Source organism: Sphingomonas swuensis, from assembly GCF_039538045.1.
In the GTDB taxonomy this organism is placed as follows: domain Bacteria; phylum Pseudomonadota; class Alphaproteobacteria; order Sphingomonadales; family Sphingomonadaceae; genus Sphingomicrobium; species Sphingomicrobium swuense.
The window spans coordinates 436975-493336 of sequence record NZ_BAABBQ010000001.1 but is presented as its reverse complement, the minus strand read 5'-3'; the positions used below and the strand labels follow the sequence as shown (position 1 = coordinate 493336).

Here is a 56362-nt window from a genome sequence, read left to right as displayed (position 1 = left end):
GGGCGACGAGAAAGCGGCGGACGCCGCCGCGGTGGAAGCCATGCGCGCCGCGCTCAACGAGCTGCCGATGGACGGCACCGTGGTGATCGGCGAGGGCGAGCGCGACGAAGCCCCGATGCTCTACATCGGCGAGAAGGTCGGATCCGAGCAGGGAACGGGCCCCAAGATCGACATCGCGCTCGATCCGCTCGAAGGCACCACCATCACCGCCAAGGCCGGTCCGAACGCGCTTGCGGTTCTCGCGATCGCCGAGGAAGGCGGGCTGCTGAACGCGCCCGACGTCTACATGGAGAAGCTCGCGATCGGGCCGGGCTATCCCGAGGGCACCGTCAGCCTCGAGCGTTCGCCGGCGGAGAACGTCCGCTCGCTGGCCGCCGCCAAGGGGGTTGCTCCGGACGAGATCATCGCCTGCGTGCTCGACCGGCCGCGCCATGCCGGGATCATCGCCGAGCTGCGCTCGATCGGCTGCGGAATCATGCTCATTCCCGATGGCGACGTCGCCGGGGTCATCGCCACCACCAACCCGGACACGACGGTCGACATCTACATGGGCTCGGGCGGCGCTCCGGAAGGCGTGCTGGCGGCGGCGGCACTGCGCTGCGTCGGCGGACAGATCGAGGGCCGGCTGCTGTTCCGCAACGACGACGAGCGGTCGCGTGCCCGGCGCTGGGGGATCGAGGACCTCGACCGCATCTACCGGCTCGAGGACATGGCCAGCGGCGACTGCATCTTCGCGGCGACGGGCGTTACCGACGGCTCGCTGCTCAAGGGCGTCAAGCGGCGCAAGGGCTGCCTGACCACCGAGAGCATCGTCATGCGCGCGAGCTCGGGAACGGTGCGCCGCATCTCCGGCGAGCATCGCAAGCCGGCTTGAAGCTGTCCGATGCTGCTGTAGTATGCAGCTATGACAGTGATTGACGAGGCGCCGGGGGAAAGCTTGGGCGAAGACGGAGCGCGGCTCCGCCCGGCGGAGCGCGGCTATCTGCATGTGATCCGCGTCAGGACCCTGCTGAGCTGGCTTCCGATCGTCGTCGCGGCGATCGTGGTGGATCGTGCGATCCTGGCGGACAAGCCGGTCGGCGGCCTGCTGCTGGTCGCCGTGCCGTTGCTTGCGGCGGCGTCGATCATCGTCGCGCCGTCGCGGATCTGGTCGCGGCTCGGGCATGCGCTGGAGCCGAGGATGCTGCGGGTCGTGCGCGGCTGGATGTTCCATCGGGACACGCTGGTGCCGCTGGTCCGGGTCCAGCACCTCGACATCGCCAGGGGCCCGCTCGACAAGATGTTCGGGACCGCGACGCTGGTGGTGCACACCGCGGGCACGCACCATTCGATCGTCAGCCTGCCCGGCCTCAGCCCCGCCGATGCGGACTCGATGGCGGCGGTGATCCGGAGCCACATCCAGGCGGACCTCGACTGAGGTGACCGCCGACGAGGCCCCTCCCGAGCGGCTTCACCCGCTGACCCTCGTCAGCGGGCTTGGCCAAGCGCTGCGCAACATCGCCGGCGGGGTCGCGGCGGGCGGCTATTTCGCTTTCCAGGGCAAGTTCTTCGTCGCGCTGATGATGCTCGGCGGGATCGCGGTGGTGACGCTTGGCGGCTTGCTGCTGCACTGGCTGCGCTTCTCCTACCGGGTCGGCAGCGATGCGATCCGGATCGACAGCGGCATCCTCAGCCGGAACCTGCGCACGATCCCATTCGACCGGGTCGCCGACGTCAGCATCGCGCAGGGGCCGCTCCAGCGGCTCGTCGGGGTTGCGCAGGTGACGCTCGAGACCGGTGCCTCGAGCGCCGGCAAGGAAGAAGGCGTGCTCGGAGGCATCGTCCTGGCGCGGGCCGAGGCGCTGCGCGACCATGTGCGGGCGCGGCGGGCGGGCGCGGCACCGGTGGCGGGTGCCGGCGAGGCCGAGGTGGAAGGCCCTCCCCTGTTCGCGATGGACCTTCGGCGGGTGCTGACCTGCGGCCTGTTCAACTTCAGCCTGGCGCTGTTCGCGGGCCTGTTCGGCGCAAGCCAGACGCTCGGCGACGTGATCGACTTCGATCCCTTCAGCCGGAAGTTCTGGCGGCCGATCCTCGACCAGAGCGGCTGGGGCGGATGGCTTCTCGACCACCGCTTCGGCCTGGTCGTAGGCGGACTGACGGTGCTGATCGTGGCCGGCGTGGTGACCGGGGTGATCCGCACCCTGCTGCGGGAATATGGCTTCCGGCTCGACCGGACGGGCAACGGGCTTCGGCGGCGGCGCGGGCTGCTAACGCGGACCGATGTCACCCTTCCCCGGCGTCGGATCCAGGCGGGGCTGATCGCCACCGGGCCGATCCGCGAACGCTTCGGATGGCGGGCGGTGAAGGTCCTGAGCCTTGCCGGCGAGAGCCAGGAGGGCCGGCAGGGCGGTTCGAGCGATCACGTGCTGGCGGCGCTTGCCGATGAGGCGGAGGTCGCTCGCATCGGGGCGGAGCTCGGCTGGACCATGCCCGGCAAAGGGACCGACTGGCGGCGGGTCTCGAAGGCGCATGTGTGGAGCTTCCTGTTGCTGATGGCGCCGCTGTTCCCGCTGCTCCTGCTGTTCGGGCCGCTGCGCTGGTTCGAGTGGCGAAATACCGCTTATGCGGTGGAGGGCGAGCGGCTGCTGCTTCGCACCGGCTGGTGGCAGCGACGCACCCTGCTGCTTCCGCTCGCCAACGTGCAGAGCGTCGCGCTGGCCGAGACCAGCCTGTCGCGGTTGTTCGGCGTCGCCGCGTTGGTGGTCGACATCGCCGGCGGCCCTGCCGGTGGGCAGCGCATTCCCGCGCTTCCGCGAAATGAGGCGAGTCTTCTCGCCAAGGAGCTGCTATCGCGGCAGCCATGAATGTGGCGCTTGGGGTGGAGCGGTCGCTGTCGGGCCAGCCGTGGCGCTGGCGCAGGCCGCAGTCCGACGAGAAACTGGGAACCGAACTGGTCGACGAGCTGCTGCTCGGGCGCGGGGTGCAGCCGCACGAGCTCGAGCGCTATCGCGTGCCGACCATTCGTGACCTGCTGCCCGACCCCTCGGCCTTCCAGGACATGGACCGCGCGGCCGAGCGGCTGGCCGATGCGCTCGCGCGCGGCGAGGGCATCGCAATCTTCGGCGACTATGACGTCGACGGCGCGACCAGCAGCGCGTTGCTGGTGCTCCTGCTGCGCCAGCTCGGCGCCGAGCCGCTGGTCCATATACCCGACCGGCAGGCCGAGGGCTACGGCCCCAATTTGGCGGCGCTTCTCGCGCTCAAGGCCCGAGGCGCGGGGCTGATTGTCACGGTCGATTGCGGCGCGCAGGCGTTCGAGCCGCTCGCCGGCGCTCGCGAAGCAGGGCTCGACGTGGTGGTGGTCGACCACCACCAGTGCGCCGCCGCGCTTCCGCTGTGCCATGCGCTGGTCAATCCCAACCGGCTCGACGAGGGCGAGGTCGGGCTCGCCCACGGCCATGTCGCGGCGGTGGGCATGGCCTTCCTGCTGGGCGTGGCGTTGCTCCGGACGCTGCGGACTCGTGGCTGGTTCGCGGCCCGGCCCGAGCCGCGGGTGATCGACCTGCTCGACCTCGTCGCGCTGGGCACGGTGGCCGACGTCGCCAAGCTCCACGGGCTCAACCGGGCCTATGTCGCGCAGGGACTGAAGGTGATGGCGAGGGGGCGCAACGTCGGACTGAAGGCGCTCGCCGAGGCGGCGCGGCTGACCGCCGACCCGTCGTGCCGCGACCTCGGCTTCGCGCTCGGCCCCCGGATCAACGCCGGGGGGCGGGTCGGACGCGCCGACCTCGGGGTGCGCCTGCTCACCACCAGCGACGCCGAGGAGGCGCGCACGATCGCGCTGGAGCTCGACCGCCTCAACGAGGAGCGGCGCGCGATCGAACAGGGCGTGCTCGACGAGGCGCTGGCGGATTCCGATGCGCAGGCGGGTGCTCCGGTCATCACCGTCGCCCGTCCCGGCTGGCACCCCGGGGTGATCGGGATCGTCGCCGGGCGGCTCAAGGAGAAGCATGGCCGGCCCGCGCTGGTCATCGCGCTCGGCGAGGACGGCATCGGCAAGGGCTCGGGACGCTCGATCAGCGGGGTCGACCTCGGCGCGGCGGTGCTCGCGGCGAAGGACGAGGGGCTGCTGGTGGCGGGCGGCGGCCACGCCATGGCGGCCGGGGTCACGGTCGCGCCGGGCAAAGTGCCGGCGCTTGCGGCCTATCTGTCCGACCGGCTGGCGGCCGACGTCGAGCGGGCGGTCGGCGCCCGTGCGCTGCTGCTCGACAGCCTGTGCGCACCACGCGGGGTCCAGGCGGGGCTGTGCGACGCGCTGGACGCGGCCGGGCCCTATGGAGTCGGCTGGCCGCAGCCGAGGATCGCGGCGGGCGAGGCGCGGCTGATCAACGTCGGCGTGGTCGGAAACGGGCATGTTCGCGGGATCGCCAGCGGAGCCGACGGCGCGAGCTTCAAGTGGATCGCCTTCCGCTCCGCCGACACGCCGCTCGGCAGCGCATTGCTGTCGATGCCGAGCGATCGCCGCCTGTGGCTTGCCGGAACGGTCCACCGCGACAGCTGGAACGGCGGCAACCGCGCCGAACTGCACCTCGAGGACGCCGCGGTCGCTTGACCGAAGACGCCGGCTCGCCTAGGCAGCGCACCGCTTCACAGCGGCCCCTTCGTCTAGTGGTTAGGACGCGGCCCTTTCACGGCTGAAACACGGGTTCGAGTCCCGTAGGGGTCACCACGCCGCCGGCGGGTGACGCGAGGCACAACCATCCGAGAATCGCGAGCGATCTTGACCCCGCCCCGACGCGGGCCGAAGGCGCGTCGCAAAGGAGCAAGCCCGATGATCGAAGCCGAGTGGTGGGAATATGACAGCGTCGCGGAGATGGCCGAAGCGGTCGCGGGCGACGTCGGGTTCATCATCGAAAGCGCGGTCGACGCCCGCGACGCGTCGCTGCTCGCGCTTCCCGGCGGCAAGACCCCGGGTCCGATCTTCGCCAAGCTGGCGGCGCAGAAGCTGCCCTGGAAGAAGGTGACCATCGTCCCGACCGACGAGCGGCTGGTCGAGGTCAGCGACGAGCGCAGCAACGCGCGGCTGCTGGCGCAGAGCTTCATGCGTGCGGGTGCCCGGGTCATCCCGATCGGCGGCGAGAACGCCGATGTCGATGCCGCCGGCAACATTGCCGACGCCCGGCTCCAGGACCTACCGTGGCCGCCGGATCTGGTCTGGCTCGGCATGGGCGCGGACGGGCACACGGCGTCGATCTTCGACGGGCCGGACCTCCAGAAGGCGCTCGACGCGCCCAAGGCCCGCCGCGCGGTCGGGGTGCGCCCCGACCCGATGCCCGCTGACATGCCGGTGGCGAGGGTCACGCTGACCCGCGCCGCCCTGCTGTCGTCGCGCACGCTGATCATCACCATCACCGGCAAGGACAAGCGCGAGCTGCTCGAGCAGGCGATCGCGGATGGCCATTCGAGCAAGCTTCCGATCGGCCGGGTCCTGGCCGAGGCCGAGCAGCCGATCGACATTCACTGGGCGCCCTGAGCGGAGGTTGCCCTCTCACCAAATGGCAGCATGCGGCGGTACCTTCGGGTGCCGCCGTTTTCGTATGGGCCGGTCCCCGGGACGGAGAGAGGCATAAGAAAAGGGCGCCCGGGTTGCCCCGGACGCCCTCCCCTGTTTCGACAGTGGCTGCCGCTTAGAAGCGGAAGCCGCCGCGGACGCCGTAGCCACGGACGTCGCCGAAGTCGGCCCAGCCGCTGAGCAGCGGACCGCCGCCGGTGCCGCCGCCGATGCCGGCCTCGACACGGGCCCAGGTCCCGCGCTTGGCGTCGTCGATCGACGAGCTGAGGTTACCCGAGCGGACGGTCAGGTCGTAGGCGCTTCCGAACTCACGATAGACCTTGCCGTCGATGAACGGCGCCAGCTTGCCGGCGAAGCTCGCCCGGGCCTGGATGCGCCCGCGCTTGCTGGTGAACCGGTCGTTGTCGAACGCGATGTTGCCGAAGCTGTAGTCTTCGATCTTGCTGCGAACGTAGCTGAGGCCAGCACCAAGGTCGAAGTTGACCGAGCCCGGAGTGCCGAAGCGGAAGCCGACTTCACCGTCGATGCCGGTGCTGCGTCCGTCGGGCTCGACCACGGCCGAGCCGATCGAGTTGTTGACGAGGCGCATGTCATAGTCGTCGCGCTTCAGGAGCACGCCGGCATAGAGGCCCTGCTTGGCGCCGAACTGGGCGTAGGCACCGTAGTTGTAGCCCTCGGCATCGATGTCGGTGCCGAAGTCGGTATCGCCCTCCGCATGCTCGTAACCGGCGGTGACGCCGACCACGAAGTTCTGCACGCCGAAGTCCACACCGACCTGAGCGCCGCGCCGGCTCGTCTCGAACCGGTTGGAGCTGTTGAGGGTGGTGTTGAACAGGGTCACCGAGCGATCGCTGTCACCCACGCGGTCCTTCGATCCGTACAGCTGAGCCCACAGGCCGACCGGGCCCTTGCGCTCGTTGCCATAGTCGAGGCGGCGGCTCATCGCGTAGGCCTGATAGGCCTCGGCCGACTGGTGCCACATGTCCTTGCCGATGCGACCGACGAAGAGCTGGTCGAACAGCGCTTCGTCCGGACGCGAGACCAGGAAGACGTCGCCGCCACGGGTCTCGAGGCTGTAGTTGATCAGGCCCTGGCTGTTGCCGCCGCTCAGCACGAAGTTGGTGCTGCCGATGTTGTTGAGGGTCGAATCGACGATCAGCGCGCCGGTCGGATCGATGACCGGGTTGAGGAAGCTCGCCAGCACCTGGGTGGTGCCGGTCGTGGCCCCGCCGATCACCAGGCGGTCGGCGACGTTGACACCGGTGGTGCCGACGACGTCGATGCCGAGGCGGGCGGTGCCCGTCGCGGCATAGTTGCCCGGAAGGGTGAGCGTGTCGTTGCCGGCACCGTCACGCAGGTCGATCAGGCCGCCGTTGTTGTTGAACGTCTCGAGCCCGGCGAGCGTCTGCGCGCCGTTCACCAGCCGCAGCGTGCCGGTGTTGTTGAAGACGTCGGTGTCGGCACCGAAGTCGAACGCCGCAGCCGAGCTGAGGTTGAGCGTGCCGCTGTTGTTCAGCGTGTCGTTGCCCGCACCGAACTGGACGACGCCAGCATGGGTGAAGGTGCCCGTGTTGTTGAAGGTGTCGTTCCCGGCGAGGAAGTCGATCGTTCCCGACTGGGTGTAGTTGGCGGCGTTGTTGAAGGTGTCGTTGCCGGCGGTGAAGGTCAGCGGACCGACGATCGAACCGGTCGCGCCGAGGGTCAGCGTGAGCGGACCCGCACCGGCAAGGACATAGGCCGGAGCACCGGTGGTGGTGCTGCGGATCGTGCCGTTGACGGTCAGCGTGTTGCCGGTGGTGCCGCCAAGGGTGACCGCGGTCGGACCCTGGACGGTGACGCCCGAGTTGACGACGACGGTCGCCGCACCCGCGGTCTGGGCCCAGATGCCCGAGCCGGCGGTCGCCGAGACGTTGCCGGTGGCCGTGACGGTGACCGGCGCCGCGCCCGAAGCGACGACGCGGGCGGCGGCGAAGCTCGGAACGGCGGCGGCGTTGGCCGACGTCGAGGTGACCACGCCGGTGTTGACCGTGACCGCACCGGTGCCGCTGGTGGCGACGTCGATGCCGATCGAGTCGGCGCCCGAGACGGTGGTGGTTCCGCCGGTCATGCTGGTGGTGCCGGCGGTGTTGACGACGTTGATGCCGTCGGCGCCCGCACCGGTGGTGGTGATGGTGCCGCCGGTGACGGTGGTGTTGCCCGCCGAGGAGACGTCACAGGCGGTGGCGCCGGCACCGGTGGTGCTGATGCTGCCGCAGGTGACGTTGGCGGTGGTGGCACCCGAGATGGCGACGCCGCGCGAGCCTGCACCGGTGGTAGTGATGGTGCTGCTGTTGCTGAAGGTCACCGGAACGCCCGCCGCCACGATCTGCACGCCGTCGGCGCCCGCACCCGTGGTGGTCGCGCCGGCCACGGTCGCGATGATCGCGCCGGTGCCGCCGTTGATCTGCAGCGCGTCGGCGCCGTTGCTGGTCTGGCGACCGCCGGTGAAGCTGATCGCGCCGGTCGAGTTGATGACCGTCCCGGTCGCGCCCGCCTCGGTCGCGGTGACCGCGCCGGTGGTGAGGGTGACGGGGTTGGCGCCGGCATTGACGGTGACGCCGTTGCCGGTGGTGCTGACCGCGCCGACCGTCAGGTTGACGACGCCCGGATTGACCGAGTTGATCACAGCGCCGGCCGAGCCCGCACCCGTGGTGGTGACGTTGCCGAGGTTGCCGCTGATGCTCGCGCCGTTGACGAGGGCCGCGGTGACCCCCGCGCCGTTGGTGCGAACCGTCGAGCCCGCGCCGTTGAGCGTCACGTTGCCCGCATTGTTGACGAGCAGCGCGTTCGACTGGCCGGTGCCGCTGGTGGTGAGGTTGCCGTAGGTCAGCGAAACCGCGCCCGGCCCGCCGAGCACGAAGATGCCCGCCGAATCGTTGCCCGAGGTCGTCACCGCACCGGTGGTGGCGGTGGTGGCGACGAGGTTGCTGATGACGAGGCCGTCGGAGTCATTGCCGGTCGTGGTCAGCGCTCCGGTGGTGACGTTGACCGCTCCCGACTGGCCATTGATGCTGACCGCATCGCTGCCAGCGCCCGCGGTCGAAACCGTGCCCGAGGTGAGCGTGATCGGGCCCGTGCTGAAGAGCGAGATACCCGGTGCCGCCGCCTCGGTCGTCGACACGTTGCCGGCGGCGAGAGTGATCGCATTGGCGCCGTTGAAGATCGCGATCGCGGACGCGGTGGTCGCGACGTTGCCGACGGCGAGGTTCACCGCGCCGCCGGTGCCGGCGGTGTTGAACACCAGGCCGCGCGAGTTGGCGTTGGTGCCGGTGATGTTGCCGAGCGTGCCGGTCAGACCCGAGCTGTTGATCGTGGCGCCGGTGTTGTTGACCGCCTGCAGGCTGATCGAGCCACCCCGCAGATTGACCGGACCGGTCGAATTGATCAGCAGACCGGTCATGTCCTGACGGGTCGTGGTGATGCTGGTGAAGCCGGCGTCGATAAGGCCGGTACCGGCGCCCAGGTCGATCCCGGCGAAGCCGCTGCTGGTGACCGCACCGGCATTGGTGGTGATGGTGCCGGTGCCGTTCGTGCGGGCATAGACGGCCGAGAAGGCGGTGTTGCTGGCCGAGGTCAGATTGACCACGACGTTGCCGCCGTTGCTCTGCGCGAAGACGGCGTTGTTGCCGGTCGAGGTGACCGCGCCGCAGTTGATCGTGACCGACCCGGTGCCGTTGGTGTTGGCGAAGATCGCCGCGCTGCTGGCCGAGGCGTTGGTGACGGTCGGGCAGCCGCCGATGTCGATCGAGCCTGTCGGAGTCTGGTTGGTCGCGAAGATCGCGTTGCCGTTGGTCGTGGTGACGGTGCCCGAGCGGATCACGATGTTGCCGGTGCCGACGACCCCGAGGCTCTGCGCCGCGATGCCGAAGCCGTTGGTCGACACGACGTTTCCGGTGGTCACGTTGACCGACCCGCCGGCGTCGGCCGAGGCGAGGATGCCGGTCGTGCCCGACAGGTTGCCGCTGACGACGGTGACGCTGCTGCCGGCACCCGAGGTGCGGGTGCTGATCGCGCGGTCGGTGGCCGAGACGTTGCCGGTCGTGATGTTGACGTTGCCGGTCTGCAGGCTGGCATCAATGCCGCGGCTGGCAGTCCCCGCGACGGTGATGTTGCCGGTGCGAAGCGTGAGGTCGCTGCCGCCGGTCGAACGGACGCCGTAGGAGCCGGCGCCATTGGTCGAGATCGTGCCGACCGTGACGGTCGCGGCCTGGCCGAGCGTGTTGAGACGCAGGCCGTCGGCGGCGGCGCCGGTGGTGACGAGGTTGACCGGAGCAGTGGTCCCGGCCGGGGTGAAGGTCAGCGCGCCGCCGGTCGAGGTCAGGTCGACGGCAGGAGCGGCGGTGGTCGAGATCGGACCCGTCGCCGTGTAGCTGATGGTCGACGGCGTGGTCGCGTTGACCGTGACGAGGCCCGGGCCCGCGACGGTCGTCGTGGTCGCGTCGGTGCCCGCGGTCAGGACGGTGGTCGCCCCATCAACGCAGGTGATGGTGGTTCCGGTCTGCGAGCAGGTGGTTGCCTGGGCCGCGGCCGAGCCGGGCAGTGCAAAAGCTGCGGCAGCGGCGGACGCAGTGCTCAGCAGCGCAAGCTTGGTCATACGTGTTGTCACGAGATACTCCCCTTTGTGGGGACGTGCGACAACGCTGCCCGCCCCCGGTTAATTCGGCACGCCAACAACGAGAGCCCCTCGTCGGCGGTTTCGCCTTTGTGTCTAGGGTGAAATGACGTGGCGGGAAAGCCACAATCTAAGTCCGATATTGCTACCGGTCCAACCGTTTCGGACTATCCTATCAACCGAGGTGCGCGGCGTGCCAGGCGAGATGCTCGCCAAGGAAGCTGCTGACGAAGAAGTAGCTGTGATCGTAGCCTTTTTGCACCCGGACCGTGGCCGGAATGCCGCTTTGCTCGCAGGCCTCGACCAGCAACTCGGGCCTGAGTTCCTTGTCGAGGAAGGGGTCGCTGCCGCCGACGTCGACCAATAGGTGGTCGACCCGGGCGCCGTCCCCGATCAGCGCCACGGCATCGTGCCGTCGCGACAAGTCCGGATCGCCGCCGAAGTAACGGTCGAACGCCTTCTGTCCCCACGGCACCCGGGTTGGGGCGACGATCGGTGCGAAGGCGCTGCAGCTGCGGAAGCGGCCGGGGTGGCGAAGCGCGACGGTCAGCGCGCCATGCCCGCCCATGCTGTGACCCGTGATCGCCTGCCGGTCCATGTCGAGTTCGGCAAACTCGGTTGCGACCAGCGCCGGCAGCTCCTCGGTGACATAGCTCCACATGCGATAGTGGGACGACCAGGGCGCCTCGGTCGCGTCGACATAGAAGCCGGCGCCGAGCCCGATGTCCCAGCCTTCCTCGTCGGCCACGCCCTCGCCGCGGGGCGAGGTATCGGGCGCGAGGAAGGCGAGGCCATGCGCGGCGCAGGCTGCGCGATACTCGCCCTTGGCGGTGACGTTGGCGTGGGTGCAGGTCAGCCCCGAGAGATAGGTGACCAGCGGCACCCTCCCCTGCTCCGCCTGCGGAGGCAGGAACAGCGAGAAGGTCATCCCGGTCGCGGTCGCGGCGCTGTCGTGGGTGAGCACGAGCTGCCGGCCGCCGTGACTGCGGACTTCGGAGACGACCTTCATGCCCGGCCTACTTGGCCGGCCGGTAGAGCCCGCACAGCTTGTTGCCGTCGGGATCACGCAGGTAGGCAAGGTAGAGCTGGCCGAAGGCGTTGGAGCGGATTCCAGGCGGATCCTCGATCGCCGTCCCGCCGGCGGCAACGCCGCGCTGGTGCCAGGCGTCGACCTCCTCGGGGCTGTCGAACGAGAAGCCGATGGTGCAGCCGTTGCCATGGTTGGCGGGCTGGCCGTCGATCGGACTGGTGACCATGAAGACCGCGCCCCGGCGACCGTAGGTCAGGCGTCCCTTGTCGTCCTGGTGGCCCGACTTTTCGAACAGGGCGTCGTAGAAGCCCTTGGAGCGCTCGAGATCGTTCGATCCCACCATCATGTGCGAATACATGGCTGTTCCTCCCGTCAGTAGACCACGACCGCGCGGATGCTTTCACCCGCGTGCATCAGGTCGAACCCCTTGTTGATCTCCTCGAGGCCGAGGACATGGGTGATCATCGGATCGATGGCGATCTTGCCGTCCATGTACCAGTCGACGATCTTGGGAACGTCGGTCCGGCCCTTGGCTCCGCCGAACGCGGTTCCGCGCCAGTTGCGGCCGGTGACGAGCTGGAACGGACGCGTCGCGATCTCCTTGCCGGCCTCGGCAACGCCGATGACGATCGAGGTGCCCCAGCCGCGGTGGCAGCATTCGAGCGCGGTGCGCATGACCTCGGTGTTACCGGTGCAGTCGAAGCTGTAGTCGGCCCCGCCATCGGTCATTTCGACGATCCTGGCGACGGTCTCGTCGCGGCTCATGCCCTTCGTATTGAGGAAGTCGGTCATGCCGAACTGGCGGCCCCACGCTTCGCGGTCGGGGTTGAGATCGACGCCGATGATCTTGTTGGCACCGGCGAGGCGCGCGCCCTGGACGACGTTGAGGCCGATCCCGCCGAGGCCGAACACCACGACATTGTCGCCGACCTGCACCTTGGCGGTGTTGACCACCGCGCCGACCCCGGTGGTGACTCCGCAGCCGATGTAGCAGCTGGTCTTGAAGGGTGCGTCCTCACGAATCTTCGCCACGGCGATTTCCGGGAGCACGGTGAAGTTCGAGAAGGTGGAGCAGCCCATGTAGTGGAAGATGGTCTGGCCCTTGTAGCTGAAGCGGCTTGTCCCGTCGGGCATCAGCCCCTTGCCCTGCGTCGCGCGGATCGCGGTGCAGAGGTTGGTCTTGCCGCTGAGGCACGACTTACACTGGCGGCATTCGGGGGTGTACAAGGGGATGACGTGGTCACCCGGCTTGACCGACGTGACCCCTGCCCCGACCTCGCGGACGATCCCGGCTCCCTCGTGGCCGAGGACCGAGGGGAAGATGCCTTCGCTATCGAGCCCGTCGAGCGTGTAGGCATCGGTGTGGCAGATGCCGGTCGCCATGATCTCGACCAGCACTTCGCCGGCCTTTGGCCCTTCAAGGTCGAGTTCGACGATCTCGAGTGGCTGCTTGGGGGCGAATGCGACGGCGGCGCGGGTCTTCATGCGGGTGGGGCTCCGATGCGATTGGCGGCTTCCGTGGCATAGCCGCGCAGGCTTGGCAAAGCCGGGATCGGCCGCGACCAACAGTTTCAATCAAGCGACCTTTTGGCTTGCACGGGCGACGTTCACCCGTAAGGTACCGCGCTTGCATCATTTTCCGGGGCTGGGGAGCCCGGGGCGGGGAGGCAAGACACTGTTGACGTTGCGACGCGCTCCGGCGCGCCTGGCCTTATCTTTGCTGTTCCTGCCGCTCGGCCTGCCGGCCGTGGCGCAGGTCCCCTCGGTCGTCGAGGAAGTGAAGACGGTCACCGTCGACGAGAATCAGGCGTCCTTCCTCATCCGCTTCTCGCCCGCCGAGCCGCAGACGGCGGCGCTCAACAACAATCCGACCCGTCCCGAGCTCTTGATGCGGGCGACCCTTCGCGCACCGCGTGTACCGCAGCGCGACAATTATCGCGGCATCGTGCGTTCGGCGGTGTTCGAGACGAGCGACAGCGGGCTTCTGTGGCGGTTCGACACCGCAGCCCCTGCGCGGGTCAGCGTCCAGCCCGCCGGCGATCGCACGCTTCAGGTAGTGGTTCAGCGCCTGTCTGGTGACGAGGCGATCGGAGCGCGTCCGATCGGCTCGGGTACCGAGTCAGTGGCGCCGGCAAGCGAGCTTCCGGCCTATGTCGAGCCGGGCATCGATGGTGACAGCTACGAGCTGGTCCCACTCAAATATGCCGACGTGAGCGAGGTCATCGGCTTGCTGGTCGAAGGCGAGACCATCCAGCCCAACAACGTCTTCATTCGGCGCGAACCGGGCTTCGGATCGATCGCGACCGCCTCGTCGCAGCAATATGTAAACCAGAACCAGAACCAGCAGCCGCAGAACCAGCAGCCGCTCGGGCAGGCCTTTCCGGGCCGCGGGCTGGCGATCGATCGGCGGCTCAACGCGATCTGGATTACCGGCACGCCCGACCGCATCGCGCGGGTCAAGGCACAGATCGCCGCCATCGACATCCCGGTCGACTCGGTCATCCTCGAAACGCAGTTCGTCGAGCTGACCGAGCAGGGCGTCCGCAACCTCGGGATCGACCTCGCCAACCGGGACGGGCAGATCGCCTCGGGCTCGATCACGCTCGGCAGCAACACGCCGTTCGGCAACGATCCGCTGACCGCCTTCAAGTCGGGCATCGTCCAAGCCGCCATCTACGCGCAGGTGCAGCGCGGCGAAGGCCGGATCGTGTCGCGTCCGCGGATCGCCGCCCAGTCTGGCTCAACCGCCAAGATCATCACCGGCGACGCGCTCCCGATCCTGACCTCGATCACCCTCTCGGGCGTCAACGGGGTCAGTCAGCAGGTGCAGTATGTCAACGTCGGGGTGACGCTGCAGATCGCGCCGCGGGTGTCGAGCGACGGCTTCGTCACCAGCCAGATCTACGGCGTGGTGTCGTCGGTCACCGGCTACAGCCAGGGCTATCCGACGATCAGCCAGCGCGAGGCCGAGACCAGCGCCAGCGTGCGCGACGGCGAGACCTTCGTCATCGGCGGGCTGACCCAGGAGAACAACCTCAAGACCAAGGGCCGCCTGCCGATCCTCGGCGACATCCCGCTGGTCGGGTCGGTCTTCCGCAACGAGCGCTCGACCCGCGCCAAGACCGAGCTCTACATCGTCATCACGCCGCGGATCGTTCGCCATCGCCGCAACGAGCCGCCGCTCCAGCCTGCTCCCTCGCCAGCCGTGCCGGGTCTGACTGGAGGTGCCGTCCGGTAAGCGGCTGAAATCGCTCGCCTCAGACGGTTTGCTCCGTAGCCGGATCACCGGCACGAATGGACGGACTCATTCCTGAAAATGCTAGTTAACTCACTGTATTAACTAGATTTTTCTTCTTTACAGACGTCAAATCATGGATAGCTTGATCGTTCAGGTCAGCGACAGATTTGCTGATCATCGAAGAAGGGGAAGGGCATCCATGAAGACTGTTCTGCTGGCCTCCGCAGCAATCATGGCGAGCGTCGCCATTGCCGGACCGGCCGCCGCCGAGCGTCCGGGCGACAAGATCGAAGGCAGCTACATCTGCGTGTTCAAGGCGCGCGAAGTGAACCGCGGGCAGGCGCAGGCCGAAGCCAATCGCGCCGCCCAGTCGGTTGGTGCGCGCGTCAAGCATGTCTACAGTGTCGCGCTCCGCGGCTTCGCCGCCGATCTTCCGGCACAGGCGGTCGAGCGGATGCAGGCCAACAATCCCAACATCGAATATTGCGAGCAGGATCAGGTCGTCACCACCGGTCCGATCCGCGCCGACGCCCCGCCGAGCGGCGGCGGTGGTGCCCAGCCCGCGCAGGAAACCCCGTGGGGCATCGCCCGCGTCTCGGGCGGCGCGGCCGGCACCTTCGGTACCGCCTGGGTCATCGACACCGGCATCGACTTCACCCATCCCGACCTCTCGGTCGACACCGCGCGCAGCCGCAGCTTCCTCTCTCGTGACACCTCGCCGGTCGACCAGAACGGCCATGGTACGCACGTTGCCGGCACCATCGCGGCGCTCAACAACAGCATCGGCGTGATTGGCGTCGCCCCGGGTGCCCGAGTGGTCGCGGTGCGGGTGCTCGATCGTCGCGGTTCGGGTTCGAACTCGGGCGTCATCGCGGGCGTCGATTATGTCGCGGCCAATGGCCGGGTCGGCGACGTCGCCAACATGAGCCTTGGCGGCGGAGTCTCGGCCGCCCTCGACACGGCGGTGATCAATGCCTCGGCCGGCGGCGTCAAGTTCGCGCTCGCCGCCGGCAACGAGACCGACAATGCCAACAACCACTCGCCGGCCCGCGCCAACGGTCCGAACATCTACACCGTCTCTGCGTTCGGCGTCGGCGACAAGTGGGCGAGCTACTCGAACTACGGCAATCCGCCGGTCGACTTCGCCGAGCCGGGCTCGGCCATCAAGTCGACCTGGCTGAACGGTGGCTACAACACCATCAGCGGCACCAGCATGGCCACTCCGCACCTCGCGGGCATCCTGCTGGCGGGCGCGCCCAAGGTGAGCGGCACCGTCCAGGGTGACCCGGACGGCAACGCGGATCCGATCGGCACCCGCTGATCGCGTTCGAACAAGTCAGGGGCGGCTCGGGAGACCGGGCCGCCCTTTCCTTTGCCTGCCGTCCCGCTAGGCTCGTCCCATGACCTTCGCGACTGGCAAGCATGCACTTATCACCGGCGGCGGCACGGGCATCGGTGCCGGTGCCGCCCGCGCCCTCGCCGCAGCGGGGGCGAAGGTCTCGCTACTGGGACGGCGAAGCGACCTCATCGAGGAAGTGGCGCGCGAGACGGGCGGACGCGCTTTCCCGTGCGACGTCACCGATCCCGAGGCGCAGGCCGCTGCCTTCGCCGCCGCGCGCGAGGCATCCGGCCCGTTCGACCACGTGATCCTCAATGCCGGGATCGGGGACAGCCGGCCCTTCCTGCGCACGCGCCGCGAGACGTGGAACGCGATCATCGCGACCAACCTCACCGCACTGTTTGACGGCGCCCAGCTGGCGCTTCCGGACCTCCAGGCACCGGGCAAGCGGCTGGTGATCGTCGCCTCGGTCGCGGGATTGAAGGGTGGCGCGATGGCGGCGCCCTACGTGGCATCCAAGCATGGCGCGGTCGGGCTGATGCGCAGCCTGGCGCTCGAGTTCGCGCGCACGGGCCTTACCGTCAACGCCATCTGTCCGAGCTTCGTCGACACGCCAATGGTCGACGACAGCGCCGAACGGATCGCCGGAGCGACGGGGAAGAGCGTCGCGGAGGCGCGCGCGCTGCTGGCGAAGACCAACGGCAACGGCCGGCTGATCACCGTCGCCGAAGTAACCCACGCGATCATGCAGCTGCTCCACCCCGACGCGGGGGGAGTGAACGGCGCGTGCGTGACGATCGACGGCGGGACGAGCGCCTGAGGCTTATTCGAACTCGACGATGACCTGATCGACCGCGAGGCTCTCGCCGGCACCGGCCGGGGTCGCCTTGACCGTCGCAGCCTTTTCGGCGCGGAGGATGTTCTCCATCTTCATCGCTTCCATCACCGCGATCGGCTGTCCGGCCTCGACCTTGTCCCCGGCCTTGACGTCGAGACGGGTCAGGAGACCCGGCATCGGCGCGAGCAGATATCTGGAGAGGTCCGGCGGGACCTTCTCGATCATGTGCCGGGCAAGCTCGGCGACCGACGGTGTCATGACCCTGGCGCGATGGGTCGCACCGCGGGTGGTCATCTTCCAGCTGCGGCCGTCACGGGCGACGAGCACGATCCGCTGGCGACGGCCGATGCGGGCGCGGACGAGGCGCTGGCCGGGCACGTAGTCGGCGTCGAAGGAAAGCGGTTCGGCACCGTCGACCGTGACCTTGTCGAGCGCGAAGGAGACGCGGTGCTCGGCCCCGCCGTCCAGACGGACGACATGGTCGCGGGCCGGCCGCACCCGGCCCCCGAGCTGCTGGTCGACGAGGCTCGCGCGGGTTTCGTGCACCGTGCCGATGAAGGCCGCGAGGGCGGACAGGTCGGCGGTCAGCGTCTCGTCGAGCGGAGCGCCGGTGAAGCCCTCGGGATATTCCTCGGCAATGAAGCCGGTGGTGATCGCGCCCGAGCGGAAGCGCTCGTGCTGCATCAGCGCGGAGAGGAAATCGACATTGTGGCCGATGCCCTGGATGTCGAAGCTGTCGAGCGCCTCGACCTGCGCGTCGATCGCCGCCTCGCGGGTCGGACCCCAGGTGATCAGCTTGGCGATCATCGGGTCGTAGAACATCGAGATTTCGCCGCCCTGGCGGACGCCGTCGTCGACCCGGGTCCGGATGCCGTCGGCGTCGGCTGCGGCGCCGGGCGGCTGGTAGCGGACGAGGCGCCCCGTGCTGGGGAGGAACCCGCGATAGGGATCCTCGGCATAGACGCGGGTCTCGACGCTCCAGCCGTTGAGCCGGATGTCGTCCTGGGTAAAGGCGAGCTTCTCGCCCGCCGCGACCCGGATCATCTGCTCGACGAGGTCGAGGCCGGTGACCTCCTCGGTGACCGGATGCTCGACCTGAAGCCGGGTGTTCATCTCGAGGAAGTAGAAGCTCTTGCCGCTGGTGTCGGCGCCCGAGACGATCAGCTCGACCGTGCCGGCGGAGAAGTAGCCGACCGCCTTGGCGAGCGCGACCGCCTGCTCGCCCATCGCGCGGCGCATCTCGGGGGTGACGAAGGGGGGACGGCGCTTCCTCGACCACTTTCTGGTGGCGGCGCTGGATGCTGCACTCGCGCTCGCCGAGGTAGAGGACGTTGCCGTGCTGGTCGCCGAGCAGCTGGATCTCGATATGGCGCGGGCTCTCGATGAACTTCTCGATGAACACCCGGTCGTCGCCGAAGCTGGCGAGGCCCTCGCGCTTGGTCGCCTCGAAGCCGTCGCGCACGTCCTGTTCGGACCAGGCGAGGCGCATGCCCTTGCCGCCGCCGCCGGCCGAGGCCTTCATCATCACCGGATAGCCGATCTCGCCCGCGATCCGGACCGCATCGTCGGTGGTGGCGATGTCACCGAGGAAGCCCGGGACGACATTCACCCCGGCCGCCTGGGCGAGTTTCTTGGATTCGATCTTGTCGCCCATCGCCGCAATGGCATTCGCCGGCGGGCCGATGAAGGCGATGTTCTCGGCCACCAGCGCCTCGACGAAGGAGGCGCGCTCGGACAGGAAGCCGTAGCCCGGGTGCACCGCCTCGGCGCCGGTCTCCTTGCAGGCGGCAATGATGAGTTCGGGCTTGAGATAGCTTTCGCTTGCCGGCGCCGGACCGAGGCGAACGGCCTCGTCGGCCATCCGCACGTGCGGGGCGCGGGCATCGGCATCCGAATAGACCGCGACGGTCTTGATGCCCATGCGCTTGGCGGTGCGGATCACCCGGCAGGCGATTTCGCCGCGGTTGGCGATCAGGATCTTGGAGAACATTGAACCTCGAATCCGAACTCCGGAGGAGCTGCTTGTGCGGGTGGCAGGAGGAATTGCAAAGCCTGCGCTTCGACCTGCTGGTAAATGGTGGCGTGGGTCTGGTCGGGCCGGGGCGCGACGCAGAGATCGGACTTCGCCGCGCGCGCCGCCGCGATGACGCGGTTGGCGGCGGCGGGCGTCTCGAGCTGCTCCTTGGCGAGGGCGACGTAGAGTCGCTTCCCGCGCTGCGCGGAGCCGATGCTGGCTGCGCGTGTGGACAGCGCTTCCTTGTCCCACCACAGGCTGGGATCGATCGCGGCATAGCCGTCGAACAGGCCGGGTTCGACCATGAAGGTCTCGACGATGAACAGCCCGGCGAGCGATTCCCCGATGACCACGTCCGTGCCGGAGGTACGATAGTGGCGCTCGACCAGCGGTTTTACCTCGTCGCGGAGAAAGGCGCGGAAGGCGGCCGAGGCACCGGCGGTTGGATACTTCTTCAGAAGCTCGGGGTCGCTGGTCTTGCCGACCAGCTCGCGGCGACGGTCCCTCGTCTCGACTCCGACGAGGATCGCCTCGCCCATCCGGCCCCAGATCGAGCCGAGCTGGACCACCCCGGCGACATGCAGCAGGTCCTGCTCCACTCCGCCGTCGATGAGGTAGATTACCGGGTAACGCTTCGCGGTCGCCTTGTCGTAGCCGGCGGGAAGGATGACGTTGAGTGTGCGGTTTTCGCCAAGCGCCCGCGAGGCAACCGTCCGGCTGACGCCGATGGTGATCGGGCTGGCGGTCTGGGCCACGGCCGAAGCGGGCAGCACCAGGGCGAGAAGCCCGGCTGCGACCGCAATCAGTCCTGGCAGCCGCCTGCCGGTCACAGGAGGAGCTCAAGCCATGACACGAGAAACGCTCCGACGCCTGCGCCGAGGAAGGCCATCGAGCCGCGGATGTAGAGCCACACGGCGTTGCCAAGCGGCTGGCGGCGCTGCCGCGCCTGGAGGATCGCCGAACTACCCGACAGGGCGAGCACGCCACTGACGGCGAAGGCCAGGAGGAGGCCCGCAACCGCGATCGACGGCAGCGACTTGCCGAGCGGCGACTGGAAGATGGTGATGACTCCGCCGATCGCCAGAAGCGCCAGCGACAGCAGGTGCTTGGAATAATCGTAGAGCAGGAACTCGCGGTCGCGGTCGTGATCGGCCGGCTGTTCGGCAAGTGTCGTCACGTCGCTCATTCGGCCGCCTCGTCGATCGGCGGCTTGTTGTGGCCGAGGAGGCGGAGGACCTCGTCGGCGGCGTCGGCGAGGTTGGTGCCCGGGCCGAAGATCGCCTGCACTCCGGCGGCGCGGAGCCCGGCATAGTCCTGCGCCGGGATGACCCCGCCCGCCACGACCTTGATGTCGGGGCGGCCCATGTCCTTGAGATGACCGATGAGCTCGGGAATGAGGGTCTTGTGCCCGGCGGCGAGGCTCGACGCGCCGACCACGTCGACGTCGCCGATGATCGCGAGCTCGGCGGCTTCGCGCGGGGTCTGGAACAGCGGCCCGGCAATGATCTCGAAGCCGAGGTCGCCAAAGGCCGAGCTGACGAGGTTGGCGCCCCGGTCGTGGCCGTCCTGGCCCATCTTCGCGACCAGCATGCGGGGCTTGCGGCCGAGGCGGCTGGTGACCGCGACCGTGCCCTGCTTGGCCTCTTCCCAGCGGACGTCGGCGCGCTGGCCGTAGATGCCGCTGACAGGTTCGGGCTTGGTGGCGTAGCGCCCGAAGGCGCGTTCGAGCGCGTCGGAGATCTCGCCCAGCGTGGCGCGGGTCCGCGCCGCCTCGACGCTGAGCGCGAGGAGATTGGCGTTGCCGCGCGCACCCTGCTCCAGCGCATCGAGCGCGGCCTGCACGGCGCCCTCGTCGCGACTGGCGCGGATGCGCTGCAGCCGCTCGATCTGCCCCGCCCGGACCTTGGCATTGTCGACCTCGAGGATGTCGAGCGCCGCTTCCTCGGGGAGGCGGTAACGGTTGACGCCGACGATGACGGTCTCGCCCGTGTCGACCTTGGCCTGGCGTCCGGCCGCGGCTTCCTCGATCCGGCGCTTGGGGAGACCCGACTGCACCGCCTTGGTCATGCCGCCGAGGCCTTCCACTTCCTCGATCAGCGCCCAGGCCTTCTCCTCAAGCTCGCGGGTCAGCGCCTCGACATACCAGCTGCCGCCAAGCGGATCTGCGACCGCGGTGACCCCGCTCTCCTCGGCGAGGATCAGCTGGGTGTTGCGGGCGATCCGGGCGGAGAAGTCGGTCGGGAGCGCGATCGCCTCGTCGAAGCTGTTGGTGTGGAGCGACTGGGTTCCCCCGAGCACCGCCGCCAGCGCCTCGATCGTGGTGCGGACGATGTTGTTGTAGGGATCCTGCTCCGTGAGGCTGACGCCGCTCGTCTGGCAGTGGGTGCGGAGCAGCTTCGACTTCTCGGTCCTGGCACCGAGGTCGGTCATGATCCGGCCCCACAGGGTGCGCGCGGCGCGCATCTTGGCGACCTCCATGAAGAGGTTCATGCCGATGCCCCAGAAGAAGCTGAGGCGTGGCGCGAAGGCGTCGATGTCGAGCCCGTTGGCGACCGCCGCACGGACATATTCCATTCCGTCGGCCAGCGTGAAGGCAAGCTCCTGGACCGCCGTCGCCCCGGCCTCGTGCATGTGGTAGCCCGAGATGGAGATCGAGTTGAACTTGGGCATCTCGGCGCTGGTGAAGGCGATGATGTCCGAGACGATCCGCATCGAGGGTTCGGGCGGATAGATATAGGTGTTGCGGACCGCGAACTCCTTGAGGATGTCGTTCTGGATGGTCCCGGTCAGCGCGGCGCGCTCGACCCCCTGCTCCTCGCCCGCGACGATGTAGAAGGCGAGCACCGGAAGCACCGCGCCATTCATGGTCATCGAGACCGACATCTCGCCCAGCGGGATGCCGCCGAACAGCAGCTTCATGTCCTCGACGCTGTCGATCGCGACGCCCGCCTTGCCGACGTCGCCGGTGACGCGCGGATGGTCGCTGTCGTAGCCGCGATGGGTGGCGAGGTCGAAGGCGACCGAAAGCCCCTTCTGACCGGCCGCGAGGTTGCGGCGGTAGAAGGCGTTCGATTCCTCTGCGGTCGAGAAGCCCGCATATTGGCGGATGGTCCACGGCCGGCCGGCGTACATCGTCGCATAGGGACCGCGGGTGTAGGGCGCGACGCCGGGGAAGCCGGGGGCGATGCCGTCGGTGTCCTCGGGACCGTAGACGGTCTTGAGCGTGATGCCCTCGGGCGTGGTGCGGCTGAGGTCGGCCCCGCGCGCTTCCTTGGCGGCGAGGGTCTTCCATGCGTCGTGCTGGTCGGTGGACATGCCCCCTCCTCTACCCCGCCGGGCCCGGCGGTCCAGTGTTAAGGATGGGACGCGTGGCGGTCAGCCCGCCGCGCGCACCTGAGGCTGGTCCTTGGCGTAATGGTCGCAGACCTTGGCCCAGCCCTCTTCTGCGGTCTCGCACCAGGTCAGCAGATCGAGGTCGCGCTCGGAGATGACGCCCTCCTCGACCAGTGCCTCGAAGTTCACCACGCGCTCCCAGAACTCGCGGCCGTAGAGGAGGATCGGAAGCGGCCGGACCTTGCCGGTCTGGATGAGCGTCAGCAGCTCGAACATCTCGTCGAAGGTGCCGAAGCCGCCCGGGAACACCGCCACGGCGCGGGCGCGAAGCAGGAAGTGCATCTTGCGCAGCGCGAAGTAGTGGAACTGGAAGGAGAGCGAGGGAGTGACGTAGGGATTGGGCAGCTGCTCATGCGGGAGCACGATGTTGAGCCCGATCGACTCTTCGCCGACGTCCTGAGCACCGCGGTTCGCAGCCTCCATGAACGAGGGTCCGCCGCCCGAGCAGACGACGAAGTGGCGCTTGCCCTCCTCGTCGCGGTCGGTCTTGCTGACCATCTGCGCGAGCTCGCGCGCGACGTCGTAATAATGCGACTTGGCGACCAGCCGCTCGGCGATCAGCTTTTCCTTGTCGCTCTTCGCATTGGCGAGCAGCGCCTTGGCCTTCTCTGGCTCGGGAACGCGGGCCGAGCCGTAGAAGACGAAGGTCGAGCCGATCTTCTGCTCGTCGAGGAACAGCTCGGGCTTGAGCAGCTCGAGCTGGAAGCGCACGGGGCGGAGGTCCGGACGGAGGAGGAAGTCCTTGTCCTGGAAGGCCAGCTTGTAGGCCGGATCCTCGGTCTGCGGCGAGGACGGAATGTGCTTGGCGGCTTCGGCGTCGACCTTGGCGTCGGGGAAGATGCTCTTCGGGGGGATCGGATCAGTCATAAGCGGTCGCGCCTAGCCGATCCGAGTTCGTTTCCCAACCATTTCGCGAGGGTCCGGGAAGCGGCATCATCGCCGCCCCCTTCGCGTTCGGCCCCACATCGACTAAGCGGCGTCGCATCGACATTGAACCGGCGCGACCGCGGCCGGGCAGGAGCCACTCGTTGTTTTCCGAAAGCCCCACTCCCGGCGAGCAGGATCGCCAGGGCGACCTCTCGTTCAGCGCGCTCGAGCGTCGCACCTTCGCCATCATCTCGCACCCCGACGCCGGCAAGACCACGCTGACCGAGGGACTGCTTCACGCCGCCGGCGCGGTCCACGAGGCGGGCGAGGTCAAGGCGCGCGGCGACCGCAGGCGGGCGCGCTCGGACTGGATGAAGATCGAGCAGCAGCGCGGGATCTCGGTGACGAGCTCGGTGATGACGTTCCAGCGCGGGGCGATCCTGTTCAACCTGCTCGACACGCCGGGGCACCAGGACTTCTCCGAGGACACCTATCGCACGCTGACCGCGGTCGATTGCGCGATCATGGTGATCGACGCGGCCAAGGGGATCGAGCCGCAGACCCGCAAGCTGTTCGAGGTCTGCCGGATCCGGAACGTGCCGATCGTCACCTTCGTCAACAAGGTCGACCGCGAGGGAAAGAGCCCGTTCGAGCTGCTCGACGAGATCGCCGAGGTGCTCCAGCTCGACGTCTCACCGCAGAACTGGCCGACGGGGATCGGCGGGCTGTTCCACGGCCTCTATGACCTGCGGCGCGCGCAGTTCCTGATCGCCGACCGCCGCGACGGCGTCGTCCCCGGCAAGTGGATCGACGCGGGGAGCATCGACGATCCGGCTATCGGGAAGGCCATCCCGGGCGATGCGGCCGCGAGCCTTGCCGAGGAAGGTGGGCTGGCGCTCGCTTCCTATCCCGAGTTCGACCGCGAGGCCTTCCGGGCGGGCGACCTCACCCCCGTCGTCTTCGGAAGCGCGCTGCGCGGATTCGGGATCGAGCAACTGCTCGACATCCTCGCCACAGACGGGCCGCCGCCGCAACCGCAGCCCGCTCGCCCGGCACCGGTCAGCCCCGACGAGCCGCGGCTGACGGGCTTCGTCTTCAAGGTCCAGGCCAATATGGACCCCAATCACCGCGACCGGGTCGCCTTCGTCCGGGTCTGCTCGGGCAAGCTGACGCGCGGCATGAAGGTCCAGAATAGCCGCGGCGGAAAGGCGCTGGCGCTGCACAATCCGATCACCTTCTTCGCCCGCGATCGCGAGCTCGCGCATGGCGCGGTGGCGGGCGACATCGTCGGCATCCCCAATCACGGCACACTAAGGGTCGGCGACACGCTGACCGAAAAGGGCGATGTCACCTTCACCGGCCTTCCCGACTTCGCGCCCGAAATCCTGCGCCGGGTGCGGCTGGGCGATCCGCTCAAGGTAAAGCAGATGCGCCGCGGCCTCGCCGACCTTGCCGAGGAAGGCGTCATCCGGCTGTTCAAGCCGGTGATCGGCTCGGCCTGGATCGTCGGGGTCATCGGCGAGCTGCAGCTCGACGTGCTGCAGACGAGGCTCGAGCAGGAATATGGCGCCAAGCTCGAGTTCGAGCCCTCGCCGTACGAGGTCGCGCGCTGGGTCCGGTCGGACGACCCGGCCGAGCTCAAGCGGCTGACCGAGACGCTCCGCTCGAATATGGCCGAGGACCAGGACGGAGTGCCGGTGCTGCTGATGCGCAACGCCTGGGAGCATGGCCGCTTCCAGCAGGACTGGCCGGCGATCACCTTCAGCGCGGTGCGCGAGCGGAGTTGAGGCGAAGCAAGAATGGGGCCGGGTCGCGTCACCCGGCCCCATTCCGGTCAGGACGTCAGGCCGGCATCCCTTCGACGGTGCCGGTGCCCCGCCCGGCCCAGTCGAGGTTCCGGGTGACATACATCACCCCGGCAAGCGCGACGAACAGCAGCAACGAGCCGATCAGCAGGCTGAAGGCCTCGAGGCTGAGCAGCACGTAGAGCACGGCGTAGAGGCCGATCAGCAAGGCGCCGATCACATAGCCGCGCCGCCAGCTTTTCAGCACCGCCGCCGAGTATGCAGTGTTGAGCCCGGCGATCGCGGCGGAGGCGAGGATGTAGGCGGCGGTGAAGCCGATGACCTCGGCGAACGCCAGCAGCAGGACGAAGAACAGCACCAGCGCCGCGCCCATCAGCAGATATTCGACCGTCGATACGGCCACCCCGCCGATGATGTCGAACATCAGGAGCGCAAGGAAGGTGAAGGCGATGAACAGGAAGCCGTACTTCGCAGCGCGATCGACCTGCGCGTAGAGATCGACCGGCTGGATCAGGCTGATCCGCGCCTGTTCCCGCCGGGCCGGATCAGAGTCCGACGTCGCGATCGGCGGCGGCGGTCCCTCGAGGCGACGTGCGCCGGGTTCGTTGGTGGAGACGAGGGCGCGGCCGAGCGCGAGATTGCCGACCCGGTAAGTCGCCGAGAAGCCGTCCTTGCTCACCGAGCGCTCGGCGGGAAGGAAGTCGCCGGTGAAGGACGGATGCGGCCAGCTCGAACGCACCGTCCAACGCGTGTCGCCCGCGTCGGGGCTGAGGTCGAGCAGGGCATTGCCGCGAAATTCGAAGGCGAAGTCGACCAGCATGGGCTGGGCGGCGAGCGGCGCGGCGTCGACGAAGGCGAAGAAGCCGCGGCCGCCGCTGCTGCCGCCGCCGGGCTGAAGGCGAAGCGGGCGGCCGCCGACCGAGATGCGCGGGTTGGCGCCGAGGCCACGCGGATCGCTGAGTCCGAAGCGGAGCTCGGCGCGGGCGAGGACGAGTGTGCCCGGCTGGACTCCGAAGCGCTGCAGGTCGGGCGGGAGGACGAAGCGCGCCTTGCCCTTGTTCGAGGCATCGTAGACCACCGCCTCGTAGATCGACCGCTTGCGCCGGTCGGGCCTGAGGGAGGTGTCGAGCATGACGACCTCGGGCGACAGCTCGAGCCGCCGCTCGATGTCGCGGGTGCGGGTGACGCTGCGACCGTTCTCGATCACCGTCTCGGAGGTTGTGGCGCGATAGGGAATGATCAGCAGGGGGCCGTCGAGCGACTGCGGACCGCCCCACCCCTCGGTGATCGACGAGCGTGCCTGCTCGGATTGCGACTGGCGGTCGTAGACCAGCATCCAGGTGATGAAGAGGGGAACACTGAGGGCGAGGCCGACCAGGATGGCAAGCATGAACTTGCGCCCCGGCGAGCGCTCCTGCGCACGTGAGAACATGGGGGTACTCCTCTGACGTGAGCAGCTCGTCTACAAAACAGCACGGTTCGTCGTCAACGGTTCATCGACGTTTTTGCACATTTCGTCGTGCTTTTCGCTGTTGCTCGCCTCCGCGTAAGCGACCAAGACTGTCACTGACACAAGCCAGGCGCTTGTAATTCGCACGACAGAAGCGCAACACTGAACTTGATGGTTCAGTTTGATTCTCTTGCCCTCGATCATTCCTTCGCGGCCTTGGCCGACTCGACCCGACGCGGGGTGATCGTGCAGCTCGGCACGGAAGAGGCGTCGGTCACAGTGCTGGCGGAGCGCTTCAACATGACGGTCACCGGCATGAAGAAGCACATCGCGGTGCTCGAGCGGGTCGGACTGGTCGCGACCGAAAAGGTCGGACGGGTCCGGATCTGCCGCCTCGGTCCGCACAGCCTCGCCGCGGAAGCGCGGTTCATCGAACAGGTACGGGCATCGTTCGAGGCGCGCTTCGACGCCCTCGACCGCGTGCTCGATGCGTTGAAGCAGGAGGAAGAGCATGGACGCCCAAGCGACTAAGCACTCGATGTTCAAGGACACGATCGTCGAGCGGAAGGGGGACCGCGAGCTGGTCGCCACCCGCCTGTTCGATGCGTCCCCGGCGCTCGTATATCGAGCATGGGCCGAGGCAGACCTGTTCCGCCAGTGGTGGGTGCCAGAAGGTTTCGGCATCCGGCTCGTCGGTTGCGAGATGGATGTTCGGACCGGCGGCAAGTACCGGCTCGAGTTCGACGGCGGCACCGGCGAAAATGCCGCCTTCCACGGCAAGTATCTCGACGTCGTCCCAGGAGAGCGGATCGTCTGGACCAACGACGAAAATGGTGAGGAAGCGGGCGCGGTGACGACGGTCACCTTCGCCGACGAGGGCGGCAAGACGCGGCTGACCTACCATGAGCTCTACCCGACCCCGGCGGAGCTCGAAGAAGCACTGCAGGGCTCGGCGCAGGGCCTGCCGGCGCAACTCGATCAGCTCGGCGTCCTGCTGCAGACCCTGGGCTAGCCGTCGGCGCGTCGCTCGGGTGCGCGGTGGGAGGCTTGAAGCCTTACAATCGCGCACTTCGCGGCATTTGACGCTGGCTGCTGCCGCGCGCACTCACCGACAAGAAATGTCGGCGCGCGCGCCGCGAGGATCAGTACACTCGCGCCTTGGGCTTGATGTACTCGACCTCGTCGGTGAGCGTGTAGTCGTGGACCGGGCGGTAATCGATGCCGACCCGGCCACCCTTGCCACCCCAGCCCTCGAACCAGGCGATGGTGTGCTTCATCCAGTTGGCGTCGTCGCGGTTGGGGTAGTCCTCGTGCATGTGCGCGCCGCGGCTTTCCTTGCGGTTGGCGGCGCAATGCATGGTGACGACCGCCTGCCCGAGCATGTTGTCGAGCTCCATCGTCTCGATCAGGTCGGTGTTCCAGATGAGGCTGCGATCGGTCACCTTGATGTCGCCGAGACCGCTGTAGACGCGGTCGATCTTCTCGACGCCTTCGGCCAGTGTGCGCTCGGTGCGGAAGACCGCGCAGTCGGCCTGCATCGTCCGCTGCATCTCATTGCGGAGCCTGGCAGTCGGAGTCGCGCCATCGGCATGGCGGAAGTGATCGAGCCGGCCGAGCGCAAGCTCGGCGCTGTCGGCGGGAAGCAGCTTCTGCGCCTGGCCGGGCTTGAGGATCTCGCCGAGGCGGAGGCCGGCGGCGCGACCGAAGACGACGAGGTCGATCAGGCTGTTCGAGCCCAGGCGATTGGCGCCGTGGACGCTGACGCACGCCGCCTCGCCGACCGCGAAGAGGCCGGGGACGACGCTGTCGGGCTCGCCGTCCTTCAGCGTGACGACCTCGCCGTGATAGTTGGTCGGGATGCCGCCCATGTTGTAGTGGACGGTCGGCGTGACCGGGATCGGTTCGCGGGTCATGTCGACCCCGGCGAAGATCTTGGCGGTCTCGGTGATGCCCGGAAGGCGCTCGGCGAGGATCTTCGGGTCGATATGGTCGAGGTGAAGGAAGATATGGTCCTTCTCCTTGCCGACGCCGCGACCTTCGCGGATCTCCATCGCCATCGAGCGCGACACGACGTCGCGGCTGGCGAGGTCCTTGGCGCTAGGCGCATAGCGCTCCATGAAGCGCTCGCCTTCGGAATTTGTGAGATAGCCGCCCTCGCCGCGTGCACCCTCGGTGATGAGGACGCCGGCGCCGTAGATGCCGGTCGGGTGGAACTGCACGAACTCCATATCCTGGAGCGGGAGGCCGGCGCGGAGCACCATCGCATTGCCGTCGCCGGTGCAGGTGTGGGCCGAGGTCGCCGAGAAGTAGCAGCGGCCGTAGCCGCCGGTCGCCAGCACCACGGCCTGGCTGCGGAAGCGGTGGATCGACCCGTCTTCCATGCACAGGGCGATCAGCCCGCGGCACTCGCCGTCGACCATGATCAGGTCGAGTGCGAAATATTCCACGAAGAAGTCGGAATTATACTTGAGGCTCTGCTGGTAGAGCGAGTGGAGCATCGCGTGACCGGTGCGGTCGGCGGCGGCGCAGGTGCGCTGCGCGGCGGGCCCCTCGCCCATGTTCTGCGTCATGCCGCCGAAGGCGCGCTGGTAGATGCGGCCGTCCTCGGTCCGGCTGAACGGAAGGCCGGCATGCTCGAGCTCGTAGACCGCGGCGGGCGCCTCGCGGCAGAGATATTCGATCGCGTCCTGGTCGCCGAGCCAGTCGGAGCCCTTGACGGTGTCGTACATGTGCCAGGTCCAGTGGTCCGGACCCATGTTGCCGAGGCTTGCGGCGATCCCGCCCTGCGCCGCGACGGTATGGCTGCGGGTCGGGAAGACCTTGGTCACGCAGGCGGTCTTCAGCCCCTTCTCGGCCGCGCCCATGGTGGCGCGGAGACCCGCGCCGCCGGCGCCGACCACCACCACGTCGTAGACATGATCGATAATCTGATAGGCCTGGCTCATCAGGAAGCGGCTCCGAAAGCGATGCGAAGAAGAGCGAACAGGGCGAGCGCCCCGGCTCCGACATGGAGGAAGAGGCTGGCGATGTGCCAGGTCATGCGCCCGGCCTCGTCACCCTGATAATCGTCCGAAATGACCTTCATGCCCTCGAAGCTGTGTTCGAAGCTGAGGTAGACGAACAGCGCCATCGGAACGAAGGCGAAGGGCTCGGACAGCCACGACTTGATCGTGCCCTGGCTGAAGTCGGGCAGCAGCAAGAGCGAGACGAGGAACCAGGTGCCGAGCAGAAGCAGCGCCGCCGAGGACACGCGCTCCTTGATCCAGTGCTCGCCGCCGTGGCCGGCCGAGCCGAGCCCGCGGACCCGACCGAGCGGGGTCTTGCCGTCCGGCACCGCATTGCGCTCGTGCGCGCCCATCTGCTTCGGACCGGTCATGCCGCCCTCCCCAGGATGACGGCCCAGAAGGCCGCGGTGAGCAGGAGCGAGCCGATGATGGTGGCGATCGCCATGCTCTTGTTGGTCTTGAGCTCGAAGCCTGCGCCAATGTCCATGATCAGGTGCCGGATGCCCGAGAGCGTGTGCTGGAAGAACGCCCAGGTCAGGCCGACGAGGCCGATCAGGATCAGCGGCACCGGACCGACCTTCCAGCCGACGAAGTCGGTGAAGGTCTGGTAGCCCTCCGCGCTTCCGGACAGGGCGAGCAGCCACCAGGTCAGCAGGATCAGCCCGCCCACCGTCAGCGCCACGCCGGTGGCGCGGTGGAGGATCGAGACCAGCATGTGCGGTCCCCATTTCCAGATGGTGAGATGGGGCGAGAGGGGTCTTGCAGTGTTGCGCGCCATGAGACGGACGATTGCTCCGGCAGAAGTGCTTGGAAGATGTGGGTTGCCCTAAGCCGCACGCGCCCATGAGGCAAGGCAGTCCAAAGTCCGCCGAGCCGCAGGCGCCTAACCGCCTTTTAACCAATCAGCCCTAGTCCGGTGTGCAAGCGACCTTTTGTGACCAGGAGCAGTACGAGCTTATGCCAGCCAGCGATGCCAGCCACCAGCGCCGCCTGCGCGCGTTCGATCCTGCCGGCGACCTCCCGGCGCGGGCCGCCGCCCTGTGGAGCGCGATCGCCGAGCATGAGCGCTCGGTGGCACGCGCCTTCTGGCTCCGTTACCGCGAGCATAGCGACGGCAAGCAGCAGTTCGACGACCGCAAGCTCGAGCAGCTGGCCGAGCGAATCCTCCCCTATCTGCGCGAGAAGTTCCTGCGCCTTCCCGAGGCCGGCTGGGTCAGGATTGCACAGGGCTATGTCGAGGATGCGATGAAGGCGCATGTGTCGCTGACGACCCTGCTCGCGGGGCTGTCGGGCGAGGCGGACGCGCTGATCGCGGCGATGCGCGAGACCTTCTCCGACTCGGTCGAGCGCGCCGCCGCCGCGCACACCATCCACGAGCTCAACATGATGGAAGTCGACGTCTTCGTCGCGCACGCCATCTCGTTCCAGCAGACCGTCCACGATCGCGAGCAGCAGGCCAAGGCCGAGGAGTTCAACCGCCGGATCGTCGCTTCGGTGGCCCGCGCCAGCAGCGACAGCGACATGCTTCGAAGCCAGGCGAGCGCGACCGCCAACGCGACCCGCGGAATGCTCGGCAAGACCAGCGAAGTCGCTGCCGCGGCCGAGCAGTCGGCGGTGGCGATGCGCGAGGCGGCGCATACCGCGGCCGGCCTCATCCGCGCGATCGAGGATGCCCGTTCGGAAGTGGAGACGGCGGCGACCGTCTCGACCCGCGCTGGCGACCAGGCGGCGCAGGCGGTCAAGGTCAGCCAGGCGCTTTCCTCCCATGTCGAGGCGATTGAATCGATCCTCGGCCTGATCCGCGACATTGCCGGCCAGACCAACCTGCTGGCGCTCAATGCCACGATCGAGGCGGCGCGCGCGGGCGATGCCGGCCGCGGCTTCGCGGTGGTGGCGCAGGAAGTGAAGAGCCTCGCCAGCCAGACCGCGCGGGCGACGGACGACATCACCGCCAAGATCACCGCGATCCAGCAGGCGACCCGCCAGACGGTCGAGGCCAACGGCTCGATCCAGGGCACGGTCGAGGAAGTCCAGGTCTCCGCCGACCGGATCCGCCAGGCGATGGAGCTGCAGGCGCAGACCGTCACGATGATCACCGCCGCGGTCGACGAGACGGCGCTCGCCGCCGACTCGATGAGCTCGACCATCGCCGCGATCCGCTCCGACACCGAGAATGTCGCCCGCGACATCGACGGGGTCGAGCAGGGCTTCGGTCGCTTCTCCGAGCAGATCGGCGAGTTCAAGAGCGCGACCGCCGAGTTCATCGCCCGCTTCGCCGCCTGACCCCACGCTTCGTCATTGCGGGCGCGCGCCCGCGGTGACAGAGCGGGTCCATGAACATCCTCATCACCGGCGCAAGCCGGGGCATCGGCAAGGCGGCGGCGGACGCGCTTCGGACAGCGGGGCACCGGGTGCTCGGCACCTCGACGAGGGGCGGCGACGACCTGGTAGCGGCCGATTTCGCCAACCCCGCCGAGGCGGAGCGCTGCTGGGTCCATGCACTCGAGCGGCTCGGCCGGATCGACGTGCTGGTCAACAACGCCGGCGTGTTCGAGGGGGTCGACGTCACCGCCGGGATGGACGAGTGGCACGCCGCTTGGGGCCGGACCATGCAGGTCAACCTCCAGTCGGCAGCCGACCTCTCGCGCCTCGCGATCCTCCATTTCCGCGAGAATGGAGGCGGGCGGATCGTCAACGTCGCGAGCCGCGCCGCCTATCGCGGGGACTCGCCTCAGCACTGGCATTATGCCGCCTCGAAGGGCGCGATGGTCGCCATGACCAAGTCGGTGGCGCGCGGCTATGCGGCGGAGAACATCCTCGCCTACGCCGTCACGCCGGGCTTCACCGTGACCGAGATGACCGAGGACTATCTCGCCAGCCGCGGCGGCGAGAAGATACTGGCCGACATTCCGCTCGGCCGGGTGGCGAGCGCCGCCGAGGTCGGGGAGACCATCCGCTGGCTCGCCACCGATGCGCCGCCCAGCGCGACCGGCAGCGTAATCGACGTCAATGGAGCTTCCTATGTTCGCTAGCGCCCTCGCCGTGGCGCTCGCCGCGCAGCAGATCGTCGTCCCGCTCGGCCGCCCGGCGGTGGTGGAGCGCCTTCCCGCTCCGATCACGACGGCCGGCCCGGCCTTCGCCCGAATCTGCGGCGACAGCGACGACTGGGACAAGCCCGCGCCCCCGGTCCGAATCCACGGCAACAGTTATTATGTCGGCACCTGCGGGATCAGCGCCATCCTGATCACCGACAAGGACGGCCATGTGCTCATCGACAGCGGGACCGAAGCCGGCGCCGACCTGGTCGCCGCCAATGTCCGGCGGCTCGGCTTCAAGCTGTCGGACGTGCGCTACCTGCTGCAAAGCCACGAGCATCACGACCATGTCGGCGGGCTGGCGCGGCTGCAGCAACTGACCGGCGCACAGGTCGTGGCTTCGATCCCCGCCGCCGCCGTTCTCCGCACCGGTCGCGGCGACGAGGCCGATCCGCAAAAGGGCCTGCTCAAGGACTTTCCCGGGGTGCCGGTCGCGCGCACCGTCGGCAACGGCGACAAGGTCCGGAGCGGCGGCATCCAGCTGACCGCGATCGCGACTCCCGGCCACACTGCCGGCGCAATGAGCTGGCAGTGGGTCAGCTGCGATGGCGGGGTCTGCCGCACGATGGTCTTCGCCGATAGCCTGAGCCCGGTCAGCCGCGACGACTTTCGCTTCTCCGACCACCCTGCCCTGGTCGCCTCGTTCCGCGAGAGCATCGCGAAGGTCGCGGCCCTCGAGTGCGACATCGTCCTGACGCCGCACCCGTCGGCGAGCGCCATGGGGGCCCGCTTTGCCAAGGGCCAGCCGCTGCTCGATCCGTCGGGCTGCAAGGGATATGCGGCATCCAAGACGAAGCAGCTCGACGAGCGGCTTGCGAAGGAGGCCGCGGGCAAATGAGCTGGCGGGTGACGTTGTCCTGCACGCGGGCACAGGGCGAGGCCGTCGGCGAGATGGACGAGCCCTTCGCGGACTTCGACCAGCCGCCGGTGATCGTTGCCGACGAGCCCGACGAGCATCGTCCGGACGACTGGCTGATCCACGCCTATTTCGAGGAACGCCCGAGCGATGCTGTGATCGCCCGCCTGCGCACGCTCGCCAGCGGCGAGCCCGAACTGGCCGAGCTCGAGGACGAGGATTGGGTGACCCGCAGCCAGGCCGGGCTCGAGCCGATCCGCGCCGGCCGCTTCTTCGTCCGCACGCCCGCGCATCCCGCGCAGGACGGCGCGATCAACTTCCTGATCGACGCCGGCCTCGCCTTTGGGACCGGGCACCATCACACGACCAAGGGTTGCCTCGAGGCGCTCGACCGTCTCGAGCGCGAGGGCAAGCGCTTCGCCAATATCGCCGACATCGGCACCGGCACGGGCCTGCTCGCCTTCGCCGCCATGGCGCTGTGGCCGCAGGCGAGGACGATCGCCACCGACATCGATCCGATCAGCATCGACGTTACCGCCGACAATGCCCGGGCCAACCGGATATCGCTTGGGGAATCGGAGGGAGCGCTGGTGCTGGCGGTCGCCGACGGGATGGCACATCCGGCACTGGCGGAGCGCGCGCCGTTCGACCTCCTGATTGCCAATATCCTCGCGGGACCGCTGATCGAGCTTGCCGGGGACTTCGTCGCGGCGACGGCGGCGGGGGGAAGGATCGTCCTTGCGGGCCTGCTCGACACGCAGGCCGAGGCTGTGGCGAGCGCCTATCGTGCGCTCGGCTGCGAAGTCGAGGATAAGGGCACCGGCGAGTGGCCGGTGCTGGTCCTCAGCGCGAGGCCAGCCGCGGGCTGAGCTGGTCGAGGCGCGGCGCGACGCTCGCCCACGTCTCGGCCCGGCACTTCATCGCGTCGGTCGGCTCGACCGCGGAGAAGCGGCTCGCGTCGCACAGGTCGGCGATGGCGAAGGCGACGCGGGTGCGAAGCTGCTCGCGACCCTGCGCCGAGGCGAGGCTGAGATCGTCATAGCGGACGGCGCGCTGGCTGTCCGACATCATGCGGCTTCCCTGCACGACCAGCACCGACTCGGGCTCCGCAGCGGTAGCCGGCAGACTGGCGGCAAAAGCGGAAGCAGCGAGGATGAGAAGGGCGCGCATGGATGATCTCCTGTCTGTCATCGACAGGAAATATGAATGTCACCGATTTGTCAAAGTTCCGTCACCGCGGAGTCATGCTTCGGCGACGATCCGTGCCCATTCCTCCTCGGTCGCGACCCGGATTCCGAGCTCCTCGGCCTTCTTGAGCTTCGAGCCGGCACCGGGTCCGGCGACAACGAGGTCGGTCTTGGCGCTGACCGAGCCGGCGGCTCGCGCACCGAGACGCTCGGCCTGCGCCTTGGCCTCGTCGCGGCTCATCGTCTCGAGGCTGCCGGTGAAGACGATGGTCTTCCCGCTCCATTCGGTCTCGCGCGCCTGGCTCACGAACGGAGCCGGCCTCGCCAGTTCGAGCAGCGCCGCGACCTCCTCGCGGTTGTGCGGCTCGTGGAAGAAGTCGTGGACGGCTTCAGCCACGACCGGACCCACACCCTCGACCGCGGACAGCTCGGCGATTCCGGTCTCGCCCTGTGCAGCAGATTCGAGCGCCTCGATGGTGACGAAGCATTTAAGCAAATCGCGCGCGGTGACGATGCCGACATGGCGGATACCGAGGCCGAACAGGAGGCGGGCGCCATCGAAGCCCTTACGGCCCTCGATCGCGGCGAGGAGGTTGTCGACGCTCTTCTCCTTCCAGCCCTCGCGGCCGAGGATCTGCTCGCGGCGGAGCCGGAAGATGTCGGAGGGCTTCTCGACCAGCCCCGCCTCGACGAACTCGACGATCGTCTTCTCGCCCAGGCCCTCGATGTCCATCGCGCCACGGCTGACGAAATGCTTCAGCCGCTCGAGCCGCTGTGCCGGGCAAATCAGCCCGCCGGTGCAGCGAATGTCGACCTCGCCTTCCTCGGCGACCGCTTCGGAGCCGCAAGCCGGACAGTGGTCGGGGTAGACGAAGGGCGCGCGTGGTTCGTCGGGGGTGAGGTTCTCGACCACCTGCGGAATGACGTCGCCGGCACGCTGGATCCGCACCCGGTCCCCTTCGCGAAGGGCCAAGCGACCGATCTCGTCCCGGTTGTGGAGGGTGACGTTGCTGACGATCACCCCGCCGACCCCGACCGGGGTGAGGCGGCCGATCGGGGTCAGCTTGCCGGTCCGCCCGACCTGAATCTCGATCCGCTCGAGCGTGGTCTCGGCCTTCTCGGCCGGGAACTTGTGCGCGATCGCCCAGCGCGGGGCGCGTCCAACGAAGCCCAGACGCTCCTGCCAGTCGAGCCGGTCGAGCTTGTAGACGACGCCGTCGATATCGAACGGCAGGTCGGCCCGCTCATGCTCGATGGCGGCATAATGGGCGAGCGCGGCGTCAGCGTCAGGACAGCGCACCACCCGCTGGTCGATCGGGAAGCCGAGTGCCCGGAGCCGGTCCACCGCCTCTGTCTGGGTGGTCCCGAGCGGCTCGGACAGCTCGCCCCAGCCGTGCGCGAGAAAGCGCAGCGGACGCGCGGCGGTGATCGCCGGGTCCTTCTGGCGGAGCGAGCCCGCGGCGGCGTTGCGCGGATTGGCGAAGACCTTTCCGCCGCTCTCCGCCTGACGCTGGTTGAGCGCGGCGAAGTCGGCCTTGGACATGTAGACCTCGCCGCGGACCTCGAGGATCTCGGGCGCGCCGCTGAGCTGCTGCGGGATGTCGCCGATCGTGCGGACATTGGGGGTCACGTCCTCGCCCACTGCCCCATCGCCCCGGGTCGCGGCGAGGACCAGCTGACCCTTCTCGTAGCGCAGCGAGCAGGACAGGCCGTCGATCTTGGGCTCGGCGGTGAGCGCCACCGGCTCCGCTTCGGCCAGGCTGAGGAAACGGCGGACGCGGCGGACGAACTCGTGGACGTCCTCGCCCGAGAAAGCGTTCTCGAGGCTGAGCATCGGCCGGGCATGGGTGACCTTGGCGAGCACGGTCGAGGGCGCGGCGCCGACCTGGCGGCTCGGTGAATCGGCACGGATCAGCTGCGGATACTCAGCCTCGAGCGCCGCATTCTCGCGCAACAGCGCGTCGTAATCGGCGTCGCTGATCTCGGGCGCGTCCCGATCGTGGTACAGGCGGTTGTGGCGCGCGATCTCCTTCGCGAGCGTGCGCAGCCGGCGGCCAGCCTCGACCTCGTTCACGCCATCGTCTCCAGAAGGGCGGCGATCTTCTCGACGCTGTTGCGGTTGCGGGCGGTCCGGCCGTTGGGATCGGGCAGCTTGAGCTTGCTGGTGCCGATGCCCTCGCCATAGGCGATCGAATATTCCCGGGTTCCAAGCGCGATGCGCTCGTCCCCGCGATCACGGACCTTCTCGAGGAGGTCGGCGGGCGGGGGGTCTGCCAGGAAGAAGACCATGTTGCGGCTGCCCTTCTCGTCGGGGAAGGGGTTGGTGTCGGCGATCATTCTCATCTCCGCGGCCGAACGCACGAACACGGGCACGCGCTTCCCGAAGAAGCGCTCGAGCCGCTGCTCGAGGATTTCGCGAACCTCCTGCTCCGCGGCCTCGCTGACGAACAGCAGATTGCCGCTCGCGATATGGGTGCGGACCTGGGTGAAGCCGCACGCTTCGCCCATCGCCCTGAGCTCGGCCATCGGCAGCATGCCGGTCCCGGACACGTTCACCGCCCGCAGGAGCGCGACATAGGCCGGCATCTTAGCCGAACAGCTCGTCCAGATAGTTGCCCAGCGACGCCCAGCTGCGCCGAGCCGCCGCCTTGTTGTAGGCGACCCCGTCGACCCCGATGCGGTCGGCGTTGGGGTTGGTGAAGCCGTGACCGACATGGCCGTAGCCGTGGATCTGCCAGTCGGCGCCGGCTTCGGTCAGCTCGGCGGCAAGCGCCACCACCGCTTCGGGCGGCACCATCGGATCGTTCCAGCCGTGAAAGGCCACGACCTTGGCCGCGATCGGCCGCGGGGGCAGGTCGGGAGCATCGAACAGCCCGTGGAAGCTGGCAACGCCGGCGATCGGCGCGCCCGAACGGGCGAGGTCGAGGACGCAAAGCCCGCCGAAGCAGTAGCCGATCGCAGCGATCTTGTCGGGGTCGGTTCCGTCCTGCGCCTTGGCTACTTCGACGATGTCGAGCAGCCGGTCACGGAGCGCCGCCCGGTCGCCCTTGAGCTGGCCCATATGTCCGAACGCCACGTCGCGCTCGTCGGGCATGGTGTAACGGCGGCCCCAGAGGTCGGCGACGAGGCAGGCATAGCCGCGGCTGGCAAGGTCGCGGGCAAAGCCAAGCTCGAGGTCGCTGATCGCGGCCACGGTGGGGACGATGATGACGGTTCCCCGAACCGCCCCGCCGGTCCCGACGTGGACGCTGCGCAGCTGCTCGCCGCGATATTCGTGCTCGATCGTCCGTTCGGTCATGTCGTCTCCCTGTTCAGGCCGTCTCGAGCAGCCGGGCTGCCTGCGCCCGCGCCTCGTCGGTCACCGCCGCTCCCGACAGCATGCGCGCGATCTCCTCGCGCCGCTCGTCGGGATCGAGCAACCGGATGGTGGTCCGTGTGCCCTCGGCGCCGTGGCTCTTTTCGATCCTGTAGTGATGCCGCGCCCGTGCCGCCACCTGCGGACTGTGCGTGACGACCAGAAGCTGGCTGCGGCTGGCGAGGCGGTGGAGCCGTTCGCCGATCGCGCTCGCCACCGCGCCGCCGACCCCCCGGTCGATCTCGTCGAAGATCATGGTCGACGCCCCGCCCTCTTCCGCCAGCGCAACCTTGAGCGCGAGGATGAAGCGCGACAGCTCACCGCCCGATGCGATCTTGGTCAGCGGGCCGAAGGGCGCGCCGGGGTTGGTCGACACTTCGAACTCGACCCGGTCCGCGCCGCTAGGCCCGGCCTCGGCGGGCGCGACGACGGTCTTGAAGCGCGCGGCCTCGAGCTTGAGCGGGGGAAGCTCGCTTTCGACCGCGGCGTCGAGCCGCTGCGCGGCCTGGCGGCGCGCCTGGCTGAGCGTCGCGGCGGCCGCGGCATAGTCGGCTTCGGCGGCCTCGAGCGCCTGCTGGAGCTCGCCGAGGCGCTCGTCCCCCCGGTCAAGTGCGGCCCGCTCCTCCTGCATCCGGACGAGCAAGGCGGCGAGCTCGTCGGGCTCGACGCGGTGCTTGCGGGCGAGACCGCGCAGGTCGAACAGCCGCGCCTCGGCCTCGTCGAGGTCGGTCGGCGAGTAGGCGAGTTCCGAACGTGCCCGCTCGACCTTGTCCTCGGCGTCGCCGGCCTCGATCAGCCCGCGGTCGAGCGCTGCCAGCGCTTCGGACAGCATCGGGTGTGCATCGGCAATCCGCTCTAGCCGGCGCGCGGCCTGGCGGAGCTGCGAAAGCCCCCCGTCGGCGCCGCCGAACAGGTCGGCCAGGCCATCGAGGTCTTCCTGGATGCGGGCGAACTGCTTCATCGCCGCCCGCCTCTCGGCAAGCGCGGCTTCCTCGCCTTCCTCGGGCTCGAGCTTGGCCAATTCGGCGATGCTGTGGTCGAGCCACTCGCGGTTCTTGTCGGCGTCGGCCTGGACCGCCTCCACCCGGGCGAGTTCGGCGCGGAGCTCCGCCAGCCTCGCCCATGCCCTCGCCACGGGGCCCCCGTCGACCCGCCCGAAGCTGTCGAGCAGCGCCCGGTGCCCCTTGGGATTGAGCAAGCCGCGGTCGTCGTGCTGGCCGTGGATCTCTACCAGGCCCGAGCCGATTTCGCGAAGGGTGGCGGCGGGGACCGGTCCGCCGGCAAGGAAGGCGCGGCTGCCTCCATCGGCCTTGAGGGTGCGGCGAAAGATGAGCGGCTCGCCGGGATCGACCTCGACACCCGCCTCGTCGAGCAGGGTGCTCGCGGCATGATCGGAGCCGAGCTCGAACTCGGCGGTGACGGCGGCGGCGTCCTGCCCCGCCCGCACCAGTCCGCTGTCCGCGCGCATGCCGAGGGCGAGCCCGAGCGAATCGAGCAGGATCGACTTGCCGGCGCCGGTCTCGCCGGTGAGGGCCCCGAGGCCCGGTCCGAAATCGATGGTCAGCCGGTCGATCAGCACCACGTCACGGATGACGAGCTGCCTCAGCATCGCGGAGTCCCGGCCCTCCGGCTCAGGCTGCGCTCTGCGGCGTGCTCGGCACGTGCTTGCGCACGAGGCTGTACGCCCGCTCGTACCAGACGGTCCCCGGATAGTTGCGGCCGAGAGTCGCCGCCGACTTCACCGCCTCGGCGGGAATGCCGAGCGCGAGATAGCTCTCGGTCAGGCGCATCAGCGCTTCGGGAGTGTGGGTGGTGGTCTGATACTTGTCGACCACCTCGCGGAAGCGGTTCACGCTGGCGAGCCAGTTGCCCGAGCGCTGGTAGTAGCGGCCGACCTCCATCTCCTTGCCGGCGAGCTGGTCGTTGATGAGGTCGAGCTTCAGGCGCGCATCGGCGGCGTAGCGGCTCTCGGGATAGCGGCGGATCAGTTCCTGGAAGGCATCGCCGGCCTGGCCGGTGATCTTCTGGTCGCGGGTCACGTCACTGATCTGATTGTAGTAGCTCATCGCAATCAGATAGTTGGCGTAAGGCGCGTCCTTGTTGCCCGGATGAATGGTGAGGAAGCGCTGGGCCGAGCTCACCGCTTCGGGATAGGATTCGGCCATATAGTAGCTGAACGCGCTCATCATCTGCGCGCGGCGGGCCCAGACCGAATAGGGATGCTGGCGCTCGACCTCGTCGAACAGCTTGGCCGCGGTCGGATAGTCGCGGCGGTCGAGCCGCGCCTTCGCCAGCGAGTAGAGCGTGTTGACGTCGCGGGCGACGTAGGCCGTGTCGCCCTTGGTCTTGTTGGCGGCGCAACCCGCGACCGGGAGTACCACCGCGAGGCTGAGGAGGAGGACGAGCGGACGGGTGGGCTTCAGCATGGACGGCCTTCTAGGATGTTCGGAGTGGGGAGCCAAGCGTCAGATGGGCCGGGCAAACTGAACCCCGGCTTACACCATCGCCCCGTCGCTGCCGCGCAGTTCGGTGCTCTTCTCCTCGACCCGAAGGAAGCTATCGGGCTTGACCCCGAGCCAGACGAGGATCGGCGCCGAGATGTAGATCGACGAATAGGTGCCGACGAACGTCCCGAGCAGGATGGCGACGGTGAGGCCGAAGATCACGTCGGGGCCGAAGATGAGCAGCATCAGCAGCGCGAGCATGATCGATCCCGAAGTGACCATGGTCCGGCTGAGCGTCTCGTTGAGCGACAGGTTCAGCAACTGCACGATCTGCATCTTGCGATACTTGCGCATGTTCTCGCGGATCCGGTCGTAGATGACGACCGTGTCGTTGAGCGAGTAGCCAACGACCGCCAGGAAGGCGGCGACGATGTTGAGGTCGACCTGCAGCTGGGTCAAGGCGAAGAAGCCGAGGATCATGCTGACGTCGTGGAACAGCGTGACCAGGGCTCCGATTCCGAACTGCCATTCGAACCGGAACCAGATGTAGATCGCGATGCCAAGCATCGCGAGGCTGATGGCGAGAAGGCCATCCTGCGCGAGTTCGCCCGAGACCTTGCCCGACACGGCCTCGCCGGCGCCGACCTTCACGCCGGGATATTGCTGCGTCAGCGCGGTCCGGACTTCGCCGACGATCCGAGCGGATTCGGCGGCGTCGCCCGGAGGGCTCGGCAGGCGCACCTGGTAGGTCCGGCTGTCGCCGAAGTCCTGGATGCTCGCCTCGCCGACGTTGAGCGCATTCATCCGCCCGCGCAGGTCCTCGATGTCGACCGGCTGGGCGAAGGTCGCGCGAACGACCTGGCCGCCGACGAAGTCGATGCCGAGGTTGAGGCCCTTGACCGCGACCAGCGTGAGGCTGGCGGCGGTGACCAAGATCGACAGGATGAGCGCGAGGTTGCGCCACCGCATGAAGTCGATGTTGGTGTTGTCCGGGACGAGCTTGAGGAGTTTCATGGGTTGGTCCCCGGGCCTAGATGTGCAGCTCGCGCGGGCGCTTGCGCTTGACCCACAGAGCGACGAGCAGGCGGGTGAAGTTCACCGCTGTGAAGACCGAGGTGATGATGCCGATCAGGAGCACGATGGCGAAGCCGCGCACCGGTCCCGAGCCGAAATACCACATCAGCGCGGCGGCGATGACGTTGGTGATGTTGGCGTCGAAGATGGCGGTGCTCGCCTCCTTGTAGCCGGTGTCGATCGCGTCGAGCATCTTGCGGCCGCGCCGCTGCTCCTCGCGGATCCGCTCGTTGATCAGCACGTTGGCGTCGACCGCCGCGCCGATGGTGAGAACGAAACCGGCGATTCCGGGCAGGGTCAGGGCCGAGCCGAAGATCCCCATGATTCCGAGGATCAGGAAGGCGTTCACCACCAGCGCGATGTTCGCATAGACGCCGAAGCGGCCGTATGTGATGATCATGAAGGCCATCACCGCGAGGATCGCGATGGCCGAGGCGATGAGGCCGCTCTCGATCGAATCCTTGCCGAGATCGGCCGAGACGGTCCGCTCCTCGATCACGTTGAGCTTGACCGGAAGCTTGCCCGACGAGAGCGAGATTGCCAGCTCGCTGGCGGTGGCGACGGTGAAGTTGCCGCTGATCTGCGCCGACCCGCCGAGGATCGGCTCGTTGATGTTCGGCGCCGACAGCACTTTGTTGTCGAGGATGATCGCGAACGGCTTCTGGACGTTCTCGGTGGTCGCGCGGCCGAAGCGGCGCGCTCCCTGGCTGTCGAAGCGGATCGAGACGACGGGCGCGCCCGACTGCTGGTCGAAGGTCTGGCTGGCCTGCGCGACCTGCTCGCCGGTCACCATGACCCGGCGCTGGACCGCGATCGAGCCCGAGCCGTCGGCCATCGGCAGGACCTGGCTCCCGGCCGGGGCACGGCCCTGCGCGACCTGGTTGGGATCGGCATTCTGGTCGACCAGCTTGAACTCGAGCCGGGCGGTCTGGCCGATCAGCCGCTTCAGTGCCTCGGGATCCTCGATCCCCGGCACCTGGACCAAAATCCGGTTCTGGCCCTGGTTGATGACGGTGACTTCCTTGGTCCCCGACGGATCGATGCGGCGGCGGACAACGTCGCGCGCGACGCTCATCGCATTCTTGAGCGCCTCGGCCTGCCCGCTCGCGGTCTGGGTCATGAAGACCCGGTTGCCGTCCTGCGTGGTGACGTCCCAGGTGCGGGCACCGGTCAGTCCGACGCCCTGGGTCAGGGTGCGGACCCGCTCGACGGCATCGTCGATCTGGGTCGGGTCGCGCAGCATGAAGCTGATCCGTCCACCCGAGGTCGAGATGTCGCCGACCGCGATCCGCGGTGCCCGGCGAAGCTCGGTCTGGACACTGTCCTCCATCGCCGCGAGCCGCTGGCGGGCGGCGTCGGCGAGGTCGGCCTCGAGCAGCAGCTGGCTTCCGCCGGCAAGGTCGAGCCCGAGCGCGATCTGGGTCCGCGGCGCAAGCGCCGGCCAGGTCGCGACCTGGCTCTTCGGAAACAGGCTCGGGATGGCGAAGGCGATCCCGACGATGATGGTCAGGAAGATGCCCCAGATCTTCCAGCGCGGAAGCTCGAACATCAGTCGTTGGCCGGGTTGGTCTGCGGTGTCAGCACCTGGCTCAGCGTCGCGCGGACCACCCGCACCCGGACGCCCTGCGCGATCTCGACCTCAAGCTCGCGCTCGTCGACGACTCGGGTGACGCGGCCGCGGATACCGCCGGCAGTCACGACCTCGTCGCCCTTCTTGATCGCGCCGATCATCTCCTGATGCTGCTTCACGCGCCGCTGCTGCGGGCGGATCATCAGGAAATAGAAGATGACGAAGATGAGGAGCCAGGGCAGGATCCCGAGCAGGAAGGCGGGACCGGAGGCGGGAGCGCCGTTGGCGGCCGCGGCACTGAACATCAGGTTGCTGTTGATCATGGGATCGAGCGGCTCTTACCTAAGCGAAGAGAAAATGGTCGGGGCGACAGGATTCGAACCTGCGACCCCCACACCCCCAGTGTGATGCGCTACCAGGCTGCGCTACGCCCCGACCGATGCCGTCTTGGGTAAGACGACGAGCGGCGCAGATAGTTGGGGCGGACCATTTAAGCAAGGCGGGGGACACGGGGTTGGCACGACGACGAGGCAAGCAAGGCAAGTGGAGGCGTCTGGCATGGGTGCTGGCGGCGGTCCCGCTGCTCTATCTGGCGGCGGCGCTGGCCGGTTCGCTGACGCCGGTGAACGCCGCCTGGAAGGAGCCCGACGAGGGCACCACCATCTATCTTCGCTCGAACGGCGTGCACCTCGACATCATCATGCCCGCCCGCGCTCAGGGGCTCGACTGGCGGCCGCTGATCCGGGCCGGCGACTTTGCCGACGCGCCGGATGACCCGCGCTGGTTCGGCTTCGGCGCCGGCGAGCGACAGGTCTATCTGGAAACTCCGACATGGTCCGAGATCAGGCCCGTCACCATCTGGTCGGCGCTCGCCGGAGGGACCCGCGTCCTCCATGTCGACCGGACCCGGGAGCCGGGCGCCGACCTCTACGCCCTCCGCCTCCGTCCCGCGGAATATCGCCGCCTGTGGGCCGCGGTCCGGGCCGAATTCGACGGCGTGCCGCGGCGCATCGAGCACCCCGGATACGGACCGGATGACGCCTTCTACCATGGCCGCGGAAAGGCCAGCGCGGTCAGCACCTGCAACAACTGGGTCGCGGACAAGCTCCGGCTCGCCGGTGTCCGCACCAGCCTGTGGAGCCCGTTCGCGCAAGGCATCACCTGGCGCTACCGACCGGTCGAAGCGCGCTAGCCGTCACAGCACGTAGCGCGACAGGTCGGTGTTCCGGGCGAGGCTCGCGAGCTGGCTCTCGACGAAGGCCGAATCGACCGTCAGCTCCTCGCCGCGCCGGTCCTCCGCCTCGAAGCTGATGGTCTCGAGCAATTTCTCCATCACCGTCTGGAGCCGCCGCGCGCCGATGTTCTCGACGCTCTCGTTCACCTCGGCGGCGATCCGGGCAAGCGCCTGGATCCCATCCTCGGTGAAGCGGATCGTCACGCCCTCGGTGCCGAGCAGCGCCTGATACTGCTCGGTCAGGCTCGCCCGGGTCGAGGACAGGATGCGGACGAAGTCGGCCTCGGTAAGCGCCTGGAGCTCGACCCGGATCGGCAAGCGACCCTGGAGTTCGGGCAGCAGGTCGGACGGCTTGGCGACGTGGAACGCCCCCGAGGCAATGAACAGGATGTGGTCGGTCTTGAGCGGCCCGTATTTGGTCGAGACGGTGGTGCCCTCGATCAGCGGCAGGAGGTCGCGCTGGACGCCCTCTCGGCTCACTGATCCGCCGCGCACATCGCTGACCGCGATCTTGTCGATCTCGTCGAGGAAGACGATCCCGTTGGCCTCGGCGTCGGCCAGCGCGACCCGGCTGATGTCGTCCTGGTCGAGGCGCTTGTCGGCCTCTTCCTCGGTCAGCTTGGCGAAGGCGGCCGGGACCTTGAGCTTGCGCCGCTTCTTGGGCGCGCCGCCCATCGCCTTGCTCATCATCTCGCTGAGGTTGATCATCCCGACCCCGCCCTGCCCCGGCAGGTCGAACGGCATGGCCGGCGCCTCGCTGACCTCGATTTCGACTTCGGCCGTGTCGAGGCTCCCGTCGTAATGGCGGGCGCGGAAGGAGGCGCGGGTCGCCTCGCTCGAGCCCTTGCCGGTCAGCGCGTCGAGCAGCCGCTCCATCGCGGCCTCCTCGGCGGCCTTGCGGACCCGGTCGCGGCGTCGGTCCTTCTCGAGCCGGACGGCTTCCTCGACGAGGTCGCGGGCGATCTGCTCGACGTCACGGCCGACATAGCCGACCTCGGTGAACTTGGTCGCCTCGACCTTGACGAAGGGCGCGTCGGCAAGCTTCGCCAGCCGGCGGCTGATCTCGGTCTTGCCGCAGCCGGTCGGCCCGATCATCAGGATGTTCTTGGGCGTGACCTCGTTGCGCAGCTCGGGACCGAGCTGCTGGCGCCGCCAGCGGTTGCGCATCGCCACGGCGACGGCGCGCTTGGCGTCGGCTTGGCCGACGATGTGCGAATCGAGCGCGGCGACGATGGTCTTCGGGGTGAGATTGTCATTCATACGACGTTGGGTGCCTCGAGGGTCGGGCGCTCGCCGGGCTTGGCGGCCAGCGCATTGCTGATCGGCTGGTCGACCACTCGGGTGACCCAGGCCGGATAGTCGGGAACAGGAGCGGTCGCCTCGTCGAGCGCGGCCACTTCCTCGGTGCTGAGCGCAAGGTCGGCGGCCGCCAGATTGTCGTCGAGCTGCTCGATCCGCGAGGCTCCGATGATGACGCTCGACACCGCTTTCTTCGCGAGCAGCCAGGCCAGCGCGACCTGCGCGACGCTGACCCCATGACCCTCGGCAATGCCGCGCATCTGCTCGACCAAGGCAAATCCCTGCTCCTTGTCGAAGGGGATCATGTCGAAGCCTGACAGGCGGAAGTTGGGGTCGTCGAGATTCTCGCGGGTGTACTTGCCGCTCAGGAAGCCGCCGGCGAGCGGGCTCCAGGCGGTCAGCCCGAGACCATAGTGGGCGAGCATGCCGGTCATCTCCTGCTCGATGCCGCGGCCGAGCAGATGGTACATCATCTGGACGTGAGTGAAGGGCGCCCAGCCATTGGCGCGCTGGAGCTCGAGCGCCGCGGCGACCTTCCACGGCGCCCAGTTGGACACGCCGAGGTAGCGCGCCTTGCCCGCCTTCACGATCGCGTCGAGCGCCTGCAGCGTTTCCTCGAGCGGCGTCTCGTCGTCGGTGCGATGGGCGATGTAGACGTCGGTGTAGTCGGTGCCGAGGCGTTTCAGGCTCTCGTCGATCGACAGGTGAAGGTGCGCCGCCGAGAGGCCGCTGCGGTGAAGCGGCTTGCCGCTCCGCCAGCCGGCCTTGGTGGCGATGATCAGGTCATGACGGCGGCCCTCGATCAGCTGCCCGAGCATCTCTTCGGACTGGCCTTCCGAATAGACGTCGGCGGTGTCGATGAAATTGACCCCCGCCTCGATCGCGCGGTCGAGGATCCGCCCGGCCGCAGCCGGATCGGTCTTGGCGATGGCCTTGTTGCCGCCACCGGTACCGAAGGTCATGGTCCCGAGGCTCAGACGCGAGACGATCAGGCCGGACGTGCCGAGCCGTGAGTAGAGCATAAGTCGCTTCCTTTGCGGGTCAGACCGTTTCGACGGTCAGCCGGTCGTTGGTGAAGACACAGACCTCGGCGGCAATCGCCATGGCGCGCCGGGCGAGCTTCTCGGCATCGGCCTCATATTCGGTGAGCGCCTTGGCGGCGGCGAGCGCGTAATTGCCGCCCGATCCGATCGCCGCGATCCCGCCCTCGGGCTCGAGCACGTCGCCGTTGCCGGTGATCACCAGCATGACCTCGCGGTCGGCGACGATCATCATCGCCTCGAGGTTGCGGAGAAATTTGTCGGTCCGCCAATCCTTGGCGAGCTCGACCGCCGCTCGGAGCAATTGTCCGTGGTGGGTCTCGAGCTTCTTCTCGAGCCGCTCGAAGAGGGTGAAGGCGTCGGCCGTGGCACCCGCGAAACCGCCGATCACCGCGCCGTCACGCCCGAGGCGCCGGACCTTCTTGGCGTTGGGCTTCATCACCGTGTTGCCCATGCTGACCTGGCCGTCGCCGGCGATCACCGTCTGCCCGTCCTTGCGCACCCCGAGGATGGTGGTGCCGTGCCAATGTTCCATGCTGTTTCCGCTCATGTCCTTGGCGGGGAAGTGGGAAGCTCCAGGGCCGAGCGCAAGAAAGAGACTGCGTCGGCGAGCACCGGATGGCGGCTCCGGAAGGGTCGGCTCAGCGCGACGACGGTGCCGGCATGGTCGCAGCCGGGATAGAGGCGAAGCTCGTGCGGGGCGCCGACCCGGGCCAGTGCCGTATCGAGGCTCTTGCTGTTCTTGGCATAGACCAGCCGGTCCGAACTGCCGTGCTGGAGGAGGAGCGGCGGAGCGTCGGCCCGGACATGGTTGATCGGCTGGGTCTCGGCCGGATCGTGATAGCTTCCGAAGGTCGCCCGCCCGCGCCACTCGCGGAACGGCGCGAAGTCGAACGGGCCCGACAGGAGCACCCCCGCCTTGATCGTCGAGGGCGGAAGCTGGACCGATGTCAGCCAGCGCGGGTCGAGCGCCAGCATGGCCGCGATGTAGGCACCCGCGCTGTGCCCGCCGACGGTGATCTTCGCCGGGTCGCCGCCGTAGAAGGCGATGTTGCTCCACACCCAGCGAAGCGCCAGCGCGGCATCCTCGAGGAAGTCGGGGTAACGCACCTCGGGCACCAGCCGGTAGTCGGGAACGACCGCGACGAAGCCCTGCGCGGCGAAGGCGGCGGCGGCGAAGCCGTAATCGACCCGCTCGCCCGAATGCCAGCCGCCGCCATAGAAGAAGACGATTACCGGAAGCCTGGCCGAGTCCGGGTGGCTCGGCACCCAGACATCGAGATGGTGGCGGGCGTGAGGACCGTAGCGGACTGCCTCGCCCGCCTTGCGAGCGCGATCGCCGCGGCCGGGATAGAGGCGGTCGACGGTGTTGAGCAGCGCCACCGGGCTCCAGCCGAAGCGGTCGACGAGGTCGGCCGCGACCCGGGGGATGTTCTGCCAGCGGCGCCGCTGGGACGAGCGGGCCATCAGACCGGCAGCTTCTTCCCCCGTCGGCGAAGCGCTTTGAAGCGGCCGCGCAGGGGATCGAACAGGGTGCGGCGGGTCATGCCTTCGAACATCGCGTCGGGGCTCTTGGGATCGAGCAGTTCGGTCTCGGCGATGAAGCAGGCGGTGCCGTCGGGCTTCTCGTAGGGCAGTGGCTCGAGCCGCCGCTCGCCCGGCCGGGTCAGTTCGGCGATGGTGGCGCGGAGCGAGCCGGTGCGTTCGAAGACCTCGCGAACTTCCTCCTCGCTCGCCCCGAGATGCTCGGCCATCAGTTGTTCGCGCACGGCTCGGACGCAGTCGCGGTGCCGCTCCTCGTCGACCAGCGCGAGGTCGCACTCGCTGTCGAGACCAAGGCTGCGGTTGTTCATGTTGGCCGACCCGATCTTGAGGAAGGCGTCATCGACGATCATCACCTTGGCATGGACGTAGATGTCCTGCCCGCCTTTGGTTTTCGGCGTGTAGATGCGGAAGCGGTCCTCGGGATCGACCGCGCCGATGATCTTCATCAGCCGCAACCGGGTCGCGTCCATCGCCACCTGTTCGAGCCAGCCGTCGGCGGTGATCGGGGTGACGAGCACGATCTCGGGCGGCTCGGGCGCCTCCATCCGCCGCATGATCGCCGCGGCGATCCGGGGCGAGGTGAAATACTGGTTCTCGAGGTAGATGAAGCGCTTGGCGCTCTCGATCGCATCCACGAACAGCGCCTCGATCTCGCGCACTTCCTCCCAGTCCTTGTAGGGCGCCTGGGTCCGGGCGATGGCGAAGCGGGCGTCGGTGAAGTGCGGGTCGAGCTCGTCGGGCCAGAGATCGTCGCGCGGCTCGATCTTGGGCAGTTCCTCGCCCGTCGCGCGCCGCCAGCGATCGCGGCTGAGTTCGGCCAGCGCCCGGGCGAGCGGCCCGTCGACCGCCATGGTGACGTCGTGCCACGGCCCGTAGGGCTTGCCGTTGGGACGGACCCGGCCCGGCTCGTCGTCGAGATGGGCGGACTTGTCCCAGCGGTCGCCGGTCATGTCGATCCCGCCGCAGATGGCGAAGCTGTCGTCGATCACCACGATCTTCTGGTGGTGGCTGCAGCCCGCGGGATGGGCATGGTCGAGGGTGAACTTGATCGACTTCTGCCAGGCCAGCCGGGCGAGCCAGCCCAGCGCCTTGCCGCGGACCAGCAGCTTCAATGCGCCGAGGTCCCATTTGAGGATCCGGATGTCGACGTTGGGCTTCTTGCGGGCGATCCCGAGCAGGAAGTCGCCGAGGCTTTCGCGACTTTCCCCGCGATCGAGCAGGATCCGCGGATCGAAGTCCCAGCCGATGATTAGGATGCGGTGGTTTGCCCGCTCCATCATCTGCCGGATGATGTGGTAATAATCGCAGGCGTCGACGATCACCGAGGCGCGACCGGCCTGTTCAATCCTCCAGCAATTGCTTCCGGGTTCGAGCTGAGGCCCCAAGTCGACGATCCCTCCTGTCCGCCGTCATAGAAGAGCGGACGGGAAGGATCGTTCCACGAGCGAAGCGAGCGGGCAAGGCCCCTGCCCAGCCCCGACGCTTATTCGACGCCCTTGACCTTCCCCCAGGTCCGGGCGGCGGTGTAGCCGAGATAGCCGGTCCCGAAGAGGGTGTAGAGCTCGCTCGGGAGCCCGCGCAGATAGGCGGTCATCCCGGTCGCGATGGCTGCCGCCTTCGACGGGTCGGCGGCGGCGATCAGTCCCATCGGGATCGACCAGAGCATCAGCGTGTACATGACGTAGAGGAAGCTTGGGCGGGCACGGCTGGTCCACGGGTCGGACGAGTTCGCCTCGGCGATGATGGCCTGCATCTGCTGACCGATCTGGTTCGCTTCCTGGTCGCCCTGGAGCTTCAACAGCTCGAGCTTGGCGCGATCTCGGGCTTGGGGGTCGGGGATGATCTTGTCGATCAGCTTGGCGAGCGGAGCGACGATGGCTTCAATCAGCGGCATTGCGGTCTCCTCGAAGTTCTCGAAGTTCTCGAAGTTCACGGGGTGCGGGGATCAATCGGCGTTCGAAGTTCCCGAAGTTCACAGGGTGGCGGGGTTTCGCGTGGTCCGGGCCGTCACCCACCGGTCACAGCCGGTGGCGGTTCGGCAACTCTTCCTGACCGATGCGGTTCGCGAGCCATCCGTAGAGGAAGGCTTCGTTGGCGGGACGCTTCTCGGCCAGGCGGAGGTAGCGCTCACCCTGCAGCGCCTCGAGCGCCCGGAGCAGGACCAGTTCGCCACTGCCCTTGCGGAGCGAGAGGAAGGCGTCGAGGGCCGCCAGCGTATGCTCGCCGATCCGGCCGTCGGGCTCGATGTCGGGATAGTCCTTGCCGTTGCGGTTCAAGGCGGTGAGCGCGCGCTGGAGGAAGGTCGAAGCGACCGCCGGGCCCATGTTGGCCCCGGTATCGAATAGCTCGGCGGCGAGGCGCGGGGCTCGGCTGGCGACGGCGTCGAAGCGCGGCCGAAGCCAGTAGAGCCGCCGGTAGATGGCTGCCGCCTCGCCCCTCGGGAAAAGCGCCATCGGTCCGCCGTAGCCATGCGCCCGGGCAACCGCTTCGGTTACTCCCCAGCAGGTCGCACCGCCACGATCGGCCGGATGGTCGACGAACCCGCCCTCGCGAGCGATGAGATCGTCGACGAGCTGGTCGACTGTCGGCGGCGCATCCTTGGACATGCTTGGTCTCCTGGGCAGCGAAGGTCTTTCGATTCGCAGAAGAGCTAACCTATATGGTTGTCTGTAGGACAGCTTTTTCTATGGTCTGGGCAGCCTCGTGTCGGGTTCGGCGAAAGGCCTTGTCGCCGCGCATCGGCGGGCGCATGCTGCGCGCCGTGCTGTTCCTCGTCGTGGTTCTCGCTCCCGACCTGTCCGGTGCCGTCACCCGCGAGGTCGCACGGCAGGAGTGCCGGTCGCGCGGCGAGGATGCCGAGGTGCTGGTCTGCGGCCGGCGGGCGCAGGCCCAGCGCTATCAGGTCACCCCGCCCGACGCGCCCTATGATCCGGGCGGCAACGTCAAGGGCGTGATGACCGAGCGGATGGGCTGGGTCGGCGAAGGCGACACCGGGATCGGCAGCTGCGGCCCGGTCGGACCCTCGGCAGGGACGGGCTGTTTCGTGAAGAGCTGGCGGCGAACGCTGCAGCAACAGGGCTGGCTGGTACGCTGAAAGTCGCTGGTCGTGGAGATGAGCGAGGAAGGGCTGGCGCAGTGAGCGACCCGGTTGTCTGCTTACGGCCCATTGCGGACCATAGCAGCGCCGGACAGAGTGCGGAGATGAAGACCTTCCTGCTGCTCGGCGTGGTCGCGCTATTCTCAACCTCGACTGCGCTGGCTGCTCCCCCGCAAACTAACGAAACGCTCGCGCCATCTGCGCAAATCGGTGTGCCTGCCAGTCCGTCGAAGCTGTTGCTCGTCCGTCGATTTCTCCGGGCGATTGGTCTTCAGCAGCAGCTTGATAGCGGCAGCTTCCTCGAACGTTATGCGGTTCCGGGTGGCCCGATGTGGCAAGTCACGAGCGGCCAAGACATGCGGGAGGGCCTCAAGAGCGGCTTCGAGAAGCGGATGGCCGCTTTGACGAACGCCTACTCTAAACATCGGAAAGAATATCAGCAGGCATACGAGGACCACGTGAACTGGGAGTTCACCGAAGCTGAACTCGCCGAGATAGTAGGGTTCTTGGAACGCCCTGTAGGAAAGCACTTTCTTGATGGCCGTTGGCGGATGGAGGCTTATGTCGGCACCGAAACTGAGCAGATGGAAGAGCAACTCTTGAAAGACGCCATGGCCAATCTCGCGAAGCCATGAGTGTCCGCGTTCCACCCGTTTGCGACGTTCTGGACGAAGGTCTGACTCCGACTCATTGCGGAAGTTTAGCCCGTGCTTCATTTCATTGCTGTGGATGAGATCGAGTTCGAGAAGCCCGAGGCGGGTTCGTGCGCCTGCTGCGGTGCAAGCCAGCAGATTTTGACGCGATACGTGACTCGGCACGGCTCACCGTTTGCTATCTACAAGGCGGCGCTGATCTCTGAGCACCAGCCACCTCGAGCCCAAATGATTGTAGGCTTCGGCCGTTGGGACGAGGCGGAAAAGCCCTCCGCGCGGATAGCGTTCACTTTCGACCTCTGGTCGGATGAGCTGAACACGAACGTGACTCTTGTCGACGCTCAGGACTCCGCGTGGTCGTCCGGATACCTCGGCACGGTTTTGCCACGCGACGAGGCTCTCCAGCATCCCCTGGCCAAAGAGGTATTCAGCTTAGCTGAGCATGTCTTGCGCTGTGACGAGCCCGTAAGATCCTATTTTGCGTGAGGACGCGAGTGTCCGCTCTCCACAAATAGCGGACCTTTGCGCCAGGCCGGCTGCCGCAACAGCCACGTGATTACTGCGAGGTTCACGCGCCAGCCCTAGAAGGGGTGGCCAGCGGTGCGCGTGGGGTAAGCTTGTGGTGCAATGGAAGTTTATCGGCGCGGCTGCGCTCCTGCTGGTGAGTGGCCGCGCGGCGGCCGCGGACCGCCAGCCAAGTGCGAATCCGGCGATCGACATGATCATCATCGATGCCGGCGCGATGCCGCCGGAGCCCGAGCTTGCCCCCGATCAGCCGGAGATCGAGGACGTGAGCTGGAGTGGGGCGCCGATCGACCTGCTCAAGCCGATCCATCACCTCTACACCGATCTCCGTCGCCAGCTGCTTCGATACCAGCGCGACTGGAGCAGCCTGCCGCAGCTCCGGGTTCCGACCAGCGGCGGCCCGCTGACACCCGGCGCCGACAACAGCCGGGTTCGTCTCCTGCGCGAGCGGCTGGGCCTGCCCTCTGCAGGGACGGTGGATCCCGCACTCGAAGCACGAGTATCGGAATTCCAGCGCGTCCACGGCCTTCCCGTCGACGGCAAGCCGGGCCCCACGACCATCGCCGCGCTCAATCAGGGGTCCGCCCTGTTCGAGCGCAAGTTGTTGCTGAACATGGAACGGGCGCGACGGCTCCCCGCGCCGAACGCGGCCAAGCGCTACATCCTGGTCGATGTGGGCTCGGCTCGGTTGTGGATGTATGAGGATGGCCGGCCTGTCGACAGCATGAAGGTCGTCGTCGGCGCGCCGAGTTCGGCGACCCCGATGATGGCGGCGATGATGCGCTATGCCAGCGTCAATCCCTATTGGAACGTGCCGGTCGATCTGGTCGCCAAGCTGATCGCCCCGCGCGTGTTGGCCGAGGGGTCGAGCTACCTTGCCGAGCGTCGCTATGAAGTGCTGGACGGATGGGAACGCGACTCCAAGCTGGTCGACCCGGCGACCATCGACTGGGCCGCCGTCGCGGCCGGCCGCTTCGAGCAGCGGGTCCGCCAGCTGCCCGGCGGTGCCAACAGCATGGGGGCCATCAAGTTCATGATGCCCAACGAGTTCGGCATCTATCTCCACGATACACCCAGCAAGGCGCTGTTCGCCCAGGACGACCGGTGGGTCAGCAACGGTTGCGTCCGCCTCGAGGATGCGGCGCGCCTGGCCCAGTGGATCTTTGGCGCCGTGCCTCGACCCGCCGATCCGGACCGGGAGGACAATCTCGCCCTGTTCGAACCGATGCCGGTCTACCTGACCTACCTGACCGCCTCGCCGGACGGCGGTTCCGGCACCCTGTTCCGAGCCGACCCCTATCGCCGCGACACCAAGGTGCTCGCCCAGTTCATCGCGAAAGAAGACAGCCGCCGCCCGGCCCGACCGACGCTGGAGATCGATTTCGACGCGGTCGGCGGCGATGATCCGCTCGCCCCCAAGCCCGTCGCGGCGAAGGCCAAGGATCCCGCAGAGAGAACCACCGAGCCGCTCGCATCCGCGAAAGCGAAAGCGAGGCCGGCAGTCTCCAAACTTCCCGCCAGGAAGAAGCCCAAGATCGCTGGCTGATCAGCGCTTGGGCGTCGGAACGAGTGCATGGGCAAACGGGGCGCCTCGCTCCCCTTCAAGATGTCGACGAGAATGGCTGCTTTCGACCCATTGCGGACATTGGGGCGACTGGAATACCTCTCCACAATGTTTGATTTTCATCGCTGGTCGGATTGGTCACGTGAGCAGGGTGCGGCGCTGAGTCAGCAGGGCTTGAAAGCTGCCTTTACGTTCACCGCAGAGAGCGAAGCTTCAGGCAATCCATCGTTCTTCATCGACGTGGACACCGCAGACAACGTCAGCCGCATGATTGTGTGGTCAACTGGGGACTGCGACATCACGGTGATTCGAAACGGCTCTTCAGAGGCTCTGCCACTGCCGGATATGCCCAACGAGGTGACCGATCATACCTTCGAGGACGCTTTCGAACACTTCATTCGACACGCCGCAAGCTAACGTCCACTTTCCACCCATAACGGACATCTGCCGCTGATCCGCTACGCTCCGCTGCGAGCCTGGGTGCCGCAGAGGAGTCAGCTCCGCGCCGTTCGGTCAGGTCCAATAGAGGATGCGGGCGTGCGGGAGCTGCTCGGCGATCTCGGCGAGGAAGAAGGTCTTGAGTTCGGTCATGAGCTCGGGCGGGTAAACGAACTTGGTGCCGGCGAATTTGGTGCGCTTCTCGGCCCGGCGCTCGGGGTCCATCTCGAGGTCGGAGCCGGGGTACCAGCTCGCCAGGACCGCGCGGCTGCCGGGGGTGAAGCGGTGGGTAATGAGCTCGACGGTGAGGTCGAGGCCGTCGATCCCGTCGAGCGCGCGCGCCGCCATGGCGATGAGGTCGCGATAGGCGTCGCGCCAGCCCTCGGCGGCGATGATTGGCGCGATGGTCAGCCCGACCCGGTAGCCCGCACGGCCCATCGCGGCGAGGGCGGCGAGGCGCGCTTCGACGGGGTCGGTCCCGGCCTCGAAGCGGTGCCATGCGGGCGGGTTGATCGACGACCGCATCCGGGTGCGTCCGCCGTGGGGCAGGTCGAGGAGCGCGGAGACGTCGGCGAACTTGCTGGTGAAGCGGAGCTGGACGTCGGCGTCCCAGCGGCCGAACCAGCGGATCAGTGCCGACAGCGACCCGGTCAGCGGCTCGATCGCCAGCGGGTCGGTGTAGCAGCTCGCCTCGAAGGTGGTGCCCTCGTGCGCCCGGGCGCGCGAGCGCGAGGTGATCCGCCCCTGCCCGAGATAATCCGGTAGAACCGCGGTGATCTCGTCGAGATTGGCGTAGACGCGGGTGATCGGCGGACCGCTCAAGGAACCGGCGAGATAGCAATAAGCGCAATGGGCGGGGCAGCCTTCGGCGAGGTCGACCCGCCAGTCGGCGCTGGGCGCGATCGGCTGGAGCTTGAGCCGGGAGGGCGGCGCGGTGACGACCGCGAGGGTGGCCTTGGCCTCGGCATAGGCGCGGCGCGGGTCGGGCTGGGGCGGAAGCCGGACCTGGTTGCCGGATAGCTCGGTGATCGGGATGTCGAGCGCCTCGGCCCGAGCGACGATGGCGCGGCCGTGGGCGTGCTCCCGGGCAGCGCTGGTGACGAGCAGGCGCCTGGGGCGCCACGGCCGCCGCCGGGAAGATGCAGGATCGGCCATCGTGCCTGAACGAAGCGGAGGGCCGATGGTCGCGTCTGCCGATGGCGACCGGGTGTTTGCCCCGGGCGGGAAGGAAGCGCCGAAGCGCCCTCTATAACGAGGGCAACAGGCGGCCGGGCGCGGGCCGGTGCGAGGACATAGGGCGGGACCATGGGCAGGCTGTTTGCAGACAGGGGTGACAAGCGAACGGCAATCGCCGCTCTGCTGATGCCGGCACTGGCCGGAGCCGGCGTCGCGGTGGTCGGTTCCGCCCAGCCTGGCGTTCCGACACTCGTCGCCGGGCTGCTCGCCACGGGCAGCGCGCTGGCGCTTGGCTACCGACTGATCAAGGTCAGCCTGCTGCATCCGCTCACCGACCTCGAGGAGCGCGCGGCGGGGCTTGCGGCGGGCGATCGTGCCAGCGACATTCCCCATTGCGGGCGGAACGATCCGATCGGCGCGATCGGCCGCTCGCTTGCCCGCTTGCGCGACGAAGCCGTGAATCGGACGACCCCGGAGGCATTGAGGACTCCGGACGAGGAGCAGCAACGCGCCGGCCGGATCCTCGCCAGCCATCTCGACCGGCTTGCCGCGGGCGACCTGTCGGCACGGATCGGAGAGGACTTTCCCGCGGGCCAGCGCGCGCTGCGCGATTCCTTCAATAGCGCGGTGGAGGGCCTCGGCGGCCTGATCCGCTCGGTCGCGCAGAGCACCGGAGCGATCCGGACGGGCAGCCAGGAGATCGCGCAGGCAAGCGAGGACCTCGCCCGCCGGACCGAGAGCAATGCCGCGGGCCTCGAGGAGACCAGCGCGGCGATCCAGCAGATGGACGGCCGGCTCAAGGCCTCGGCAAGCGCGTCGACCGCGACCGTCGGACGGGCCGACCAGGCGATCGCGACGGTCAGCGGGGGGCGGGCGCTGGCCGACGAGGCGGTGTCCGCGATGGGCCGGGTCAGCGACAGCGCGCGCGGCATCGACAGCGTCATCGAGGGGCTCGACAAGATCGCCTTCCAGACGCGGGTGCTGGCGATGAACGCGGCGGTCGAGGCCGGCCGCGCGGGCGAGGCGGGA

51 protein-coding genes, 2 tRNA genes and 1 pseudogene (2 of these 54 running past the window's edge) are annotated in these 56362 nt (G+C 68.1%); 23 read left to right on the top strand and 31 right to left on the bottom strand.

The annotated features are described in order from the left end of the window. The 6 genes from glpX to pgl form a co-directional block, all read left to right on the top strand. On the top strand, positions 1 to 874 hold the 3' portion of the coding sequence (gene glpX, locus ABD727_RS02505; RefSeq protein WP_344705810.1) for a class II fructose-bisphosphatase. The gene continues 98 nt to the left of window position 1, outside the view; only the last 874 of its 972 coding nucleotides appear in the window; its start codon lies beyond the left edge, outside the window; its stop codon occupies positions 872 to 874. Between the two features lie 30 nt (positions 875 to 904). Then, a complete protein-coding gene (locus ABD727_RS02500; protein WP_344705809.1) occupies positions 905 to 1417 on the top strand; it encodes a PH domain-containing protein in 513 nt (170 codons plus the stop codon). Position 1418: 1 nt separating this feature from the next. Continuing rightward, positions 1419 to 2843 (top strand): PH domain-containing protein, encoded by a 1425-nt coding sequence (locus tag ABD727_RS02495; RefSeq protein WP_344705808.1) that lies wholly within the window; start codon positions 1419 to 1421, stop codon positions 2841 to 2843. Beyond that, positions 2840 to 4591: a single-stranded-DNA-specific exonuclease RecJ gene (gene recJ, locus ABD727_RS02490; protein ID WP_344705807.1), complete on the top strand. Its 1752-nt coding sequence runs from the start codon at positions 2840 to 2842 to the stop codon at positions 4589 to 4591. Before ABD727_RS02495 ends, recJ begins: the two co-directional genes overlap by 4 nt. 42 nt (positions 4592 to 4633) lie before the next feature. Beyond that, positions 4634 to 4708, top strand: a tRNA-Glu gene (locus ABD727_RS02485). 102 nt (positions 4709 to 4810) lie between these two features. After that, on the top strand, positions 4811 to 5512 hold the full coding sequence (gene pgl, locus ABD727_RS02480; RefSeq protein WP_344705806.1) for a 6-phosphogluconolactonase: 702 nt from the start codon (positions 4811 to 4813) through the stop codon (positions 5510 to 5512). 154 nt (positions 5513 to 5666) lie between these two features. Here pgl and ABD727_RS02475 read toward each other — a convergent pair whose 3' ends face one another. The 4 genes from ABD727_RS02475 to ABD727_RS02460 form a co-directional block, all read right to left on the bottom strand. Further along, positions 5667 to 10196, bottom strand: coding sequence for a beta strand repeat-containing protein (locus tag ABD727_RS02475; protein ID WP_344705805.1), 4530 nt, complete (start codon positions 10194 to 10196; stop codon positions 5667 to 5669). A 181-nt stretch (positions 10197 to 10377) separates the two neighbouring features. Then, entirely contained in the window at positions 10378 to 11211 is an 834-nt protein-coding gene (gene fghA, locus ABD727_RS02470) for an S-formylglutathione hydrolase (protein ID WP_344705804.1), read from the bottom strand. A gap of 7 nt (positions 11212 to 11218) precedes the next feature. Further along, positions 11219 to 11590: a VOC family protein gene (locus tag ABD727_RS02465; RefSeq protein ID WP_344705803.1), complete on the bottom strand. Its 372-nt coding sequence runs from the start codon at positions 11588 to 11590 to the stop codon at positions 11219 to 11221. A 14-nt stretch (positions 11591 to 11604) separates the two neighbouring features. Beyond that, positions 11605 to 12717, bottom strand: a complete 1113-nt coding sequence (locus tag ABD727_RS02460) for an S-(hydroxymethyl)glutathione dehydrogenase/class III alcohol dehydrogenase (protein WP_344705802.1) — start codon at positions 12715 to 12717, stop codon at positions 11605 to 11607. Positions 12718 to 12910: 193 nt separating this feature from the next. Here ABD727_RS02460 and ABD727_RS02455 point away from each other — a divergent pair, with 193 nt between their 5' ends. The 3 genes from ABD727_RS02455 (at position 12911) to ABD727_RS02445 (ending at position 16629) form a co-directional block, all read left to right on the top strand. Next, positions 12911 to 14470: a type II secretion system protein GspD gene (locus ABD727_RS02455; RefSeq protein ID WP_344705801.1), complete on the top strand. Its 1560-nt coding sequence runs from the start codon at positions 12911 to 12913 to the stop codon at positions 14468 to 14470. A gap of 199 nt (positions 14471 to 14669) precedes the next feature. Further along, on the top strand, positions 14670 to 15791 hold the full coding sequence (locus tag ABD727_RS02450) for a S8 family serine peptidase (protein WP_344705800.1): 1122 nt from the start codon (positions 14670 to 14672) through the stop codon (positions 15789 to 15791). A gap of 79 nt (positions 15792 to 15870) precedes the next feature. Further along, positions 15871 to 16629, top strand: coding sequence for an SDR family NAD(P)-dependent oxidoreductase (locus ABD727_RS02445; protein WP_344705799.1), 759 nt, complete (start codon positions 15871 to 15873; stop codon positions 16627 to 16629). Between the two features lie 3 nt (positions 16630 to 16632). On the opposite strand, the pseudogene ABD727_RS02440 reads toward ABD727_RS02445, so the two are convergent. The 5 genes and pseudogenes from ABD727_RS02440 to ABD727_RS02420 all read right to left on the bottom strand — a co-directional run bounded on the left by ABD727_RS02440 (position 16633) and on the right by ABD727_RS02420 (position 22921). After that, positions 16633 to 18637 (bottom strand): annotated as a pseudogene (locus tag ABD727_RS02440) (ATP-binding protein). Continuing rightward, the gene (locus ABD727_RS02435) at positions 18619 to 19491 is read right to left on the bottom strand and encodes an alpha/beta hydrolase (protein WP_344705798.1); all 873 of its coding nucleotides are present in this window, start codon (positions 19489 to 19491) and stop codon (positions 18619 to 18621) included. The pseudogene ABD727_RS02440 and the gene ABD727_RS02435 overlap by 19 nt, the downstream one beginning before the upstream one ends. Next, complete coding sequence (locus ABD727_RS02430; protein ID WP_344705797.1) at positions 19488 to 19847, bottom strand: hypothetical protein; 360 nt, start codon at positions 19845 to 19847, stop codon at positions 19488 to 19490. Before ABD727_RS02430 ends, ABD727_RS02435 begins: the two co-directional genes overlap by 4 nt. After that, positions 19844 to 21976, bottom strand: a complete 2133-nt coding sequence (gene scpA, locus ABD727_RS02425) for a methylmalonyl-CoA mutase (protein ID WP_344705796.1) — start codon at positions 21974 to 21976, stop codon at positions 19844 to 19846. The genes ABD727_RS02430 and scpA overlap by 4 nt, the downstream gene beginning before the upstream one ends. Positions 21977 to 22036: 60 nt before the next feature. Then, positions 22037 to 22921: an LOG family protein gene (locus ABD727_RS02420; protein WP_344705795.1), complete on the bottom strand. Its 885-nt coding sequence runs from the start codon at positions 22919 to 22921 to the stop codon at positions 22037 to 22039. A 161-nt stretch (positions 22922 to 23082) separates the two neighbouring features. Here ABD727_RS02420 and ABD727_RS02415 point away from each other — a divergent pair, with 161 nt between their 5' ends. Continuing rightward, positions 23083 to 24708, top strand: coding sequence for a peptide chain release factor 3 (locus tag ABD727_RS02415; protein WP_344705794.1), 1626 nt, complete (start codon positions 23083 to 23085; stop codon positions 24706 to 24708). A 55-nt stretch (positions 24709 to 24763) separates the two neighbouring features. Here ABD727_RS02415 and creD read toward each other — a convergent pair whose 3' ends face one another. Then, positions 24764 to 26158, bottom strand: a complete 1395-nt coding sequence (creD, locus tag ABD727_RS02410) for a cell envelope integrity protein CreD (RefSeq protein ID WP_344705793.1) — start codon at positions 26156 to 26158, stop codon at positions 24764 to 24766. Positions 26159 to 26392: 234 nt separating this feature from the next. On the opposite strand from creD, the gene ABD727_RS02405 reads away from it, so the two are divergent. Beyond that, positions 26393 to 26707: a helix-turn-helix domain-containing protein gene (locus ABD727_RS02405; protein WP_344705792.1), complete on the top strand. Its 315-nt coding sequence runs from the start codon at positions 26393 to 26395 to the stop codon at positions 26705 to 26707. Next, positions 26688 to 27188, top strand: coding sequence for an SRPBCC domain-containing protein (locus ABD727_RS02400; RefSeq protein ID WP_344705791.1), 501 nt, complete (start codon positions 26688 to 26690; stop codon positions 27186 to 27188). Before ABD727_RS02405 ends, ABD727_RS02400 begins: the two co-directional genes overlap by 20 nt. A 130-nt stretch (positions 27189 to 27318) precedes the next feature. Here ABD727_RS02400 and sdhA read toward each other — a convergent pair whose 3' ends face one another. From sdhA to sdhC, 3 genes are read right to left on the bottom strand one after another with little or no spacing between them, the layout of a single operon-like run. Next, positions 27319 to 29121 (bottom strand): succinate dehydrogenase flavoprotein subunit, encoded by a 1803-nt coding sequence (sdhA, locus tag ABD727_RS02395; protein ID WP_344705790.1) that lies wholly within the window; start codon positions 29119 to 29121, stop codon positions 27319 to 27321. Next, a complete protein-coding gene (gene sdhD / locus ABD727_RS02390) occupies positions 29121 to 29552 on the bottom strand; it encodes a succinate dehydrogenase, hydrophobic membrane anchor protein (protein WP_344705789.1) in 432 nt (143 codons plus the stop codon). Before sdhD ends, sdhA begins: the two co-directional genes overlap by 1 nt. Beyond that, positions 29549 to 29959 carry a succinate dehydrogenase, cytochrome b556 subunit gene (gene sdhC, locus ABD727_RS02385; RefSeq protein ID WP_344705788.1) on the bottom strand — a complete coding sequence of 137 codons (411 nt, stop codon included), beginning with the start codon at positions 29957 to 29959 and terminating at the stop codon, positions 29549 to 29551. Before sdhC ends, sdhD begins: the two co-directional genes overlap by 4 nt. A gap of 179 nt (positions 29960 to 30138) precedes the next feature. Here sdhC and ABD727_RS02380 point away from each other — a divergent pair, with 179 nt between their 5' ends. The 4 genes from ABD727_RS02380 to ABD727_RS02365 are packed head-to-tail and all read left to right on the top strand — an operon-like array spanning position 30139 to position 34001. Beyond that, positions 30139 to 31464: a methyl-accepting chemotaxis protein gene (locus tag ABD727_RS02380; RefSeq protein WP_344705787.1), complete on the top strand. Its 1326-nt coding sequence runs from the start codon at positions 30139 to 30141 to the stop codon at positions 31462 to 31464. Positions 31465 to 31514: 50 nt separating this feature from the next. Beyond that, a complete protein-coding gene (locus ABD727_RS02375; RefSeq protein WP_344705786.1) occupies positions 31515 to 32213 on the top strand; it encodes an SDR family NAD(P)-dependent oxidoreductase in 699 nt (232 codons plus the stop codon). Continuing rightward, the gene (bla, locus tag ABD727_RS02370; protein WP_344705785.1) at positions 32203 to 33114 is read left to right on the top strand and encodes a subclass B3 metallo-beta-lactamase; all 912 of its coding nucleotides are present in this window, start codon (positions 32203 to 32205) and stop codon (positions 33112 to 33114) included. The genes ABD727_RS02375 and bla overlap by 11 nt, the downstream gene beginning before the upstream one ends. Beyond that, positions 33111 to 34001, top strand: coding sequence for a 50S ribosomal protein L11 methyltransferase (locus ABD727_RS02365; protein WP_344705784.1), 891 nt, complete (start codon positions 33111 to 33113; stop codon positions 33999 to 34001). Before bla ends, ABD727_RS02365 begins: the two co-directional genes overlap by 4 nt. Here the strand turns inward: ABD727_RS02365 and ABD727_RS02360 are convergent. From ABD727_RS02360 to ABD727_RS02315, 10 genes are all read right to left on the bottom strand, one after another. After that, positions 33976 to 34302 (bottom strand): UrcA family protein, encoded by a 327-nt coding sequence (locus ABD727_RS02360; RefSeq protein WP_344705783.1) that lies wholly within the window; start codon positions 34300 to 34302, stop codon positions 33976 to 33978. The two genes, ABD727_RS02365 and ABD727_RS02360, sit on opposite strands and share 26 nt — an antisense overlap. A gap of 72 nt (positions 34303 to 34374) precedes the next feature. Next, positions 34375 to 36393, bottom strand: a complete 2019-nt coding sequence (gene ligA, locus ABD727_RS02355) for an NAD-dependent DNA ligase LigA (protein ID WP_344705782.1) — start codon at positions 36391 to 36393, stop codon at positions 34375 to 34377. Next, the gene (locus ABD727_RS02350) at positions 36390 to 36905 is read right to left on the bottom strand and encodes a DUF1697 domain-containing protein (RefSeq protein WP_344705781.1); all 516 of its coding nucleotides are present in this window, start codon (positions 36903 to 36905) and stop codon (positions 36390 to 36392) included. The genes ligA and ABD727_RS02350 overlap by 4 nt, the downstream gene beginning before the upstream one ends. A 1-nt stretch (position 36906) precedes the next feature. Next, on the bottom strand, positions 36907 to 37617 hold the full coding sequence (locus ABD727_RS02345; protein ID WP_344705780.1) for a dienelactone hydrolase family protein: 711 nt from the start codon (positions 37615 to 37617) through the stop codon (positions 36907 to 36909). A 13-nt stretch (positions 37618 to 37630) separates the two neighbouring features. Further along, entirely contained in the window at positions 37631 to 39283 is a 1653-nt protein-coding gene (recN, locus tag ABD727_RS02340) for a DNA repair protein RecN (RefSeq protein ID WP_344705779.1), read from the bottom strand. A 22-nt stretch (positions 39284 to 39305) separates the two neighbouring features. Then, positions 39306 to 40100: an outer membrane protein assembly factor BamD gene (locus ABD727_RS02335; protein WP_344705778.1), complete on the bottom strand. Its 795-nt coding sequence runs from the start codon at positions 40098 to 40100 to the stop codon at positions 39306 to 39308. 69 nt (positions 40101 to 40169) lie between these two features. Beyond that, on the bottom strand, positions 40170 to 41132 hold the full coding sequence (gene secF / locus ABD727_RS02330; RefSeq protein WP_344705777.1) for a protein translocase subunit SecF: 963 nt from the start codon (positions 41130 to 41132) through the stop codon (positions 40170 to 40172). Between the two features lie 16 nt (positions 41133 to 41148). Continuing rightward, positions 41149 to 42741, bottom strand: a complete 1593-nt coding sequence (gene secD, locus ABD727_RS02325) for a protein translocase subunit SecD (protein ID WP_344705776.1) — start codon at positions 42739 to 42741, stop codon at positions 41149 to 41151. Beyond that, positions 42741 to 43085, bottom strand: coding sequence for a preprotein translocase subunit YajC (yajC, locus tag ABD727_RS02320; protein WP_344705775.1), 345 nt, complete (start codon positions 43083 to 43085; stop codon positions 42741 to 42743). Before yajC ends, secD begins: the two co-directional genes overlap by 1 nt. Positions 43086 to 43120: 35 nt before the next feature. Continuing rightward, positions 43121 to 43197, bottom strand: a tRNA-Pro gene (locus tag ABD727_RS02315). 127 nt (positions 43198 to 43324) lie between these two features. Between ABD727_RS02315 and ABD727_RS02310 the strand changes: the two genes are divergently transcribed. Then, the gene (locus ABD727_RS02310; RefSeq protein WP_344705774.1) at positions 43325 to 43954 is read left to right on the top strand and encodes a TIGR02117 family protein; all 630 of its coding nucleotides are present in this window, start codon (positions 43325 to 43327) and stop codon (positions 43952 to 43954) included. Between the two features lie 3 nt (positions 43955 to 43957). On the opposite strand, the gene hslU is transcribed toward ABD727_RS02310, so the two are convergent. From hslU to ABD727_RS02275, 7 genes are all read right to left on the bottom strand, one after another. Continuing rightward, a complete protein-coding gene (gene hslU / locus ABD727_RS02305) occupies positions 43958 to 45256 on the bottom strand; it encodes an ATP-dependent protease ATPase subunit HslU (protein ID WP_344705773.1) in 1299 nt (432 codons plus the stop codon). Continuing rightward, positions 45253 to 46317, bottom strand: coding sequence for an aldo/keto reductase (locus tag ABD727_RS02300; RefSeq protein WP_344705772.1), 1065 nt, complete (start codon positions 46315 to 46317; stop codon positions 45253 to 45255). The genes hslU and ABD727_RS02300 overlap by 4 nt, the downstream gene beginning before the upstream one ends. Positions 46318 to 46336: 19 nt before the next feature. Then, the gene (gene hslV / locus ABD727_RS02295) at positions 46337 to 46885 is read right to left on the bottom strand and encodes an ATP-dependent protease subunit HslV (protein ID WP_344705771.1); all 549 of its coding nucleotides are present in this window, start codon (positions 46883 to 46885) and stop codon (positions 46337 to 46339) included. Continuing rightward, on the bottom strand, positions 46882 to 47802 hold the full coding sequence (locus ABD727_RS02290; RefSeq protein ID WP_344705770.1) for an alpha/beta hydrolase: 921 nt from the start codon (positions 47800 to 47802) through the stop codon (positions 46882 to 46884). Before ABD727_RS02290 ends, hslV begins: the two co-directional genes overlap by 4 nt. Continuing rightward, a complete protein-coding gene (locus ABD727_RS02285) occupies positions 47802 to 49202 on the bottom strand; it encodes a phospholipase D-like domain-containing protein (RefSeq protein ID WP_344705769.1) in 1401 nt (466 codons plus the stop codon). The genes ABD727_RS02290 and ABD727_RS02285 overlap by 1 nt, the downstream gene beginning before the upstream one ends. Before the next feature lie 161 nt (positions 49203 to 49363). After that, on the bottom strand, positions 49364 to 49774 hold the full coding sequence (locus ABD727_RS02280; RefSeq protein ID WP_344708005.1) for a holin family protein: 411 nt from the start codon (positions 49772 to 49774) through the stop codon (positions 49364 to 49366). 124 nt (positions 49775 to 49898) lie between these two features. Beyond that, on the bottom strand, positions 49899 to 50486 hold the full coding sequence (locus ABD727_RS02275; RefSeq protein WP_344705768.1) for a glycoside hydrolase family 108 protein: 588 nt from the start codon (positions 50484 to 50486) through the stop codon (positions 49899 to 49901). Between the two features lie 143 nt (positions 50487 to 50629). Between ABD727_RS02275 and ABD727_RS02270 the strand changes: the two genes are divergently transcribed. The 5 genes from ABD727_RS02270 (at position 50630) to ABD727_RS02250 (ending at position 54136) form a co-directional block, all read left to right on the top strand. Then, positions 50630 to 50974 carry a hypothetical protein gene (locus ABD727_RS02270; protein WP_344705767.1) on the top strand — a complete coding sequence of 115 codons (345 nt, stop codon included), beginning with the start codon at positions 50630 to 50632 and terminating at the stop codon, positions 50972 to 50974. 107 nt (positions 50975 to 51081) lie between these two features. Next, a complete protein-coding gene (locus ABD727_RS02265) occupies positions 51082 to 51612 on the top strand; it encodes a DUF2059 domain-containing protein (RefSeq protein ID WP_344705766.1) in 531 nt (176 codons plus the stop codon). 90 nt (positions 51613 to 51702) lie between these two features. Further along, positions 51703 to 52116 (top strand): hypothetical protein, encoded by a 414-nt coding sequence (locus tag ABD727_RS02260; RefSeq protein ID WP_344705765.1) that lies wholly within the window; start codon positions 51703 to 51705, stop codon positions 52114 to 52116. A 136-nt stretch (positions 52117 to 52252) separates the two neighbouring features. Beyond that, entirely contained in the window at positions 52253 to 53701 is a 1449-nt protein-coding gene (locus tag ABD727_RS02255) for a L,D-transpeptidase family protein (protein WP_344705764.1), read from the top strand. Between the two features lie 126 nt (positions 53702 to 53827). Further along, the gene (locus ABD727_RS02250; RefSeq protein ID WP_344705763.1) at positions 53828 to 54136 is read left to right on the top strand and encodes an immunity protein TriTu family protein; all 309 of its coding nucleotides are present in this window, start codon (positions 53828 to 53830) and stop codon (positions 54134 to 54136) included. Positions 54137 to 54232: 96 nt separating this feature from the next. Here the strand turns inward: ABD727_RS02250 and ABD727_RS02245 are convergent, their stop codons facing one another. Beyond that, a complete protein-coding gene (locus ABD727_RS02245) occupies positions 54233 to 55312 on the bottom strand; it encodes an SPL family radical SAM protein (protein WP_344705762.1) in 1080 nt (359 codons plus the stop codon). A 150-nt stretch (positions 55313 to 55462) separates the two neighbouring features. Between ABD727_RS02245 and ABD727_RS02240 the strand changes: the two genes are divergently transcribed. Further along, on the top strand, positions 55463 to 56362 hold the 5' portion of the coding sequence (locus tag ABD727_RS02240) for a methyl-accepting chemotaxis protein (protein ID WP_344705761.1). The gene runs 645 nt beyond the window's last position; 900 of the gene's 1545 nt are visible here — the first part of the coding sequence; the start codon lies at positions 55463 to 55465; the stop codon falls past the right edge of the window.

What these genes read in the sequence shown, in the direction of transcription:
- ABD727_RS02280 (WP_344708005.1), bottom strand. Translation starts at nt 49,774, where the DNA reads ATGCCGCTGATTGAAGCCATCGTCGCTCCGCTCGCCAAGCTGATCGAC.
- ABD727_RS02500 (WP_344705809.1), top strand. Translation starts at nt 905, where the DNA reads ATGACAGTGATTGACGAGGCGCCGGGGGAAAGCTTGGGCGAAGACGGA.
- secF (WP_344705777.1), bottom strand. Translation starts at nt 41,132, where the DNA reads ATGAAACTCCTCAAGCTCGTCCCGGACAACACCAACATCGACTTCATG.
- secD (WP_344705776.1), bottom strand. Translation starts at nt 42,741, where the DNA reads ATGTTCGAGCTTCCGCGCTGGAAGATCTGGGGCATCTTCCTGACCATC.
- ABD727_RS02365 (WP_344705784.1), top strand. Translation starts at nt 33,111, where the DNA reads ATGAGCTGGCGGGTGACGTTGTCCTGCACGCGGGCACAGGGCGAGGCC.
- fghA (WP_344705804.1), bottom strand. Translation starts at nt 11,211, where the DNA reads ATGAAGGTCGTCTCCGAAGTCCGCAGTCACGGCGGCCGGCAGCTCGTG.
- ABD727_RS02465 (WP_344705803.1), bottom strand. Translation starts at nt 11,590, where the DNA reads ATGTATTCGCACATGATGGTGGGATCGAACGATCTCGAGCGCTCCAAG.
- recJ (WP_344705807.1), top strand. Translation starts at nt 2,840, where the DNA reads ATGAATGTGGCGCTTGGGGTGGAGCGGTCGCTGTCGGGCCAGCCGTGG.
- ABD727_RS02345 (WP_344705780.1), bottom strand. Translation starts at nt 37,617, where the DNA reads ATGACCGAACGGACGATCGAGCACGAATATCGCGGCGAGCAGCTGCGC.
- hslU (WP_344705773.1), bottom strand. Translation starts at nt 45,256, where the DNA reads ATGAATGACAATCTCACCCCGAAGACCATCGTCGCCGCGCTCGATTCG.
- ABD727_RS02275 (WP_344705768.1), bottom strand. Translation starts at nt 50,486, where the DNA reads ATGTCCAAGGATGCGCCGCCGACAGTCGACCAGCTCGTCGACGATCTC.
- bla (WP_344705785.1), top strand. Translation starts at nt 32,203, where the DNA reads ATGTTCGCTAGCGCCCTCGCCGTGGCGCTCGCCGCGCAGCAGATCGTC.
- sdhD (WP_344705789.1), bottom strand. Translation starts at nt 29,552, where the DNA reads ATGACCGGTCCGAAGCAGATGGGCGCGCACGAGCGCAATGCGGTGCCG.
- sdhC (WP_344705788.1), bottom strand. Translation starts at nt 29,959, where the DNA reads ATGGCGCGCAACACTGCAAGACCCCTCTCGCCCCATCTCACCATCTGG.
- ABD727_RS02350 (WP_344705781.1), bottom strand. Translation starts at nt 36,905, where the DNA reads ATGCCGGCCTATGTCGCGCTCCTGCGGGCGGTGAACGTGTCCGGGACC.
- ABD727_RS02290 (WP_344705770.1), bottom strand. Translation starts at nt 47,802, where the DNA reads ATGGCCCGCTCGTCCCAGCGGCGCCGCTGGCAGAACATCCCCCGGGTC.
- ABD727_RS02430 (WP_344705797.1), bottom strand. Translation starts at nt 19,847, where the DNA reads ATGAGCGACGTGACGACACTTGCCGAACAGCCGGCCGATCACGACCGC.
- ABD727_RS02400 (WP_344705791.1), top strand. Translation starts at nt 26,688, where the DNA reads ATGGACGCCCAAGCGACTAAGCACTCGATGTTCAAGGACACGATCGTC.
- ABD727_RS02375 (WP_344705786.1), top strand. Translation starts at nt 31,515, where the DNA reads ATGAACATCCTCATCACCGGCGCAAGCCGGGGCATCGGCAAGGCGGCG.
- ABD727_RS02380 (WP_344705787.1), top strand. Translation starts at nt 30,139, where the DNA reads ATGCCAGCCAGCGATGCCAGCCACCAGCGCCGCCTGCGCGCGTTCGAT.
- scpA (WP_344705796.1), bottom strand. Translation starts at nt 21,976, where the DNA reads ATGTCCACCGACCAGCACGACGCATGGAAGACCCTCGCCGCCAAGGAA.
- hslV (WP_344705771.1), bottom strand. Translation starts at nt 46,885, where the DNA reads ATGAGCGGAAACAGCATGGAACATTGGCACGGCACCACCATCCTCGGG.
- recN (WP_344705779.1), bottom strand. Translation starts at nt 39,283, where the DNA reads ATGCTGAGGCAGCTCGTCATCCGTGACGTGGTGCTGATCGACCGGCTG.
- ABD727_RS02460 (WP_344705802.1), bottom strand. Translation starts at nt 12,717, where the DNA reads ATGAAGACCCGCGCCGCCGTCGCATTCGCCCCCAAGCAGCCACTCGAG.
- ABD727_RS02300 (WP_344705772.1), bottom strand. Translation starts at nt 46,317, where the DNA reads ATGCTCTACTCACGGCTCGGCACGTCCGGCCTGATCGTCTCGCGTCTG.
- ABD727_RS02445 (WP_344705799.1), top strand. Translation starts at nt 15,871, where the DNA reads ATGACCTTCGCGACTGGCAAGCATGCACTTATCACCGGCGGCGGCACG.
- sdhA (WP_344705790.1), bottom strand. Translation starts at nt 29,121, where the DNA reads ATGAGCCAGGCCTATCAGATTATCGATCATGTCTACGACGTGGTGGTG.
- pgl (WP_344705806.1), top strand. Translation starts at nt 4,811, where the DNA reads ATGATCGAAGCCGAGTGGTGGGAATATGACAGCGTCGCGGAGATGGCC.
- ABD727_RS02450 (WP_344705800.1), top strand. Translation starts at nt 14,670, where the DNA reads ATGAAGACTGTTCTGCTGGCCTCCGCAGCAATCATGGCGAGCGTCGCC.
- ABD727_RS02265 (WP_344705766.1), top strand. Translation starts at nt 51,082, where the DNA reads ATGAAGACCTTCCTGCTGCTCGGCGTGGTCGCGCTATTCTCAACCTCG.
- ABD727_RS02420 (WP_344705795.1), bottom strand. Translation starts at nt 22,921, where the DNA reads ATGACTGATCCGATCCCCCCGAAGAGCATCTTCCCCGACGCCAAGGTC.
- ABD727_RS02360 (WP_344705783.1), bottom strand. Translation starts at nt 34,302, where the DNA reads ATGCGCGCCCTTCTCATCCTCGCTGCTTCCGCTTTTGCCGCCAGTCTG.
- creD (WP_344705793.1), bottom strand. Translation starts at nt 26,158, where the DNA reads ATGTTCTCACGTGCGCAGGAGCGCTCGCCGGGGCGCAAGTTCATGCTT.
- ABD727_RS02245 (WP_344705762.1), bottom strand. Translation starts at nt 55,312, where the DNA reads ATGGCCGATCCTGCATCTTCCCGGCGGCGGCCGTGGCGCCCCAGGCGC.
- yajC (WP_344705775.1), bottom strand. Translation starts at nt 43,085, where the DNA reads ATGATCAACAGCAACCTGATGTTCAGTGCCGCGGCCGCCAACGGCGCT.
- ABD727_RS02250 (WP_344705763.1), top strand. Translation starts at nt 53,828, where the DNA reads ATGTTTGATTTTCATCGCTGGTCGGATTGGTCACGTGAGCAGGGTGCG.
- ABD727_RS02270 (WP_344705767.1), top strand. Translation starts at nt 50,630, where the DNA reads ATGCTGCGCGCCGTGCTGTTCCTCGTCGTGGTTCTCGCTCCCGACCTG.
- ABD727_RS02335 (WP_344705778.1), bottom strand. Translation starts at nt 40,100, where the DNA reads ATGCTGAAGCCCACCCGTCCGCTCGTCCTCCTCCTCAGCCTCGCGGTG.